49 protein-coding genes, 1 tRNA gene and 1 riboswitch (1 of these 51 only partly in view) are annotated in these 57,324 nt (G+C 70.5%); of the genes, 22 read left to right on the forward strand and 28 right to left on the reverse strand.

Annotated features, from left to right (window positions below; genetic code table 11):
* Positions 1–94: 94 nt before the first annotated feature.
* Both ABZ016_RS18665 and ABZ016_RS18670 read right to left on the reverse strand, forming a co-directional pair.
* A complete protein-coding gene (locus tag ABZ016_RS18665; RefSeq protein ID WP_356917725.1) occupies positions 95–547 on the reverse strand; it encodes a GNAT family N-acetyltransferase in 453 nt (150 codons plus the stop codon).
* A gap of 54 nt (positions 548–601) precedes the next feature.
* Positions 602–1,066, reverse strand: coding sequence for a MarR family transcriptional regulator (locus ABZ016_RS18670; RefSeq protein ID WP_356917726.1), 465 nt, complete (start codon positions 1,064–1,066; stop codon positions 602–604).
* A 142-nt stretch (positions 1,067–1,208) separates the two neighbouring features.
* On the opposite strand from ABZ016_RS18670, the gene ABZ016_RS18675 reads away from it, so the two are divergent.
* Positions 1,209–2,417 carry an MFS transporter gene (locus ABZ016_RS18675; RefSeq protein WP_356917727.1) on the forward strand — a complete coding sequence of 403 codons (1,209 nt, stop codon included), beginning with the start codon at positions 1,209–1,211 and terminating at the stop codon, positions 2,415–2,417.
* Positions 2,418–2,525: 108 nt separating this feature from the next.
* On the opposite strand, the gene ABZ016_RS18680 is transcribed toward ABZ016_RS18675, so the two are convergent.
* Entirely contained in the window at positions 2,526–3,392 is an 867-nt protein-coding gene (locus ABZ016_RS18680; protein ID WP_356917728.1) for a GNAT family N-acetyltransferase, read from the reverse strand.
* 557 nt (positions 3,393–3,949) lie between these two features.
* On the opposite strand from ABZ016_RS18680, the gene ABZ016_RS18685 reads away from it, so the two are divergent.
* Positions 3,950–5,440 carry a globin domain-containing protein gene (locus tag ABZ016_RS18685; RefSeq protein WP_356917729.1) on the forward strand — a complete coding sequence of 497 codons (1,491 nt, stop codon included), beginning with the start codon at positions 3,950–3,952 and terminating at the stop codon, positions 5,438–5,440.
* Between the two features lie 12 nt (positions 5,441–5,452).
* Here ABZ016_RS18685 and ABZ016_RS18690 read toward each other — a convergent pair whose 3' ends face one another.
* The 5 genes from ABZ016_RS18690 to ABZ016_RS18710 form a co-directional block, all read right to left on the reverse strand.
* Positions 5,453–5,935 carry an NUDIX hydrolase gene (locus ABZ016_RS18690; RefSeq protein ID WP_356917730.1) on the reverse strand — a complete coding sequence of 161 codons (483 nt, stop codon included), beginning with the start codon at positions 5,933–5,935 and terminating at the stop codon, positions 5,453–5,455.
* A gap of 123 nt (positions 5,936–6,058) precedes the next feature.
* On the reverse strand, positions 6,059–6,964 hold the full coding sequence (locus ABZ016_RS18695; protein ID WP_356917731.1) for a LysR family transcriptional regulator: 906 nt from the start codon (positions 6,962–6,964) through the stop codon (positions 6,059–6,061).
* Positions 6,965–7,161: 197 nt separating this feature from the next.
* Positions 7,162–8,382, reverse strand: a complete 1,221-nt coding sequence (locus tag ABZ016_RS18700) for a cystathionine gamma-lyase (protein ID WP_356917732.1) — start codon at positions 8,380–8,382, stop codon at positions 7,162–7,164.
* On the reverse strand, positions 8,379–8,870 hold the full coding sequence (locus ABZ016_RS18705; protein WP_356917733.1) for a low molecular weight protein-tyrosine-phosphatase: 492 nt from the start codon (positions 8,868–8,870) through the stop codon (positions 8,379–8,381). Before ABZ016_RS18705 ends, ABZ016_RS18700 begins: the two co-directional genes overlap by 4 nt.
* Before the next feature lie 6 nt (positions 8,871–8,876).
* Positions 8,877–9,254, reverse strand: coding sequence for a phage holin family protein (locus ABZ016_RS18710; RefSeq protein WP_356917734.1), 378 nt, complete (start codon positions 9,252–9,254; stop codon positions 8,877–8,879).
* A 60-nt stretch (positions 9,255–9,314) separates the two neighbouring features.
* Between ABZ016_RS18710 and ABZ016_RS18715 the strand changes: the two genes are divergently transcribed.
* The 4 genes from ABZ016_RS18715 to ABZ016_RS18730 all read left to right on the forward strand — a co-directional run bounded on the left by ABZ016_RS18715 (position 9,315) and on the right by ABZ016_RS18730 (position 11,584).
* Complete coding sequence (locus ABZ016_RS18715; RefSeq protein ID WP_184560493.1) at positions 9,315–9,632, forward strand: cupin domain-containing protein; 318 nt, start codon at positions 9,315–9,317, stop codon at positions 9,630–9,632.
* Positions 9,633–9,786: 154 nt separating this feature from the next.
* Positions 9,787–9,999: a DUF5326 family protein gene (locus ABZ016_RS18720; protein ID WP_003991465.1), complete on the forward strand. Its 213-nt coding sequence runs from the start codon at positions 9,787–9,789 to the stop codon at positions 9,997–9,999.
* Between the two features lie 317 nt (positions 10,000–10,316).
* Positions 10,317–11,051 (forward strand): IclR family transcriptional regulator C-terminal domain-containing protein, encoded by a 735-nt coding sequence (locus ABZ016_RS18725; protein ID WP_356917875.1) that lies wholly within the window; start codon positions 10,317–10,319, stop codon positions 11,049–11,051.
* 98 nt (positions 11,052–11,149) lie between these two features.
* Positions 11,150–11,584, forward strand: coding sequence for an SsgA family sporulation/cell division regulator (locus ABZ016_RS18730; protein WP_356917735.1), 435 nt, complete (start codon positions 11,150–11,152; stop codon positions 11,582–11,584).
* A gap of 169 nt (positions 11,585–11,753) precedes the next feature.
* Here the strand turns inward: ABZ016_RS18730 and ABZ016_RS18735 are convergent, their stop codons facing one another.
* The gene (locus tag ABZ016_RS18735; RefSeq protein ID WP_356917736.1) at positions 11,754–13,397 is read right to left on the reverse strand and encodes a YibE/F family protein; all 1,644 of its coding nucleotides are present in this window, start codon (positions 13,395–13,397) and stop codon (positions 11,754–11,756) included.
* A 72-nt stretch (positions 13,398–13,469) separates the two neighbouring features.
* Positions 13,470–13,659: riboswitch (TPP riboswitch) on the forward strand.
* Between ABZ016_RS18735 and thiC the strand changes: the two genes are divergently transcribed.
* Positions 13,652–15,436, forward strand: coding sequence for a phosphomethylpyrimidine synthase ThiC (gene thiC, locus ABZ016_RS18740; RefSeq protein WP_356917737.1), 1,785 nt, complete (start codon positions 13,652–13,654; stop codon positions 15,434–15,436). Its footprint overlaps the riboswitch before it by 8 nt.
* Positions 15,437–16,396: 960 nt before the next feature.
* Here the strand turns inward: thiC and ABZ016_RS18745 are convergent.
* The 3 genes from ABZ016_RS18745 to ABZ016_RS18755 form a co-directional block, all read right to left on the reverse strand.
* Positions 16,397–17,263 carry a hypothetical protein gene (locus ABZ016_RS18745; protein ID WP_356917738.1) on the reverse strand — a complete coding sequence of 289 codons (867 nt, stop codon included), beginning with the start codon at positions 17,261–17,263 and terminating at the stop codon, positions 16,397–16,399.
* Between the two features lie 183 nt (positions 17,264–17,446).
* Positions 17,447–18,538: a metallophosphoesterase gene (locus ABZ016_RS18750; RefSeq protein WP_356917739.1), complete on the reverse strand. Its 1,092-nt coding sequence runs from the start codon at positions 18,536–18,538 to the stop codon at positions 17,447–17,449.
* A 280-nt stretch (positions 18,539–18,818) separates the two neighbouring features.
* The gene (locus tag ABZ016_RS18755; protein ID WP_356917740.1) at positions 18,819–19,931 is read right to left on the reverse strand and encodes a LacI family DNA-binding transcriptional regulator; all 1,113 of its coding nucleotides are present in this window, start codon (positions 19,929–19,931) and stop codon (positions 18,819–18,821) included.
* Between the two features lie 431 nt (positions 19,932–20,362).
* On the opposite strand from ABZ016_RS18755, the gene hisC reads away from it, so the two are divergent.
* The 5 genes from hisC (at position 20,363) to ABZ016_RS18780 (ending at position 28,875) form a co-directional block, all read left to right on the forward strand.
* The gene (gene hisC, locus ABZ016_RS18760) at positions 20,363–21,442 is read left to right on the forward strand and encodes a histidinol-phosphate transaminase (protein ID WP_356917741.1); all 1,080 of its coding nucleotides are present in this window, start codon (positions 20,363–20,365) and stop codon (positions 21,440–21,442) included.
* Positions 21,443–21,664: 222 nt separating this feature from the next.
* Positions 21,665–23,173, forward strand: a complete 1,509-nt coding sequence (locus tag ABZ016_RS18765; protein WP_356917742.1) for a cytochrome ubiquinol oxidase subunit I — start codon at positions 21,665–21,667, stop codon at positions 23,171–23,173.
* A gap of 20 nt (positions 23,174–23,193) precedes the next feature.
* The gene (gene cydB, locus ABZ016_RS18770; RefSeq protein ID WP_356917743.1) at positions 23,194–24,186 is read left to right on the forward strand and encodes a cytochrome d ubiquinol oxidase subunit II; all 993 of its coding nucleotides are present in this window, start codon (positions 23,194–23,196) and stop codon (positions 24,184–24,186) included.
* A gap of 24 nt (positions 24,187–24,210) precedes the next feature.
* The gene (cydD, locus tag ABZ016_RS18775) at positions 24,211–27,696 is read left to right on the forward strand and encodes a thiol reductant ABC exporter subunit CydD (RefSeq protein ID WP_356917744.1); all 3,486 of its coding nucleotides are present in this window, start codon (positions 24,211–24,213) and stop codon (positions 27,694–27,696) included.
* A 120-nt stretch (positions 27,697–27,816) separates the two neighbouring features.
* Positions 27,817–28,875, forward strand: a complete 1,059-nt coding sequence (locus ABZ016_RS18780; RefSeq protein ID WP_356917745.1) for a peptidoglycan DD-metalloendopeptidase family protein — start codon at positions 27,817–27,819, stop codon at positions 28,873–28,875.
* Positions 28,876–28,884: 9 nt separating this feature from the next.
* Here the strand turns inward: ABZ016_RS18780 and ABZ016_RS18785 are convergent, their stop codons facing one another.
* From ABZ016_RS18785 to ABZ016_RS18800, 4 genes are all read right to left on the reverse strand, one after another.
* Positions 28,885–29,778 carry an HAD hydrolase family protein gene (locus ABZ016_RS18785; protein ID WP_356917746.1) on the reverse strand — a complete coding sequence of 298 codons (894 nt, stop codon included), beginning with the start codon at positions 29,776–29,778 and terminating at the stop codon, positions 28,885–28,887.
* 106 nt (positions 29,779–29,884) lie between these two features.
* Complete coding sequence (locus ABZ016_RS18790) at positions 29,885–30,787, reverse strand: LLM class flavin-dependent oxidoreductase (protein ID WP_356917747.1); 903 nt, start codon at positions 30,785–30,787, stop codon at positions 29,885–29,887.
* Positions 30,788–30,870: 83 nt separating this feature from the next.
* Positions 30,871–31,419, reverse strand: a complete 549-nt coding sequence (locus tag ABZ016_RS18795) for an RNA 2'-phosphotransferase (protein ID WP_356917748.1) — start codon at positions 31,417–31,419, stop codon at positions 30,871–30,873.
* A 139-nt stretch (positions 31,420–31,558) separates the two neighbouring features.
* A complete protein-coding gene (locus ABZ016_RS18800; protein WP_356917749.1) occupies positions 31,559–33,316 on the reverse strand; it encodes an SDR family oxidoreductase in 1,758 nt (585 codons plus the stop codon).
* A gap of 179 nt (positions 33,317–33,495) precedes the next feature.
* Between ABZ016_RS18800 and ABZ016_RS18805 the strand changes: the two genes are divergently transcribed.
* The 6 genes from ABZ016_RS18805 (at position 33,496) to ABZ016_RS18830 (ending at position 37,722) form a co-directional block, all read left to right on the forward strand.
* Positions 33,496–34,464, forward strand: a complete 969-nt coding sequence (locus ABZ016_RS18805; protein WP_356917876.1) for an ABC transporter ATP-binding protein — start codon at positions 33,496–33,498, stop codon at positions 34,462–34,464.
* Positions 34,454–35,371 (forward strand): ABC transporter permease, encoded by a 918-nt coding sequence (locus tag ABZ016_RS18810; RefSeq protein ID WP_356917750.1) that lies wholly within the window; start codon positions 34,454–34,456, stop codon positions 35,369–35,371. The genes ABZ016_RS18805 and ABZ016_RS18810 overlap by 11 nt, the downstream gene beginning before the upstream one ends.
* Positions 35,368–36,279: an ABC transporter ATP-binding protein gene (locus tag ABZ016_RS18815; RefSeq protein WP_356917751.1), complete on the forward strand. Its 912-nt coding sequence runs from the start codon at positions 35,368–35,370 to the stop codon at positions 36,277–36,279. The genes ABZ016_RS18810 and ABZ016_RS18815 overlap by 4 nt, the downstream gene beginning before the upstream one ends.
* 9 nt (positions 36,280–36,288) lie before the next feature.
* Positions 36,289–37,008: an ABC transporter permease gene (locus ABZ016_RS18820; protein ID WP_356917752.1), complete on the forward strand. Its 720-nt coding sequence runs from the start codon at positions 36,289–36,291 to the stop codon at positions 37,006–37,008.
* 100 nt (positions 37,009–37,108) lie between these two features.
* Entirely contained in the window at positions 37,109–37,336 is a 228-nt protein-coding gene (locus ABZ016_RS18825; RefSeq protein WP_356917753.1) for a hypothetical protein, read from the forward strand.
* Positions 37,337–37,618: 282 nt separating this feature from the next.
* Positions 37,619–37,722 (forward strand) — tRNA-OTHER (locus ABZ016_RS18830).
* A gap of 19 nt (positions 37,723–37,741) precedes the next feature.
* Here the strand turns inward: ABZ016_RS18830 and ABZ016_RS18835 are convergent.
* The 9 genes from ABZ016_RS18835 to ABZ016_RS18875 form a co-directional block, all read right to left on the reverse strand.
* The gene (locus tag ABZ016_RS18835) at positions 37,742–38,560 is read right to left on the reverse strand and encodes an HAD family hydrolase (protein WP_356917754.1); all 819 of its coding nucleotides are present in this window, start codon (positions 38,558–38,560) and stop codon (positions 37,742–37,744) included.
* On the reverse strand, positions 38,557–39,834 hold the full coding sequence (serS, locus tag ABZ016_RS18840) for a serine--tRNA ligase (protein WP_356917755.1): 1,278 nt from the start codon (positions 39,832–39,834) through the stop codon (positions 38,557–38,559). The genes ABZ016_RS18835 and serS overlap by 4 nt, the downstream gene beginning before the upstream one ends.
* A gap of 517 nt (positions 39,835–40,351) precedes the next feature.
* Positions 40,352–41,284, reverse strand: coding sequence for a prephenate dehydratase (gene pheA / locus ABZ016_RS18845; protein ID WP_356917756.1), 933 nt, complete (start codon positions 41,282–41,284; stop codon positions 40,352–40,354).
* 60 nt (positions 41,285–41,344) lie between these two features.
* Positions 41,345–42,634, reverse strand: coding sequence for an iron uptake transporter deferrochelatase/peroxidase subunit (gene efeB, locus ABZ016_RS18850; protein WP_356917757.1), 1,290 nt, complete (start codon positions 42,632–42,634; stop codon positions 41,345–41,347).
* Between the two features lie 6 nt (positions 42,635–42,640).
* The gene (locus ABZ016_RS18855; protein WP_356917758.1) at positions 42,641–44,683 is read right to left on the reverse strand and encodes a copper resistance protein CopC; all 2,043 of its coding nucleotides are present in this window, start codon (positions 44,681–44,683) and stop codon (positions 42,641–42,643) included.
* Positions 44,684–44,696: 13 nt separating this feature from the next.
* Positions 44,697–45,182, reverse strand: a complete 486-nt coding sequence (locus tag ABZ016_RS18860; protein ID WP_356917759.1) for a copper chaperone PCu(A)C — start codon at positions 45,180–45,182, stop codon at positions 44,697–44,699.
* Positions 45,179–45,832 carry an SCO family protein gene (locus tag ABZ016_RS18865; protein WP_356917760.1) on the reverse strand — a complete coding sequence of 218 codons (654 nt, stop codon included), beginning with the start codon at positions 45,830–45,832 and terminating at the stop codon, positions 45,179–45,181. The genes ABZ016_RS18860 and ABZ016_RS18865 overlap by 4 nt, the downstream gene beginning before the upstream one ends.
* Before the next feature lie 95 nt (positions 45,833–45,927).
* Positions 45,928–46,668 carry a YcnI family protein gene (locus ABZ016_RS18870; protein WP_356917761.1) on the reverse strand — a complete coding sequence of 247 codons (741 nt, stop codon included), beginning with the start codon at positions 46,666–46,668 and terminating at the stop codon, positions 45,928–45,930.
* Positions 46,669–46,811: 143 nt separating this feature from the next.
* Positions 46,812–47,618 (reverse strand): hypothetical protein, encoded by an 807-nt coding sequence (locus tag ABZ016_RS18875; RefSeq protein ID WP_356917762.1) that lies wholly within the window; start codon positions 47,616–47,618, stop codon positions 46,812–46,814.
* A gap of 245 nt (positions 47,619–47,863) precedes the next feature.
* Here ABZ016_RS18875 and ABZ016_RS18880 point away from each other — a divergent pair, with 245 nt between their 5' ends.
* Entirely contained in the window at positions 47,864–48,334 is a 471-nt protein-coding gene (locus tag ABZ016_RS18880; protein WP_356917763.1) for an ATP-binding protein, read from the forward strand.
* A gap of 74 nt (positions 48,335–48,408) precedes the next feature.
* Here the strand turns inward: ABZ016_RS18880 and ABZ016_RS18885 are convergent, their stop codons facing one another.
* Positions 48,409–51,438 (reverse strand): glycine--tRNA ligase, encoded by a 3,030-nt coding sequence (locus tag ABZ016_RS18885; RefSeq protein ID WP_356917764.1) that lies wholly within the window; start codon positions 51,436–51,438, stop codon positions 48,409–48,411.
* Positions 51,439–51,616: 178 nt separating this feature from the next.
* On the opposite strand from ABZ016_RS18885, the gene ABZ016_RS18890 reads away from it, so the two are divergent.
* Positions 51,617–52,480 carry a triphosphoribosyl-dephospho-CoA synthase gene (locus ABZ016_RS18890; RefSeq protein ID WP_356917877.1) on the forward strand — a complete coding sequence of 288 codons (864 nt, stop codon included), beginning with the start codon at positions 51,617–51,619 and terminating at the stop codon, positions 52,478–52,480.
* On the opposite strand, the gene ABZ016_RS18895 is transcribed toward ABZ016_RS18890, so the two are convergent.
* Complete coding sequence (locus ABZ016_RS18895; protein ID WP_356917765.1) at positions 52,470–53,933, reverse strand: aminopeptidase P family protein; 1,464 nt, start codon at positions 53,931–53,933, stop codon at positions 52,470–52,472. The genes ABZ016_RS18890 and ABZ016_RS18895 overlap by 11 nt on opposite strands.
* A 106-nt stretch (positions 53,934–54,039) precedes the next feature.
* The gene (locus tag ABZ016_RS18900) at positions 54,040–55,554 is read right to left on the reverse strand and encodes a PP2C family protein-serine/threonine phosphatase (RefSeq protein WP_356917766.1); all 1,515 of its coding nucleotides are present in this window, start codon (positions 55,552–55,554) and stop codon (positions 54,040–54,042) included.
* Between the two features lie 504 nt (positions 55,555–56,058).
* On the opposite strand from ABZ016_RS18900, the gene ABZ016_RS18905 reads away from it, so the two are divergent.
* Together ABZ016_RS18905 and ABZ016_RS18910 are read left to right on the forward strand one after the other, a co-directional pair.
* Positions 56,059–56,724, forward strand: coding sequence for a bifunctional DNA primase/polymerase (locus ABZ016_RS18905; RefSeq protein ID WP_356917767.1), 666 nt, complete (start codon positions 56,059–56,061; stop codon positions 56,722–56,724).
* Between the two features lie 55 nt (positions 56,725–56,779).
* Positions 56,780–57,324, forward strand: the 5' portion of a protein-coding gene (locus tag ABZ016_RS18910; protein ID WP_356917768.1) for a hypothetical protein. It continues 97 nt past the right edge of the window; only the first 545 of its 642 coding nucleotides appear in the window; it begins with the start codon at positions 56,780–56,782; the stop codon falls past the right edge of the window.

Raw genomic sequence — 57,324 nt, forward strand, 5'->3', positions numbered from 1 at the left:
ACGCACAGCTCCGCCACCTCGCCGGACGACGCGGGCTGCGCTGTTTCACGTGAAACAGCGCACCCTCCCACAGCGGTCACAGCCGTCACAGCGGTCACAGCGCGAGCTTGAAACCCACGTGGGAGGCGGTGAAACCGAGCCGTTCATAGAAGCGGTGGGCGTCGGTGCGTGAGGTGTCGGAGGTCAGCTGGACCAACTGACAGCCCAGGTCCCGGGACTCGTCGATCGCCCACTCGATGAGCTGTGTGCCGAGGCCGCTGCCGCGCTCGTCGGCATGGATGCGTACGGCTTCGATGACGGACCTGGTCGCACCGCGTCGGGACAGCCCGGGGATGATCGTGAGCTGGAGCGTGCCGACGACGCGGCCTTCGCGGACCGCCACGACCAGGCGCTGGTTCGGATCGGCGCGGAGCCGCTCCAGCGCGGCCAGGTAAGGGCTCAGGTCGTCCGGTGACTCGCGCTGCGCACCCAGGGGGTCGTCCGCGAGCATGCCGACGATCGCTGGGACGTCGTCGGCGGTCGCGGGTCGTATCTCAAGATCTCCCATGGCCGCACCTTACGCAGAGACGGCCGCGGTGTACGCGCCCGGAGCCGAGCCGTCCTACGCGGGCACCGGTGCCTTCAGCGTCTCCACGACCCGGACGAGCGGAGCCATCTCGGGGTTCTTCGCCGCCTCGTCGAGGGCCTCGCGCAGGGCGGCGTCATTGGTCGGCCGTGCCTCTTCCAGCAACGCGAGGCCCGCCTCGGTGACGTTCGTGTAGATACCCCTGCGGTCGGTGGGGCAGAGGTAACGCTCCAGGAGCCCGCGGTCCTCGAGCCGGGTCACGAGACGCGTGGTGGCGCTCTGGCTGAGGACGACCGCGTCGGCGACCTGCTTCATCTGCAGATGGCCCCCGTCCCCGTCGTGCTGACGGCTGAGTACGTCCAGCAGCGAGTACTCGCGCACGCTCAGGTCGTGCCGGCCCTGCAGAGCGCGCTCGATGTGGGCCTCGATCTTCCCGTGCAGCAGGGAGAGGGCGCACCAGCCCTGGGCGAGAGCGGTGAGTGCGGGGTCCGTCGCTGTCATTGGCGTTTCCTCCGTCCCGGAGCGGCTGACGTCCAGGATAGAGCAGGACCGCAATTGACGGCGTTTGCTTATAGCCCGCGTACGCAACTATTGTGGTCGCAGGCAAAGCGCTCCTGCAACCTTTGGGAAGGTGTACCCCTCCATGCCTCTCGCGCTTCTGGCCCTCGCGATCGGGGCCTTCGGAATCGGAACGACCGAGTTCGTGATCATGGGATTGCTGCCCGAGGTCGCGAGCGACTACGGGGTCTCCATCCCGACCGCCGGATACCTGGTGACCGGCTATGCGCTCGGTGTCATGCTCGGCGCCCCGCTGATGACCGTTCTGGGCACCAAGGTCTCCCGCAAGCGCATGCTGATGCTGCTGATGGGCCTGTTCATCGTCGGCAACCTGCTCTCGGCCCTCGCCCCGGCCTTCGCCGTGATGCTGATCGGCCGGATCGTGGCCTCGCTGGCCCACGGCGCCTTCTTCGGTATCGGCTCGGTCGTCGCGGCTGATCTCGTCGCCCCCGACAAGAAGGCCGGAGCGATCGCGATGATGTTCACCGGTCTGACCGTCGCGAACGTCGTCGGTGTCCCGCTGGGCACCCTGGTCGGGCAGTCAGCCGGCTGGCGTGTGACCTTCGGCATCGTCGCGGCCCTCGGTGTGCTCGGCCTGATCGGCATCGCCCGGCTCATCCCCGACCTGCCCAAGCCGGAGGGTGTACGCCTGCGGCACGAAGTGGCCGCCTTCAAGAACGTGCAGGTGCTGCTCGCGATGGCGATGACGGTCCTCGGCTTCGGCGGCGTCTTCGCGGCCATCACCTACATCGCGCCGATGATGACCCACATCGCCGGCTTCGCCGACGGCTCCGTCACCTGGCTGCTGGTCCTCTTCGGCCTCGGCATGGTCGGCGGCAACCTCGTCGGCGGCAAGTTCGCCGACCGCGCCCTGATGCCCATGCTGTACGTCTCCCTGGGCGCTCTGGCCGTCGTCCTCGCGCTGTTCACCCTCACCGCGCACAACAAGGTGCTGTCGGCCGTCACGATCGCGCTGATCGGCGCACTGGGCTTCGCCACGGTCCCGCCGCTGCAGAAGCGGGTCCTCGACCAGGCGCACGGCGCCCCGACGCTGGCCTCCGCCGTGAACATCGGCGCCTTCAACCTCGGGAACGCGCTGTCCGCCTGGCTCGGTGGTCTCGTGATCGCGGCGGGCTTCGGCTACACCGCCCCCAACTGGGTCGGTGCCACCCTCGCCGCGGGGGCCCTGCTGCTGGCCCTCCTCTCGGCCGGCCTGGAGCGCCGCGCCGGTGGCACCGGCACCGTGGTCACGGGATCCGCGCCGACCGAGCAGCGGACCGCCGTCCACCACTGAGCAACCGGGCTGCCGGGCTCACCGCCCCCATCGGCCGGATCAGCACCACCGCGAGATGTCGCCGGTTCCCCGGACTCCGGAGAGCCGGCGTTCTCGTGTCCGGGCTCGTCAGCCCGCGGCGACCGTGACCGGGGCGAACCGGCGCCTCCAGTCCCCGGGCAGCTCGGTGATCCCGTACGACATCACCGAGTTGAAGGCGATGGACGCCAGACCGCGCTCCTTCACCCATGTGAGCAGCTCGGTGTGCCGCACGTCGATGTCGGTGCGCAGCGGTCGGTCGGTGTGGTCGGCGAGGGAGGCGATGAGCGCCTGGGCCACCGAGGTGTCGCGCGCGATGAGCGGGCCGACGACCTGGGTGTCCATGTTCGGCCAGGCGGCGGTGTATCCGATGACCCGCCCGTCCTCCTCAGCCACGCGCAACTGGTCGGCGAAGGCGGGCAGTCGGGTGACGATGTGCGTACGGTCGGTCCCGAAAGCCTGTTCGTCGAGGCGGAGGATCGCTGCGAGGTCCTCGGCGGTCGCGGCGCGGGTCGCCACCGTCGGCCGCGGCCCACCAGGTGTGAAGGGCCCGCACACCATCTCCGCTCGCCCCGTGACCTTGAAGCCGAGCTCCTCGTAGAGGGGACGGCCGTACGGCGTCGCGTGCAGGGTGACGGGTGTGGTGCCCATGGCCGAGACGACGTGGTGCATCAGCCGGCGTCCCACGCCCTGTCGAGCGTGCCGTTCGGCGACCAGGACCATGCCGATCGCCGCGAGGGCGGGGTGATCCTGGGGCCCGTACTCGGTGACCACACAGGCGGTCACGAGGCCGCCGTCGGGGTCATCGATGCCGTAGCCCTTCCCGGCCGTGAGGAGGAAACCCCACTTGTGCTCCTCCCGTGGCCACCCCCGGTCCTCGGACAAGTCGGCGCAGGCGGCGAGATCGCGGAGCGTCAGACGGCGGATGGGCAAAGAGGCAAGGGAAGGAGTCGGCACGCAGGTCAGGCTGTCCGACGAGGGCCCTTGACGTCCACCTCTTTCCCCGGACGCACACGAGCTTTTGGCCAGTCGTGGCCGAGCGCACAGCGAGTGGACAGACGGTGGACGTTTCACGTGAAACGCGGGCGCGCACCCAGGGAATGACGGTGCTGGCGTTTCGCGCCGTGCCCTCATTCGTGAGGGGGGAAGGGGGGACTTGTGTGCACAGCGGTGGCCGGTAGGGTCGACTCCGGTTCGCTTTCGGGGCGGGTGACCCGTTCCGCACGGGCCGTGTGCAGAGCAATGCAGCCTAACCGGACGGAGAGATCGAAGACCTACGTTTCCGGATATGCGACCGAGCCGCCCTGACGGGTGGAAAGCTCGAGCGAGAGTACTGCGGCCAATGTCACACTCTCGCCTTACTTGTCCGTACAGAGCCGAAACACAGGTTGAATGTGGCCGCATTGGCCGCGACCAGACGGATGGGAACGCAGTCCGTCCACGGGGGAAAGCAGGCACCTTCCGACCCGGGAAGTGCGCAGACCGACCGAAAGATGCTCGAGGCGAGGCACACCATGGACGCTCCGACCACCACGTCGGCCGACAACGGCACTTCTGGCGGCGGAGGCGGCTGGTTCACCCCCCGCAACAAGCCGACGCCGAGCCAGGGCAGCGAATCCGCCCCGGACGAAGGGAATCGACCGGACGCGGCAGGGCCGGCGGGCCGTCCCACGACCGATCCGGAAGAGCGGGGGGAGGGCACGGCGGTGCCGCCCCCCTCGACGGCCGGCAGCGCGGGCGCCGGGCAGCCGCAGCAGGAGGGTGAGTCCCGGCAGGCGATATCCACGCTCACCTCGGCTCCCCCCGCCGAGCAACGTGTTCCCGTTCAGCGGGAAGTAACCATGCCGTCGCCCTCGACGTCGGCCGCCTCTGCCCCACCGGCCGAGGCGGCGTCCCCGGACGCCCTCCTGATCCGCCGTGCCATGGCCGAGGTCACCCCCGTGGCCGACAAGGTCACGTCGTACTTCTACGCCCTGCTCTTCGTCCGCCACCCCGACCTGAGGCCGCTGTTCCCGGCCGCGATGGACACCCAGCGGGACCGGCTGCTCAGGGCGCTGCTCACGGCGGCCGAGCACATCGACAACACCGACGTCCTCGTCGACTACCTGCGGAACCTCGGCAGGGGCCACCGGAAGTACGGAACGCGGCCCGAGCACTACCCGGCCGTCGGCGAGTGCCTCATCGGTGCGCTGAGCAAGTACGCCGCCGGGGTCTGGAGCGAGGACATGGAGGCGGCCTGGGTGCGGACGTACACCACGATCTCCCAGATCATGATCGACGCGGCGGCCGCGGACGAGCTGCGGGCCCCGGCCTGGTGGTACGCCGAGATCGTCACGCACGAGCTGAGAACCCCGGACGTCGCCGTCATCACCGTCCGCCCCGACCAGCCGTACCCCTTCCTCGCCGGGCAGTACACGAGCCTGGAGACCCCGTGGTGGCCCCGGATCTGGCGGCACTACTCCTTCGCCTCGGCGCCCCGCTCCGACGGTCTGCTGTCGTTCCATGTGAAGGCCGTCCCGGCGGGCTGGGTCTCCAATGCCCTGGTACACCGGGCCCGCCCCGGTGACATCATCAGGCTCGGCCCGCCCGTCGGTTCCATGACCGTGGACCACACCACCGACAGCGGGCTGCTCTGCCTGGGCGGCGGTACCGGCATCGCGCCCATCAAGGCGATGGTCGAGGACGTCGCCGAGCACGGGGGGCGCCGTTCGGTCGAGGTCTTCTACGGTGCTCGCACCGACCAGGACCTGTACGACATCGACACCATGCTCCGCCTCCAGCAGTCCCACCCCTGGCTCTCGGTCCGCGCGATCATCGACCAGCTGGCGCACCAGCAGCTTCCGGACGCGGTGCGGGCCTACGGACCCTGGAACGAGTACGTCGCCTACCTGTCGGGCCCACCCGGCATGATCCGCAGCGGTGTGGACACCTTGCGGGACATCGGCATCCCGTCGGAGCGCATACGGCACGACTCCGTCGCGGAACTCATCGCCATCGAGTCGTGAGCATCGCCTGGATCAGCCCAGGTCGGGAGCGTGCATGGCGCGTACGCCCTCGATGTTGCCGTCCAGGTAGTGCCGCAGCGACAGCGGGACGAGATGGACTGAGGCGATGCCGACCCGGGTGAACGGAACCCGCACGATCTCGTACTCGCCGATCGGCTCGTCCACCTCGGGGCCATGCCGGAGGGAGGGGTCCATGGACTCCAGGCGGCAGACGAAGAAGTGCTGCACCTTCACACCGGTCGCACCGCCGTCGTCTCCGATGTGCTCCACGGTGTCCACGAAGCAGGGCACCACGTCTGTGATCTTCGCACCCAGCTCCTCGTACACCTCGCGGTGCAGGGCGTCGACGACGGTCGGGTCATCGGGTTCGACCCCGCCGCCGGGAGTGAGCCAGTAGGGATCCACGCCCGGCTTGGTGCGCTTGATCAGGATCAGGTCGTCACCGTCCAGCAGAACGGCGCGGGCGGTGCGCTTGACCACGGGTCGGACGGTCATGGGAGAAATGTGGCCCCGCTGGTTCCACGTGAAACATCGCGAAATGTGACCGGCCGAGCCCCCAGGGTGAGGCTCTGTGCGTACTGCCGATCCGGGATGGGCCGGCACCCCCGTCCGGGCGCCTCAGCACCAGTCGGCCGAGGCCCGCTGCAACCACTCGTGGGCCCGTGCGATGTGGGGCATCGCGAGTGTCCCGGTCCGTACCACCAGGAAGTACGTGCGCAGTGGCGGCACCGCCGGCTCGTGCAGGGCGACGACCTCCCCCCGCTCCAACGCGCCGGTGCTCAGGTAACGCGGCAGCACCGCCAGGCCCGCGCCCGCGATCGCACACGCCAGCACCGCCCGCAGGTCGGGGACGATGACCGTGCCCGGGGCAGCCGGGCGAGAGTCGAAGACGGAGGCCCAGTATCGGGAGACGAAGGGCAGAGACTCGTGTACCTCCACCACGGGCACCTGTTCAAGGGCCGGCTCCGGCTTCGTTTCCGGCTGTCCGGCGCCGATCTGTTCGGCCCAGTGCGGGGCGGCGACCAGGACGTGCTCCTCGTCGCAGAGCGCAGTCGCCGTGAGCAGCGGGCCGCGTGGCCGGGCCGTGCTGATGGCCAGATCGTGATGCCCGGCGGAAAGCCCTTCCAGTGTTTCCTCGGCGTTTCCGAAGGAGGCACGCAGGGCGAAGCCCGGGCCGTCCTCGCCGATCAGTGCGGTGAGCGCGGGCAGGGCCCGTTCAGCGGTGAACTCCGGAGGACCGGCGAGGTGCAGCGTGCGTAAGGAGGAGTCGTCGTCGAGGCCGGTCTCGGTTATCTCGACCAGGGCGTCGAGATGCGGTGCGGCCTTGTGGGCGAGTTCGTCGCCGATGCTCGTCGGGGTCACGCCGCGGGCCTGCCGCAGGAACAGAGGGCGGCCCAGCTGCTGCTCCAGCGTCCTTATCTGCGAGGTGACGGCCGGCTGCGAAAGGCCCAGCAGGGCGGCGGCGCGGGTGAAGGAACCGGCCCGGTGCACGGTCACGAAGGTCCGCAGCAAGGCCAGATCCACTGCGCACTCTCCCCTCTTCGGTCACGCTCCCGGCCCCCGACCGCGCTAACTATAAATAAGTCGATAGGTCTCTGTCGCTACTGTGATTGGACACTGACAGAGAGTCAACTAGCCTTGGTCGCGCGGTTCTTGCGCGCGGAACCGGAGGACGGTCCGAGCCATGAGGGGGGAGGCTCGGACCGTCCGCAGAAGGCCGGTCAGGCGGCCGACGCGTCCAGCGCACGCAGCACGTCCGCCACGAGGTCCTCCGGGTCCTCGGCGCCGACCGACAGGCGGATGAAGCCTTCCGGCACCGCGTCCCCGCCCCAGCGCCCGCGCCGCTCGGCGGTGGACCGCACTCCGCCGAAGCTCGTGGCGTCGTCCACGAGCCGCAGCGCCTCGAGGAAACGGTCGGCACGCGCGCGCGTGGGCAGTGTGAACGACACCACACAACCGAAGCGTCGCATCTGCTGCGCGGCGATCTTGTGAGAGGGGTCGTCGGGAAGTCCGGGGTACCGCAGCCCGGTCACCTCGGGGCGCTCGCGCAGTGCCTCGGCGACCGTGAGGGCGGTCGCGCACTGCCGGTCGACGCGCATCTGAAGGGTCGCGATCGAACGATGCGCGAGCCAGGCCTCCATAGGCCCGGGGATCGCGCCGACGATCTTGCGCCAGCGGCGCACGGCGGCCATGGCCTCGCTGTCGCGGCCGACGACATAGCCCAGGAGGACATCGCCGTGTCCCGTGAGCTGTTTCGTGCCACTGGCCACCGCGAAATCGGCACCGAGCTCCAGGGGGCGCTGACCGAGCGGTGTCGCGAGGGTGTTGTCGACGGCCACCCGAGCACCGCGCGCGTGCGCCGCCTCGGCGAGCCGCCTGATGTCACACACGTCGAGTCCCGGGTTCGACGGGGATTCGATCCACAGCAGCTTCGCGCCGTCGAGGACGTCGAGCTGGGCGTCGCCGCCGGTCGGCGCGGTGCGCACCTCGATGCCGTACGCCTCCAGCTGGGCACGCACCAGAGGCAGCGCCTGGTAGCCGTCGTCGGGCAGGACGCAGACGTCGCCGGTGCGCAGCTGGGAGAAGAGCACCGCCGAGATGGCGGCCATGCCCGAGGCGAACACGAGCGTCTCGGTACCGTCCTGGCCCGGCGCCTCCAGCTCGCCGACGGCGTGCTCCAGCAGGGTCCAGGTCGGGTTCTCGTCCCGGCCGTAGGTGTAGGGACCGGCCGGGTCGCCGGGCAGGTGGAAGTGGGCCGCGAACACCGGTCCGGGCAGGGTGGGCTCGTACTTGACCGGCTCGGGCAGCCCGGCCCGCACCGCCCGCGTGCCGTCACCGGTGCCCGCCGCGTGGGCGACACGTGTCACCCGGCTCGCGTCACCCGTCCCCGGGGCGGCCTCGCCCGGCGTCCGGTTCGCGTCACCCCTCGCGGATTCGCTCATGCCACCCTTCCCTCCACGTCCTCACGCACTGCGGCGAGCAGACCGGCGCTCGCTCCCTCCACCATCTCAAGGCACTCCTCGAAGCCGTCCGCGCCTCCGTAGTAGGGGTCCGGTACGTCGAGGTCGTCGCCGGCGGCGGGATCGTACGAACGAAGGAGCCGCACCTTCCGCGCGTCCTGTTCCGTCGGTGCGATACGGCGCAGGGCCCTGAGGTGCCCGGCGTCGAGGGCGACGACCAGGTCCAGGCGGGAGAACCACGACGGCTGGAACTGCCGGGCCGTGTGGCTGAGGGCATAGCCGTTCTCCTCCAGCACCGCCACCGTACGCGGATCGGCGCCGTCCCCCTCGTGCCAGCCGCCCGTGCCGGCGCTGTCGACCTCGACCAGGCCGTCGAGCCCGGCCTCCGCCACGCGGGCGCGGAAGACGGCCTCGGCCATCGGGGAGCGGCAGATGTTGCCCGTGCAGACGAAACAGACGCGGTACGTCATGTGCGCTCAGTCCCCGTCGGGCAGGACGACGTGCAGCGCCCAGGAGACGACCGAGATGATCAGACCACCCAGGACGGCCGTCCAGAAGCCCTCCACGTGGAAGCTCAGATCGAGCTGGTCCGCCAGCCACGACGTCAGCAGCAGCATCAGCGCGTTGACGACCAGGGTGAAGAGGCCCAGCGTCAATATCAGCAGCGGCAGGCTGAGGAGCTTGACGAACGGCTTGACCAGGAAGTTCACCAGGCCGAAGAGCAGCGCCACGATGATCAGAGTGGCGAACTCCTTGCCCTTGTTGTCACCGGTCAGGGTGATCTTGTCGAGCAGCCATACGGCGACCGCCAAGGCGCCCGCATTGGCAATCGTCTTGACTACGAAATTCTTCATGTGTCTGATCGTTGCAGACCTGATCGGGTACGGGCACTAGAGGCAGGGGCGGACTAGGCGATGAAGGCATTCCGGCTGGACGAACTGGAGGCGGAGCGCGCCGCCAACGAGGGCGCCTACCTGCAGTTTCTGCGCGAGCAGAACATGTCGGTCGGCCTGTACGCCCTCGATGCGGGCGAGCAGGATCCACAGAAGCCGCACAATCAGGACGAGGTCTACTTCGTTGTGAGCGGCCGTGCGGCGATCACCGTGGGTCTGGAGACGACGCAGGTGGCGCGCGGCAGCGTGATCTACGTTCCGGCGGGTGTGGCCCACAAGTTCCACCACATCACCGAAGACCTGAGGGTCCTGGTGGTGTTCTCTCCGCCCGAGAGCTGACGAAGCGTCTCGGGGTTCCCTAGGGGTTCGGTCAGGGGAGGACAAGGGATGCGAGGCCCCCGTTGGACCCCTGCACGGACCTAGCATCGAGTGCAGGACATCAGGATCGACAGGACCCGGCACTCGAACGGGCGGAGAGGTAAGGACGAGGGCGATGCGAGAGATCTTCGCGGGACTGCCGTGGTGGGTGAAGTGGGTCGCGGTGCCGGTCATCGCCCTGGTCGTGTTCGGCGGGCTGATAGCCAGTGTCGTCGGCTTCGTCATCGGCCTGCTCTTCAAGGTGCTGGTCTTCGTGGCGCTGGTCGGTGGACTGATCTACGTCGTACGGAAGTTCACCTCGAGTTCCTCGTCGCGCAGCGACTGGTGAGACCGGTGGGAAACCGGTGGGGGTAGCGGGAAACGCCTGGAATCACCGGTTCCCTCGGCCGGGGGAAGTTTCGCGGCCAGGCCGTCTGTGCGCGGTGGCAGACGAATAGAGTCCGGAACTCGACGCGGGGACATCCCCGCGAGCGGCTATCCCCACCCGTGTTCATCGGCACGGGCTGCCCCCTCGCGCTTCGGGAGTGACCCTTGACCCCGGCTGACACCGCACCGGTCCACCTGCACACCGTTCCCGCGCAACCCCGCTCGGCGGCGCGCCCCGAGCAGCCGCCTCCCGCCGCACCACCGCCCCCGGCGACCCTCATCGGCTCCGTCCAGCGGGCGATGCGCCTGCTGGAGACCGTCGCCGGGCACGAGTACGGCGCTCCCGCCAAACAACTGGCCCGTGAGACCGGGCTCGCGCTGCCCACGACGTACCACCTGCTGCGCACCCTCGTGCACGAGGGCTATCTGCGCCGTGACAAGGGTCTGTTCTTCCTCGGCGAGGCGGCCGAGCGGCTGAGCAGCAGCGGGGCGCGGCAGAAACGTCGCAGCACGATCGTCGACGCGCTCGCGCACTGGCGGGACGCGCTCGGCGTCCCCGTGTACTACGCGGTGTACCGCGAGGGCGAGATCGAGCTCGTCTGCGTCTCCGACAGTCCGGCCAGTCCGGCGGTCGAGGAGTGGGCCGATTTCCGGGAGACCGGGCACGCGCACGCCATCGGGCAGTGCCTGCTGTCCCAGCTGGACGAGGACGCCCGCCGGGACCACCTCGACCGCTATCCGGTGCAGCCGCTCACGCCGTACACGGTGCGCGACAACCACAGCCTGCTCCGCCGGCTGGAGCGGACGCGGCGGATGGAACCGGTGACGGAGCGTCAGGAGTACGCCTTGGGGACGGTCTGCGCGGCGGTTCCGCTCACCCTCGGCACCACGGCCGCGACGATGGCCATCTCGCTGCCCGCCCACCAGGCGGACCGGCTGCTGCCCGCGGCCCGGCAGTTGCAGGGCGAGATCGGGCGGCGACTCGGATCGCTGGCACTCTCTATCAGTATGTGAAAACTCACTCCTTGTGATCTGCTGTGTACGTTCAGCAAGATTCCACCAAGTGTCAGAGGTTCGTTCCCGGCCAGTCCAGGCGAATGACGGGGTTATCGATGCGCGAGTCCGTACAGGCAGAGGTCATGATGAGCTTCCTCGTCTCCGATGAGCTCTCCTTCCGCATTCCGGTGGAGCTGCGCTATGAGACAAGTGATCCCTATGCCGTCCGGCTGACGTTCCACCTGCCCGGTGACGCCCCGGTGACCTGGGCTTTTGGCCGGGAGCTGCTGATCGACGGCGTCGGCCGGCCGTGCGGCGAGGGCGATGTGCGGGTCACGCCCGTCGAACCGGACTCGCTGGGCGAGGTGCTGATCCGGCTTCAGGTGGGCAGCGACCAGGCCTTGTTCCGGTCGTCGACGGCACCACTCCTCGCTTTCCTGGACCGCACCGACAAACTGGTACCGCTGGGCCAGGAGGGTTCGCTCGCCGACTTCGACGCCCATCTCGACGAAGCCTTGGACCGCATCCTCGCGGAACAGGGCGCCGGGTGAGACATCCGTGGGCGGCACGCTGGAGTAACGCTTCCCCGGATGCCGCCGAGCCGCGCAGGAACGCTTCTCCCTGCGACAGGCACCTGGCCTCTCGGCACCGGAGGGGCCAGCGGGGACTCACAAGCCCCTCAGGCGTCTTCGCCCCAGCGGCGTCATCGGTCCGAAGACGTCAGCGCTTACGCCGCCGCCCCCTCCCCCCGCGCGCCGGGACCGTGGCGGCCTCCGCGGCCGACTCCGCTCCCGGGCGGTCGGCCGAGACCACCAGCGCCGCGAGCGCCGTGGTGACCGGCACCGAAGCGACCAGGCCGATCGAACCGACCAGCGTGCGCACGATCTCCTCCGCGACGATCTCGCTGTTCGCGACCGTCCCCACACTGCTCTGCGCGATGGAGAAGAGCAGCAGCAGCGGCAGTGCGGCACCCGCGTAGGCGAGCACCAGCGTGTTGACGACCGAGGCGATGTGGTCACGGCCGATCCGGATGCCCGCTCGGTACAGTCCGCGCCAGCCCATCGACGGGTTGGCGTCGTGCAACTCCCAGACCGCGGACGTCTGGGTGACCGTCACGTCGTCGAGCACACCCAGCGAACCGATGATGACGCCCGCGAGCAGCAGACCGCTCATGTCGATCGTCGGATAGAGGCCGTGGATCAGGCCGGTGTTGTCATCCGTGTTGCCGGTGAGCGCGGCCCAGTCGATGAACACCGAGCCGAGAACGCCGATCAGCAGCAGCGAGACCAGGGTGCCGAGCACCGCCACGGATGTCCGCGCGGACAGGCCATGGCACAGGTACAACGCGATGAGCATGATGGCGCTCGCACCCACCACGGCCACGACCAGCGGATTCGAGCCCTGGAGGATCGCGGGCAGGATGAAGAGGTTCAGCACCAGGAAGCTTATGGCCAGCGCGACGAGGGCCATGACGCCCCGCAGGCGCCCGACGACCACCACGGCGAGCGCGAAGATGCCGGCCAGCAGCGCCATGGGCAGACGCCGGTTGACGTCGGTCACCGAGTACTGCAGATCCTTCGGCGCCGAGGGTTCGTAGGCGACCACGACCTTCTGGCCCTCGTGCAACTGACGGGACTGGTCGGGCTGAATGATCTCGGTGAAGGTGCGGCCCTTGTCCTTGCCGCTGTCGACCCGGATCGTGGCCCGCTTGCAGGTGCCGCTCTCCTGCTGCGCCGCGGAGGAGCCCTCGGCGGTGGAGGTGTCGCCCGTCGGCGGGACCCCGGAGGAGCCGGCCGCCTTGCAGCTCACCTCGACCACTTTGGTGACCGAGGCCTCCTGGGTCTGCCGGTCGAAGCCGACGCCGCTGCGCTCGTGCGAGGGAGCGCCGCCCGGCCACAGCACGGCGAGACCGATCAGTACCGCCGCGGCGAACGGGATCAGTACCGCTGCGATGATCTTGCGCAGATGCATGGAGACGGGCGTGGCCGGACCGTGGTTGTGGCTGTGCGAGTGCCCGTGGCCGTGTCCGCCACCGGGCGCGGAGCCGGACCCGTGACCGTGACCGTCGCCCCCGCCCTGGCCGTTGTCCCCACCGTGTCCCTGTCCGTGGCCGTGCCCATGGCTGTGGCCGGGACCGGTCCCTCGGTCAGGACCATCGCCCGTGCCGTAGCCCCCGTCGCCGCCGGAATCGTGCCAGCCGCCGGGGCCGGAACCAGGTTCACCGCCGCTCCCGGGACCATGGCCCGCGCTCCCACCGGCCCCGGCTGCGAAATCGTGGTCGCCTCCACGGCCGTTGCTGAATCCCGCGCCGGATCCGCGGGGCGGTTCGGGCGGTGGGTACGGGGGACGCTGCGTCGTGGTCACCGACCGATCATCGCAAGAAGGAGGGGGGCCCTCTGTTCACCGCGCCAGAATTGCCGCTAGCGTGGAGGCACCTTTTGTACACGCGGGAGCTCGGAGCACCGGGCTGAGAGGGCGCTGACCTCCGTCCCTGCGATGTTTCACATGAAACATCACCGAAGTCGAGTGATGTTTCACACGAAACGTCGGCAGACGGAAGCCGCTGCGTCGACCGCCGAACCTGTTACCGGGTAATGCCGGCGTAGGGAGTAGGTCTCATGACCAACAAGGACGCACGCACGCCTGCCTCCGTTCAGGACGAGAAGTCCCAGGAGGCCGGGAAGTCCATCGGCTGGCACAAGGCGTACGTCGAGGGCAGCCGCCCCGACCTGCGGGTGCCGGTCCGTCAGGTGCACCTCACCAACGGCCAGTCGGTCACGCTGTACGACACATCGGGCCCGTACACCGACCCGCTCGTCGACACCGACGTCCGCAGGGGCCTGTCGCCGCTGCGCGAGAACTGGATCATCACCCGCGGCGACACCGAGGAGTACGCGGGCCGGCCGGTCCGCCCCGAGGACGACGGCATCAAGCACACCTCACCGCGCGGCGGTCTCCGCAACCTCGATGCGGTCTTCCCTGGCCGGCCGCGCCTGCCGCGCCGTGGCAGGGACGGAAAGGCCGTCACACAGCTCGCGTACGCCCGTCGGGGCGAGATCACGCCCGAGATGGAGTACGTGGCCATCCGGGAGAACGTTTCGCCCGAGGTGGTCCGCGATGAGATCGCCGCCGGCCGGGCCGTGCTGCCGGCCAACGTCAACCACCCGGAGATCGAGCCGATGATCATCGGCAAGCGGTTCCTGGTGAAGGTCAACGCCAATATCGGCAACTCGGCGGTGACGTCCTCCATCGAGGAAGAGGTCGAGAAGATGACCTGGGCGACCCGCTGGGGCGCCGACACGGTCATGGACCTGTCCACCGGCCGCAACATCCACACCACCCGCGAGTGGGTGCTGCGCAACTCCCCCGTGCCCATCGGCACCGTGCCGCTCTACCAGGCCCTGGAGAAGGTCGACGGCCGCGCCGAGGAACTGACCTGGGACATCTACAAGGACACGGTCATCGAGCAGGCCGAACAGGGCGTGGACTACATGACGGTCCACGCGGGTGTGCGCCTGGCGTACGTGCCGCTGACGGCGAACCGCAAGACCGGCATCGTCTCTCGCGGCGGCTCGATCATGGCCGCGTGGTGCCTCGCGCACCACAAGGAGTCGTTCCTCTACGAGAACTTCGAGGAGCTCTGCGACATCCTCGCCGCGTACGACGTCACGTACTCGCTCGGCGACGGCCTGCGGCCCGGCTCGATCGCGGACGCCAACGACGAGGCGCAGTTCGCCGAGTTGCGCACGCTCGGAGAACTCAACACGATCGCCAAGCGTTTCAACGTACAGACCATGATCGAAGGCCCGGGACACGTGCCGATGCACAAGATCAAGGAGAACATCGACCTTCAGCAGGAGATCTGCGATGAAGCTCCGTTCTATACGCTCGGCCCGCTGACCACGGACGTCGCCCCGGCCTACGACCACATCACCTCCGGCATCGGCGCCGCGATGATCGCCTGGTGGGGCACGGCGATGCTGTGTTACGTCACGCCCAAGGAGCACCTGGGCCTGCCCAACCGTGACGACGTCAAGACCGGCGTCATCACCTACAAGATCGCCGCTCACGCCGCCGACCTCGCCAAGGGGCACCCGGGCGCCCAGGAGTGGGACGACGCGCTGTCCGACGCCCGCTTCGAGTTCCGGTGGGAGGACCAGTTCAACCTCGCCCTCGACCCGGACACGGCTCGAGAGTTCCACGACGAGACGCTGCCCGCGGAGCCCGCCAAGACGGCTCACTTCTGCTCGATGTGCGGGCCCAAGTTCTGCAGCATGAAGATCTCACAGGACATCCGCCGTGAACACGGCGGCAGTCGCGACGAGATCGAGGAGGGCATGGCCCAGAAGTCGAAGGAGTTCGCCGCGAGCGGGAACCGGGTGTACCTGCCGGTTGTCGACTGACACACACTCAACTCGACATGGTGCGCTCCCCCCGGGCTCCGGCCTGAGCAGGGGAGCGCACTTGTTCTATCTCCCAAGGGGGCGCGCGCTGACGCAAATGCGCCTCTTGACCTGACGTGCCAATACCGGCACGCTCATGGGGCGGGAACTACGCGCATAGATGACGCCCACTGCTGCACGTGTGCATGGGCTAGCACTCCAGAACCGGGTGCTCACTCAGGAAGGTATTTGCCATGACCTGTAAAACGCTCAGACCCAAAGAAATGAGGCGTACATGCTACGAAATCTCAGAACGACCATGGCCACCTTGTGCTCCTTCATCTGGCGTACCGCACAGGCCACTTGGGGCCTCATCTGTAGAGCGGCACGTGCTGCCCGACACGGAGTAGGGCGCATCTGGCGGGCTGCTCGGCGTGGAGAGCGACGCATTCGTCCGCATGTTCGAAGAATCCAAATTCTGAATTCATATTGTCAAGTCACTCTTGCTTTGTTGGCAGTTCACGAAACGATCCGAATGAGTTTGAATCCAACCTACGAGCCACCCGCTCGCCGGATCATTGAGTATTTCTTGCACCTCTTCGAAATCTTGTAGTTAGAACCTATGTGCGTAGTACCCAACCTGCACGGCCGTCAGCGCGCGACGGCCGTGCCTCAATGTGAGCGGGCTGCTCCCTCGTGGGAGTAGCCCGCAGCTGTTTGGGCCTGGTCTCGCCGCGCCCCAATGATCTTGAGCACGGTCGGGGTCGTGTCCGGTGCGCTTCGGGTCGGTCACCGGTGGGCGCACACCAGTTGATCGCGCGCGAATGGGGGAGCTGGTACAACGAGGCGCTTGACGCCGCTGCTCGATCGCATGAGGGGGCGCATCCACGGACATTCCGCCGTGAACACGGCGGCAGCCGCGACGAGATCGAGCCGGACTGACACCGGCGCACACCGGGGCCGGGGACCGGTGGCCCCCGGCTACTCCGGCTGGTGCTCCGGCCCGCCGAAGTCCGGGCTGCTGTAGTCCGGACTGCTGAAGCTGGGCCGCGAGCCGCGCCGGCCCTCCTCCGGGCTGGTGAAACCCGGGCGGTCGTATCCGAGGTGCGGCATACGGCTGACCGGTGCGGACGAGGACGGATGGTGCAGCGCGGCCGCCGCGTCAGGGTCGACGAGGGCTTCCCGGAAGAAGGGCAGGACGCCCCGCTCCAGCAGCGCCTCCCGCCAGGCCTCCCTGGCCTTGTCCACCTCCCCCTGCAGCTCGCCGTGCGGACCGCCTTCGGCCGTCGGCTTGTTGCGCAGGGCGGTGAGCAGCAGACCCACAGCGGCGACGAGGATCGCGATGGCGGTCACGGCGCCGAACACCCAGCCCGTGGTGAGCATGGTCCGGGCGAACGCCTGCTCGGGGTTGAGCATCTGCAGGATGTAGCCGACGAGCAGGAAGATCGCGGCGGCGGTGCCGGCCAGGACGGGCGCGAGGACGGCGACGACGGCGACGGCTCCCGCGCCGGCGGTCTCGGCCACCTCCCCCATGGTCGCGGCGAACCCCGCGGCGCCTGTGCCCGGCTCGGAGGAGCCGGACTCGCGCACGGCAGGTTGGCCGGACCGCACCGGCTGGCGCAGTTCGTCGCGGACCTTGACGTAGTGCTGGTACTCGGTCGACGCGGCCGCCGTGATGATCGCGGTGGCGTTCAGCGCCATGGTGCGCAGTTGTTCGGAGTTGAGCCGCTGTCCGACAGCGGCGAGTTCCGGACGGTGTGGTGCGGAGCGCAGCGCCTCATCGAGGATCCGCTCGTATTCCTGGCGGTCCTCGCTCAGCAGGTGCTGCGGAACGCTGTTCATGTGCATCCCCCGATGCTCCGTAGGGCTTGGGGCTCGGCATGCTGACGAGCCGTCGGGCAGAAACGGAGGGGAGCCTGCTACGGATAAGCCGATGGTAGAGCCGTGGAGGTGGGCGGTGACAGGGGGTTTACCGAAATTGGCCCCTCACCGGTCCGGTCCTGTGACGGGGAACGCCTGCCCGGTGAACGTTCACGTACCCAGTGGGAGTTGCTGGACCAGCAGCTTTCCGGCCATGGTCACCCCGCCGTCCATGGCGATGGCGAGTCCGTCGGCGTAGACGTGTGGTCCCTCGATGACCGGGTCGCTGTTGTCCTCGTCGTCCTCGGAGCCGACCTCGCCCAGCAGATAGGGGATCGGGCTGTGCCCGTGAACGATGCGGGTGCCCCCGTACGTATCGAGCAGGGAGCGGACGGCGTCCGCGCCGCCCTCGTCGCGGAAGGAGAACCGCTTGGTGAACTTGCGGAACAGGTCCCAGACCTCGTCCGCGTCGTTGCGTGTGAGCGTCTCGCGGACGGTGTCGTTGACCTCTTCGATGGAGCGGCCGTAGTCGAGGTAGGCGGTGGTGTCGGAGTGCACGAGCAGGTGGCCGTCGACCTCCTCGACGGCGTCGAGGCGGGACATCCACTGCAGGTGGTGGTCCTGGAGGCGGTCCATGTCGGTCTTCTGGCCGCCGTTGAGCAGCCAGGCCGCCTGGAAGGTGGCGGTGCCCGCGCCGGAGTTGACCGGGGTGTCGCCGAACCGCTTGGCACCGATCAGCAGCAGCTCGTGGTTGCCCATGAGGGCCTTGCAGTAGCCGCCGGCGGCGGCGGCCTCGGCGGACAGCCGCATCACCAGGTCGATGACGCCGATGCCGTCCGGGCCGCGGTCGGTGAAGTCGCCGAGGAACCAGAGCCGGGCGGTGCCCGCGCACCAGTGGCCGGCGGCGTCGAGCAGGCCCTTCTCCTGGAGGGCGCCCACCAGCTCGTCGAGGTAGCCGTGCACGTCGCCCACGACGTACAGCGGTCCCTGGCCGGTGTTCGCCTGCGGGGTCGCGGCGGTTTCGGGATCGACGGTCACCTGGACAGTGTCACCCCGGTTGATGACGGGGAGGTCACGCTCGGTCGGCGTGTACCCCTCCGGGTAGGTCTCCGAGGGCGGTGGGGCTACGTCGCCGGGGTGGGCGCTGTGGACGTACGGACCGGCCTCGTTGACGTACGCGGGCACCCGGAAGTCGCGCAACGTCGCCGTCCGCTCCGCCTCGGGTCCCTGACCGGCCCCCTGAGTCATCGACCCCTCCACCATCGCGCCGCATCTGCACCGCATCGGACTGCCTGGTCGTAGCGGCCCGTGGGTGTCGTGGGCCCATCATAGGAATGCGGATCGCGCCGTGTGATGACCCAGGGGTGGTGAATCAGAGCAAGAGTCCAGTTCACCGCGGCTTTCGCCCCGATTGGGCCGGGCTTTGACCGCCGTGTGACCGTCCTCGCTCGCCTTCTCTTCGCGAGAACGATCCCTTCTCTGCGGGGGACCGGCCCCGTTTCTCCCCAGGGGGCGCCTGCCCCCCCCCGACCGGGGAGGGTGCCTACGTCTGCTCGGGTGACCGCGGCGGGCTGACCGTCGTGCGCGGCGAGCGTCGCTGGGACGAGGTACGCACGATCAGCTCCGTCGGTATCACCTGCTCGACCGTGTGGTCCGATTCCACTCCCTCGATGGCGTCGATCAGGAGCTGCACCACCGCCGTGCCGATGCGGCGGGGCTTCAGGGAGAGCGTGGTGACGGGCGGCTCGGTGTTGGCGTACACGGTGGACTCGCTGCAGCAGACCAGCAGCAGGTCGTCGGGTACGCGCAGGCCGTAGCGGCGGGCGGCGGCGAGCAGGTCGGTGCCGTTCGGGTCGAACAGCCCGTAGACCGCGTCGGGCCGGTCGGGGCGGGCGAGGAGCCGGTCGGCGGCGACGGCGCCCGCGCACGGATCGTGCGCCGGGTAGGCCTCGTACACCGGGTCCTGGCCGACGCGCTCGCACCAGCGCAGGTAGGCGGTGGTCGACAGGTGGGTGTAGGTGTCCGTGGTCGTGCCGGTGAGCAGGCCGATGCGGCGGGCGCCGGCGGCGGCCAGGTGGTCGAGGATGCCGAGGACGGCGGCCTCGTGGTCGTTGTCGACCCAGGCCGTGACCGGCAGGGAGCCGGCCGGGCGGCCGTCGGAGACGACGGGCAGACCTTGCCGGACGAGTTCGCTGACGACCGGGTCCTGGTCGGAGGGGTCGATGACGACCGTGCCGTCCAGGGCGACGTTCGACCACACGTCGTGGCGGGAGGTCGCGGGGAGGATGACCAGGGCGTAGCCGCGGGCCAGTGCGGCGGAGGTGGCGGCTCGCGCCATCTCGGCGAAGTACGCGAACTCGGTGAAGGTGAAAGGTTCATCCCCGTACGTGGTCACGGTCAGGCCGATGAGTCCCGACTTGCCGGTACGGAGGGTCCGGGCGGCGGCCGAGGGGCGGTAGCCCAGTCGGTCGGCGACCTCACGGACGTGGCGCCGGGTGGCGTCCGGGAGCCGGCCCTTGCCGTTGAGGGCGTCGGAGACGGTCGTGATGGAGACTCCGGCGGCGGCGGCCACGTCTCTGATACCCGCCCGACCCGGCCGGCTGCCTCGTCGTGAGGTTTCCGCGCGGCTCACCTGGTGCTTCCCTGCTGCTGTCATGGCGAGCCGATAGTAGGGCTCATGCGGTGGGGTAGTGCGGACGCATATGCACGCGTTGACAGGCACGTTTCTGCATGATCATTTAACCCCAATTGCTTGGGAAACCAAGGGGGTTGAGCGCTCCCATGGCAGTACGTGGCGTGTCGACGCGTGCGGACCTGCCAAGGGGTCGATGTTGCGAAGAGGTCTCAACTCACCTGCACGGGGGATGCGCGCCACGGCGTACACCACCGGCGCGTAGATATATGCGAGGCGCGCCCCCGTATTCGTACGCCTTCGTACAGCGGTGCCCCTGATGCCTGAGGGATACGGGAGGCCGGCGCTCGCGGGTCCGCCTCGGCTATACGCAGCGGCGCCGAATCCTCATAAGGTGAGCAGTATTGGATGTCGGCGGCGGTCATGGGCCGCCGGTCTTCGCGAGGAGGACTGCGGTGAGCGAGACGAGCCCGAAGCTGCGCGCCGAGCTGGAGGGGATCCCCACCTACAAGCCGGGCAAGCCCGCGGCGGCCGGCGGGCCGGTGGCCTACAAGCTGTCCTCCAACGAGAACCCCTATCCGCCGCTGCCGGGTGTGATGGAGACCGTGACGGCGACGGCCTGCAACTTCAACCGCTACCCGGACATGGCCTGTACGGCGCTGATGAACGAGCTGTCCGAGCGGTTCGGCGTGCCCCTCGCCCACCTGGCCACCGGCACTGGTTCGGTGGGGGTCGCCCAGCAGCTGATCCAGGCCACCTCCGGTCCGGGCGACGAGGTGATCTACGCCTGGCGGTCCTTCGAGGCGTACCCGATCATCACGCAGATCAGTGGCGCGACGTCGGTGCAGGTACCGCTGACGTCGGGTGATGTGCACGACCTCGACGCCATGGCCGACGCGATCACCGACCGGACCCGGCTGATCTTCGTCTGCAACCCCAACAACCCGACCGGAACGGTCGTGCGACGCGCGGAGCTGGAACGCTTCCTCGACCGGGTCCCCGGTGACGTGCTGGTGGTGCTGGACGAGGCCTACCGCGAGTTCATCCGCGACCCCGAGGTCCCGGACGGTGTGGAGCTCTACCGCGACCGGCCCAACGTCTGTGTCCTGCGGACCTTCTCCAAGGCGTACGGGCTCGCCGGTCTGCGCGTGGGGTTCGCCATCGCCCACGAGCCGGTGGCCGCGGCGCTGCGCAAGACGGCGGTGCCGTTCGGTGTGAGTCAGCTCGCGCAGGAGGCGGCGATCGCCTCGCTGCGGGCCGAGGACGAACTGTTCGGGCGGGTCGGATCACTGGTGTGCGAGCGCACGCGCGTGGTCGACGGGCTGCGCGCTCAGGGCTGGACGGTGCCCGAGACCCAGGCCAACTTCGTGTGGCTGCGGCTGGGGGAGCGCACGGTCGCGTTCGCGGAGGCGTGCGAGCAGGCGGGCGTGGTGATCCGGCCGTTCCCGGGCGAGGGTGTGCGGGTCACGGTCGGGGAGACCGAGGCGAACGACATCTTCCTGAAGGTGGCGGAAGGTTTCCACAAGGAGCTGTAGGGCTGCGCGCGCCGGCTCAGGCGTCGAGGTCCCGGGCTGCCGTCGAGGCGGCCCGGGACCTCGCGCGGTCTGTGCGAGGCGGCATGCGCATTCAACGGTGTGTTGAAGTTCGTGCCCAGGGGTTGACTGTGACAGGGGACCCCCTTACGGGCTCGAAAGTGCGTGCTGCATAATGGCTTGTGAATGTGAACGCTTTCACAAGCGGTTGTAAGGAGCGGCGACGTGGACCTGGCTTTGGCGCCGGAGACGCTGGCGCGATGGCAGTTCGGCATCACCACCGTCTATCACTTTCTGTTCGTTCCCCTGACGATCTCACTGGCCGCGCTCACGGCCGGGCTGCAGACCGCCTGGGTGCGGACGGAGAAGGAGAAGTACCTCCGGGCGACGAAGTTCTGGGGCAAGCTCTTCCTGATCAACATCGCGATGGGTGTGGTCACCGGCATCGTGCAGGAGTTCCAGTTCGGCATGAACTGGTCGGACTACTCGCGCTTCGTCGGTGACGTCTTCGGCGCGCCGCTCGCGTTCGAGGCCCTGATCGCCTTCTTCTTCGAGTCCACGTTCATCGGTCTGTGGATCTTCGGCTGGGACAAGCTGCCCAAGAAGATCCACCTGGCCTGTATATGGATGGTCTCGATCGGCACGATCCTGTCCGCGTACTTCATCCTCGCGGCCAACTCCTGGATGCAGCACCCGGTCGGCTACCGGATCAACGGTGCGAAGGGGCGGGCGGAGCTCACCGACTTCTGGCTGGTGCTCACCCAGAACACCGCCCTCGCCCAGGCCTTCCACACGCTCGCAGCGGCCTTCCTGACCGGCGGTGCCTTCATGGTCGGCATCGCCGCCTTCCACCTGGTCCGCAAGAAGCACGTGCCCGTGATGAAGACCTCGCTGCGGCTCGGCCTGGTCACCGTCGTCATCGGCGGCATGCTCACCGCGATCAGCGGCGACGTGCTCGGCAAGATCATGTACGAGCAGCAGCCCATGAAGATGGCCGCGGCCGAGGCGCTGTGGGACGGCGAGAAGCCGGCGCCCTTCTCGGTCTTCGCCGTCGGCGACGTCGACAAGGGACACAACAAGGTCGCCATCGAGATCCCCGGCCTGCTGTCCTTCCTCGCCAAGGACGACTTCACCTCGTACGTGCCCGGCATCAACGACGTCAACAAGGCCGAGCAGGAGAAGTACGGGCCCGGCGACTACCGGCCCAACATCCCTGTCGCCTACTGGGGCTTCCGGTGGATGATCGGCTTCGGTATGACGTCGTTCGCCCTCGGCATGGCCGGGCTCTGGCTGACCCGCAAGAAGTTCATGCTGCCGCAGCACCTGAGGGTGGGCGACGACGAGGTGCCGCATCTCGTCCTGCTGCCGAAGAAGGCGCTCGGTCCGACCCTCACCAAGTGGTACTGGCGCATGGCGATCCTCACGCTGGGCTTCCCGCTGATCGCCAACTCCTGGGGCTGGATCTTCACCGAGATGGGCCGCCAGCCGTGGGTCGTCTACGGGCTGTTCCAGACGCGTGACGCGGTCTCCCCCGGTGTCTCCCAGGCCGAGGTCCTCACCTCGATGATCGTCTTCACCACGCTGTACGCGATCCTCGCCGTCGTCGAGGTCAAGTTGCTGGTCAAGTACGTCAAGGCGGGCCCGCCCGAGCTCACCGAGGCCGACCTCAACCCGCCCACGAAGATCGGCGGCGACTCCCGTGACGCCGACAAGCCGATGGCCTTCTCCTACTAGGCCGAGGGAGCTGCACAGTCATGGAACTGCACGACGTCTGGTTCGTCCTGATCGCCGTCCTGTGGACCGGCTACTTCTTCCTGGAGGGCTTCGACTTCGGGGTCGGTGTGCTCACGAGGCTGCTGGCCCGCAACCGGCCCGAGAAGCGGGTGCTGATCAACACGATCGGCCCCGTCTGGGACGGCAACGAGGTGTGGCTGCTGTCGGCGGGCGGTGCCACCTTCGCCGCCTTCCCCGAGTGGTACGCCACGCTCTTCTCCGGCTTCTACCTGCCCCTGCTGCTCATCCTGGTCTGCCTGATCGTCCGGGGGGTGGCCTTCGAGTACCGTGCCAAGCGGCCCGAGGAGAACTGGCAGCGCAACTGGGAGACGGCGATCTTCTGGACCTCGCTGATCCCCGCGTTCCTGTGGGGTGTGGCCTTCGGCAACATCGTGCGCGGCGTGAAGATCGACCAGGACTTCAACTACGCCGGTGGCGTGCTGGATCTGCTCAACCCGTACGCGCTCCTGGGCGGTCTGGTCACGCTGGCGCTGTTCACCTTCCACGGGACGGTGTTCGTCGGGCTCAAGACCGTCGGTGAGATCCGGGAGCGGGCGCGGAAGCTGGCGCTGCGGGTCGGATCGCTGACTGCTGGGCTGGCCCTCGCCTTCCTGGTGTGGACGCAGGCCGACCGGGGCGACGGTGCGTCGCTCGTCGCACTGGTCGCGGCCGTGGCATCGCTCCTCGTCGCGCTCGTCGCGGCCCGGGCGGGCCGCGAGGGCTGGGCGTTCGCCCTGTCGGGACTCACCATCGTGGCCACGGTGGCGATGCTCTTCCTGACGCTGTTCCCGAACGTCATGCCGTCGACGCTGAACCCGGACTGGAGCCTGACGGTCACCAACGCCTCGTCCAGCCCGTACACGCTGAAGATCATGACCTGGTGTGCGGCGATCGCCACGCCGGTCGTGATGCTCTACCAGGGCTGGACGTACTGGGTGTTCCGCAAGCGCATCGGTACGCAGCACATCGCCTAGCCCGTGCACTGAGGTGTGTTTCACGTGAAACCAATCGATCCGCGTCTGCTCCGGTACGCCCGTGCCACCCGGGGCTTCCTGGCGGCGGTCGTCGCCCTGGGTGCCGTCGGAGCGGGACTGGTCATCGCGCAGGCGATGCTCATCGCCGAGGTGGTGGTCGGTGCGTTCCAGCACCGCATGGCGGTGGCCGAGCTCGGCACTCCCCTGCTGCTGCTGGCCGCCGTCGCCCTCGGGCGGGCGCTGGTCGGCTGGCTCACCGAGCTCGCCGCGCACCGGGCGAGCGCAGCGGTGAAGTCCGAGCTGCGGGGGCGGCTGCTGGAGCGTTCCGTGCGGCTGGGGCCCGGGTGGCTGAGCGGCCAGCGGACCGGTTCCCTGGTCGCCCTGGCCACCCGGGGGGTCGATGCCCTCGACGACTACTTCTCGCGCTATCTGCCGCAGCTGGGCCTTGCGGTGGTCGTGCCGGTCGCGGTGCTGGCGCGGATCGTCACCGAGGACTGGGTCTCCGCGGCCATCATCGTCGGCACCCTGCCGCTCATCCCGGTCTTCATGGTGCTGATCGGCTGGGCCACCCAGTCCCGGATGGACCGGCAGTGGCGGCTGCTCTCCCGGCTCTCGGGTCACTTCCTGGACGTCGTCGCGGGACTGCCGACGCTGAAGGTCTTCGGGCGTGCCAAGGCGCAGGCCGAGTCGATCCGGCGGATCACCGGAGAGTACCGGCGGGCGACCATGCGCACGCTGCGGATCGCCTTCATCTCGTCCTTCGCGCTGGAACTGCTCGCGACGATCTCGGTGGCGCTGGTCGCCGTGACGATCGGCATGCGGCTGGTGCACGGCGAGATGGACCTGTACATCGGCCTGGTCATCCTGATCCTGGCACCGGAGGCGTATCTGCCGTTGCGGCAGGTCGGGGCGCAGTACCACGCGGCGGCGGAGGGGCTCGCCGCCGCCGAGGAGATCTTCGGCGTCCTGGAGACGCCCGAGCCGGTGTCCGGTTCGCGGGCCGTGCCGGCGGGGGCGGTGTCCTTCGAGGGCATGACCGTCCGGTACCCGGGGCGGTCCGCGGACGCCGTGCGGGACGTGTCCTTCACCGTGGCCCCCGGGGAGACGGTCGCGCTGGTCGGGCCGAGCGGGGCTGGCAAGTCGACGCTGCTGCAGGTCCTGCTCGGGTTCGTGCCACCGGCCGAGGGACGGGTGCGGGTCGGGGAGGTCGACCTCGCCGACGCCGACCTGGAGCAGTGGCGTTCCCAGGTCGCGTGGGTGCCCCAGCGGCCCCACCTGTACGCCGGGACGATCGCCGAGAACGTACGGCTGGCGCGGCCCGACGCCGACGACGACGCCGTACGCCGGGCGTTGCGGGACGCGGGGGCGCTGGAATTCGTGGACGCCCTGCCCGAGGGTCTGGACACCGTGCTCGGCGAGGACGGCACCGGGCTGTCCGCCGGGCAGCGGCAGCGGCTCGCGCTGGCCCGGGCGTTCCTCGCGGACCGGCCGGTGCTGCTGCTCGACGAGCCGACGGCCGCGCTGGACGGGGCCACCGAGGCTGAGGTCGTGGCAGCGGTGCGGCGGCTGGCGGCCGGCCGGACGGTGCTGCTGGTGGTGCACCGGCCGGCGCTGCTGGGCGTGGCGGACCGGGTGGTGCGGCTGGCGGAGCCCCGGCTCACCGCCGTGCCCGCGGCGCGTCCTGCCGTGCGGGGGAGCGGGGCGCGGTCGGCCGAGGCCGGACCGCCCGCCCCGGCCGAGTCTCCCGAGCAGCCCGCTTCGGGCGGCGTTCTCGCCCGGGTCCGAGCCATGTCGGGTCCGCGGCGCGGGCGGCTGGGGCTCGCGTTGCTGCTCGGCGCCCTCGCGCTCGGGAGTGCCGTCGGGCTCATGGCGACGTCCGGGTGGCTGATCTCCCGGGCCTCGCAGCAGCCGCCCGTGCTGTATCTGATGATGGCCGTGACGGCCACGCGGGCCTTCGGTATCGGGCGGGCCGTGTTCCGGTACGCCGAGCGGCTCGTCTCGCACGACGCCGTGCTGCGGATGCTGGCGGACACCCGGGTCGCGGTGTTCCGCAGGCTGGAGCGGCTGGCGCCCGCCGGTCTGCGCCGGGCCCGCCGGGGCGATCTGCTCTCCCGGCTGGTCGCGGACGTGGACGCGTTGCAGGACTACTGGCTGCGGTGGCTGCTGCCGGCCGGGGCGGCGGTCGTCGTGTCGGCCGCCTCCGTCGGATTCACGGCGTGGCTGCTGCCGGAGGCCGGTGCCGTGCTCGCCGCCGGACTGCTGGCGGCAGGCCTGGGTGTGCCCCTGGTCACCGGTGCCGTCGCCCGCCGCGCCGAACACCGGCTGGCGCCGGCCCGCGGAGCGCTCGCGACGCGGGTGGCCGATCTGCTCACCGGCACCGCGGAACTGACCGTCGCCGGCGCCCTGCCGGCGCGGACCGCCCAGGCACGTGAGGCCGACGGGACGCTCACCCGCATCGCCTCGCGGGCGGCCACCGCCACGGCACTCGGCGACGGGCTCACCGCGCTGATCTCCGGCCTGACCGTCACCGCCGCCGCCCTGGTCGGCGCGCAGGCCGTCGCCGCCGGACGGCTGGACGGTGTGGCCCTGGCCGTCGTCGTCCTCACCCCGCTGGCCGCCTTCGAGGCCGTGCTCGGGCTGCCGCTCGCCGTGCAGTACCGGCAGCGGGTGCGCCGGAGCGCCGAGCGGGTGTACGAGGTGCTGGACGCCCCGGAGCCCGTGCGGGAGCCGGAGCGGCCCCGGCAGGCGCCCGCCTCGCCGTTCCCCGTGGCGCTCAAGGGGCTGGCCGCCCGGTACGCCGGGCAGGACCGGGACGCGCTCGCCGGGCTGGACCTGACCCTCGAGGAGGGCCGCCGGATCGCCGTGGTCGGGCCCTCCGGCTCCGGCAAGACGACGCTGGCGCAGGTGCTGCTGCGCTTCCTCGACACGGACGCGGGGTCGTACACGCTGGCCGGGGTGGACGCGTACGCGCTGCACGGCGACGACGTACGGCGGCTCGTCGGGCTGTGCGCGCAGGACGCGCACCTCTTCGACAGCTCGCTGCGCGAGAACCTGCTGCTCGCCAAGAAGGACGCCACCGAGGACGCACTGCGCGCCGCGCTCGGCCGGGCCCGGCTGCTGGACTGGGCCGACAGCCTGCCCGACGGGCTCGACACGCTCGTCGGCGAGCACGGGGCGCGGCTGTCCGGAGGGCAGCGGCAGCGGCTGGCGCTGGCCCGCGCGCTGCTCGCCGACTTCCCCGTCCTGGTGCTCGACGAGCCCGCCGAGCACCTCGACCTGCCGACCGCCGACGCGCTCACCACCGACCTGCTGGCCGCCACCGAGGGCCGTACGACACTGCTCATCACGCACCGCCTGGCGGGTCTGGACGCGGTGGACGAGGTGATCGTGCTGGACCAGGGGCGGGTGGCGCAGCGCGGGGCGTACGCGGAGCTGGTGGCGGTGGAGGGGCCGCTGCGGGAGATGGCGGCGCGGGAGGCGGCGTCGGAGGAACTGGCGGGAGCGCGGTAGCGGACTGCGGTCCCGCCGCGAGGCGGGCTCACGCCTGCTGATCCATTCGGGGCACCCGGGTCCCCCAGCCGTACGACGTGAACAGGACCGGGTGGCCGACGCCGGGCGACGATCACTGACATGCGCTCATATCGCCGTCACCGGCTGCTCGTTCCCGCTCTGCTGTGCGCCGTGGCCGTCCTGGCGGCCCGGCCCACCGCGGCGGACCGGCAGCCCGCGAGCGGCGGGACCGGGGACTCGGGCCTCAGCTCCGAGGTGGTGCGGCTGTACGAGGAGGCGGCGGTCGCGACGCAGCAGTACGAGGCGGGGCGCAAGGCGGCGGAGAAGCAACGGGCCCGGGCCCAGCGAGCGGAGAAGCTGCTGGATCGCCGGCGGCGGCACATCGCCGGCCTGCACGAGGACCTGGGCCGGATCGCCCGAGCCCAGTACCGCGGCAACGGTGGGCTGCCGGTGGCCGCGCAGATGATCCTCGCCGACAGCCCCGAGGAACTGATGCGCGGTCAGCACGCCTTCTCGCAGGCGGACCTCGCGGTGACCAACGCGATCGCCAAGAGCCGCCGCGCCGAGACACGGCTCGCCGCGGCCGAGGCCGAGGCTTCGACCCTGTGGCAGGCGCTGGACCAGCGGAACACCCAGCTCGCCCGGCTGAAGGCGGGCATCGAGCGGAAACTCGAAACGGCCCGCACACGGCTCCAGGGGCGGGCGGACGCCTCGGTCGCCGCCGGGGCCTGCCGAGGGGCCGTCCGGCTGGACCAGCCGAGGACGGGGTTCACCACCGCGTGGGTCGCGCCGGTGGAGACGTACGAGCTGTCCGCGTCGTACGGCAGCGGGGGTTCGCGCTGGGCGAGCCGGCACACCGGGCAGGACTTCGCGGTGCCGATCGGCACACCGGTGCGGGCCGTGGGCGAGGGCCGGGTGGAGAGGGTGTCCTGCGGCGGTGCCTTCGGCATCGAGATCGTGATCGAGCACGCGGGCGGCTACTACACGCAGTACGCCCATCTCGCGTCCGTCGCGGTCGAGCAGGGGGAGCACGTCAGCCCCGGCCAGTGGATCGGCCAGTCGGGCACCACCGGCAACTCCACCGGCCCGCACCTGCACTTCGAGACCCGGGTCACCCCGGAGATGGGCTCGGCGGTGAACCCGGTGGCGTGGCTGAAGGAGCGGAGGGTGTCGCTCTGAGCCGCTGCGCTATGGCCGGCGCACCTCACTCAGCAGCCGCTCGATCACGACCGCCACGCCGTCCTCGTTGTTCGCGACCGTCCGTCCCGAGGCCGCGGCGATCACGTCCGGGTGGGCGTTGCCCATCGCGTACGACCGGCCCGCCCAGGTCAGCATCTCGACGTCGTTCGGCATGTCGCCGAAGGCGACGACCTGCTCGTGCGAGATGCCGCGCTCGGCACAGCACAGGGCGAGCGTGCTGGCCTTGGACACCCCTGGACCGCTGATCTCCAGCAACGCGCTCGGGCTGGAGCGGGTCACGCCGGCGCGGTCGCCGATGGCGAGCCGGGCCAGGGTCAGGAAGGCGTCGGGGTCCAGGTCGGGGTGGTAGGCGAGGATCTTCAGCACCGGCTCGCCGGCCGCCGGGTGGTCTCCGGACAGCAGTTCCTCGGCCGGAGCGAGACTGTCGGGGATTTCCATGTGCAGCTTCGGATAGGCCGGTTCCTGGTAGAAGCCGTACGTCTGCTCCACCGCGTACACCGTGCCCGGCGCCGCCTCGCGCAGCATCCGTACGGCGTCCAGGGCATTCTCCCGGGCCAGCTCGCGCACCTTGACGAACCGGTGGGCGCCGGGGCCGCCGTGCAGGTCGACCACGGCAGCGCCGTTGCCGCAGATCGCCAGGCCGTGGCCGTGGACGTGGTCGCTGACGACATCCATCCAGCGGGCCGGGCGACCCGTGACGAAGAAGACCTCGATGCCCGCCTCCTCGGCGGCGGCCAGCGCGGCGACCGTGCGCGGGGACACCGACTTGTCGTCCCGCAGCAGGGTTCCGTCGAGGTCGGTGGCGATCAGCCGCGGCGGGAGGGTCTCGGCCGCGGTCTCGGGCTCTCGGGTCGCTGAGGTCACCCGGCCATTGTCCCGCATATGCGTGCACGGCCGTGCGGGAGTCCGCACAGGTGAGTGGATACCGCCCTCACCGCCCTCACCTGGAGTCTCCTGGGCTCTCCCGGGGGAGCAGCCCGTAGGGGCCTCAGCGCAGTTGCGCCGGGGCCTCCATGGCGATCTGCTCGAAGATCTTCTCGTCCGCCGCGAAGTTCGAGTCGGGAATGGGCCAGTGGACCACGATCTCCGTGAAACCCAGCTCCGCGTGCCGCCCGGCGAAGTCGACGAAGGCGTCCAGGGACTGGAGCGGGGTGCTGCGGTCCGGGGTGAATCCGGTGAGCAGGACCTTGTCGAGGCCGGTCAGGTCCCGGCCGACCTCGGCGCAGATGTCGGCGAGCCGCTCCGCCTGCCCGCGAATGGCCTGAACCGACTGTTCAGGGGTGCCGTTCTCGAACAGCTTGGGGTCGCCGGTGGTCACCCATGCCTGCCCGTGCCGGGCGGCCAGCCGCAGCCCGCGCGGTCCGGTCGCGGCCACCGCGAACGGCAGCCTGGGGCGCTGCACACAGCCGGGGATGTTCCGTGCCTCGTGCGCCGAGTAGAAGTCGCCCTCGTACGACACGGTGTCCTCGCTGAGCAGCCGGTCGAGCAGCGGGACGAACTCCGCGAAGCGGTCGGCCCGCTCGCGCGGCGTCCACGGCTCCTGGCCGAGCGCGGTGGCGTCGAAGCCGGTGCCGCCCGCGCCTATGCCCAGCGTGACCCGTCCACCGGAGATGTCGTCGAGGGAGATCAGTTCCTTGGCGAGGGTCACCGGGTGCCGGAAGTTCGGCGAGGTCACCAGCGTGCCCAGCCGCAGCCGGTCGGTGATGGCCGCGGCGGCGGTCAGCGTCGGCACGGCGCCGAACCACGGGCCGTCCCGGAAGGTACGCCAGGACAGATGGTCGTAGGTGTACGCGGTGTGGAAGCCGAGCTGCTCGGCACGCGTCCAGGCCGTACGGCCGCCTTCGTGCCAACGGCGGTAGGGAAGGATCACGGTGCTCAGACGCAGACTCATGACATCGAGCGTAAGGGAGCCCCGCCGGTCACCCGTGTTTCACGTGAAACACTCACCGTGAGTCGCGGGTCGCGCGCAGCGGGTCAGTGCGGTCCGGGAAGGCTCAGATACCGCGGCGGCACGGCCTGGGTCAGCCACACGCCGTTCGCGCTCATGTGGAAGACATGGCCGTCCCCATGCATGGCGGCCGCGTCCACCGTCAGCACGATCGGCCGCCCGCGGCGGGCGCCGACGCGGGTCGCCGTCTCCCGGTCGGGTGAGAGGTGCACGGCATGCCGGTCCATCGGTCTGAGCCCCTCGGCCCGGATCGCGTCCAGGTGGCGGGCGACGGTGCCGTGGTAGAGGTGCGCGGGCGGGGTGGCCGGCGCCAGGCCCAGGTCGACCTCGACGCTGTGGCCCTGGCTGGCGCGGATCCGGGTGCCCTCGACGGCGAATCGCCGCTTGTCGTTGGTGGCGACGACATGGTCCAGTTCGTCGCGGGTGAACCGGAAGCCGTGCGTGGCGGCCGCTCCGATCTGTGCGTCGATCTCGACCCAGCCGCCTTCGTCGAGGGTCAGACCGATCCGTTCCGGCTGGTGACGCAGATGCTTCGAAAGGTACTTCGACACCTTGACGGTGCGTCTCTCGTCCATCTCACCAGGGTGCGGGAGAGACGTGAATCACGCGATCGAGTTTCACCGCAGAGGTTTGATCCACAACCAAGTGGTGTTATCCACAGGGGAATTCGCGATTCTGTGGACAACTGGCCTTCAACGCACGGGCATTGGGCCGTCACAGCGGCGGCTTCAGCCGCGCGATGCCCCGCACCACCCCCGGTGCGAAGCGGGCCAGCACCCGCGCACTCCGCGCTTCCGGGGTCACCGGCACCACCGCCTCGTTGCGTGCCACCGCCCGCAGGATCGCCCCCGCGACCTTCTCCGGAGGATAGTTCCGCAGCCCGTACAGGCGGGCGGCGCGCTGCCGGCGCCGCTTCTCCTCACCGGCGTCGACCCCGGCGAAGTGCGCCGTGGACGTGATGGCGGTGTTGACGATGCCCGGGCACACCGCCGTCACACCGATGCCCTGCCCGGCGAGCTCCGCACGCAGGCACTCGCTGAGCATCAGCACGGCCGCCTTGGAGGTGCTGTAGGCGGGCAGCGCCCGGGACGGCTGGTACGCCGCCGCCGACGCCACGTTGACGATGTGGCCGCCCTGCCCGCGCTCGGCCATCCGCTGCCCGAAGAGCCGGCAGCCGTGGATCACGCCCCACAGATTGACGTCGAGGACCTTCTGCCAGTCCTCGGCCGTGGTGTCGAAGAAGGAACCGGACAGTCCGATCCCGGCGTTGTTCACGAGGACGTCCACCACGCCGTACTCGCTGCCGACCTTCTCGGCGAGCTTCTCCATGGCCTTCTCGTCGGAGACGTCGGCCGTCTCGGCCCAGGCCGCGGGGGCACCCGCCCGGCGGGCGGACTCGGCGGTGCGGACCGCCGCCTCGGCGTCGCGGTCGACGGCCACCACACGCGCTCCGGCCTGGGCGAACGCGAGCGCCGTCGCCCGTCCGATGCCGCTGCCGGCCCCGGTGACCAGCACGAGCTGTCCGCCGAACCGCTCGGCGTGCCTGCCGCTCGCCGCGACCGGAGCCCGCCCCTCCTCGATCGATGTCACGAACTCGGTGATCCAGTGCCCCAGCTGGTCGGGACGGGTGCGAGGGATCCAGTGCCCGGCCGGAAGGGTCCGCCGGATCAGGTGGGGCACCCACTGCTCCAGTCCCTCGTCGAGCCGCTCCGAAAGGAAACGGTCCTGGAGGGGTGTGACGATCTGCACGGGCGCGTGGGCGTGCGCGTCCGGGCGCGGCCGGCGCAGCCGGGGCCGGACGTTGTCCCGGTACAGCCAGGCCCCGTGCGCCGCGTCCGAGGGCAGTGACGAGGTCGGGTAGCCGTCGCCCGGCACCTTCTCGAGGCGCTCCAGCATCCTCGGCCAGCGCCTGCCGAGCGGGCCGCGCCAGGCGAGCTCGGGCAGCACGGGCGTGTGCAGCAGGTACACGTACCAGGACCGCGCGCCCTGCCCGAGGAGCTGGCCGACGCGGCGCGGGGTGGGCCGTTTCAGGCGGCTGTCGATCCAGTGGCCGAAGTGGTCGAGGGACGGCCCGGACATCGACGTGAAGGAGGCGACGCGGCCCTCGGTGCGCTGTGCGGTGGTGAACTCCCAGGCCTGCACCGAGCCCCAGTCGTGCCCGACCAGGTGCACCGGCCGGTCCGGGCTGACGGCGTCGGCGACGGCCAGGAAGTCGTCCGTCAGCTTCTCCAGCGTGAACCCGCCCCGCAGCGGCCGCGGTGCCGTCGACCGGCCGTGACCGCGGACGTCGTACGCCACCACGTGGAAGTGCCCGGCGAGCCGCGCGGCCACCTCGGACCACACCTCCTTGCTGTCGGGGTAGCCGTGCACGAGCACGACCGTCGGCCGACGAGGGTCCCCCAACTCGGCCACGCACAATTCGACTTCACCGGTCCGCACCCGGCGCTCCCGCGCCCCCCTGAGCAACGTCATCCGGCGAATCTGGCAGTTGTTAGAGAAGTCGTCAATAGGGCGTCCTCGGGGCCGCCACGGCCGTGGTAACTCCAGAGAACCAGCTCCCCTAAGGGCCCGTACTACTCCAGGCTGATACGAAGACAGCTCTGCGGAGTGACGACCGCCACGTGCACGGCCCCTACCGTCGAAGCGTGACTGTGATCGCGACCGAAAGCCTGAGCAAGCGGTTCCCCAGGGTGACCGCGCTTGACCGGCTCTCCGTGGACGTCGGGCCCGGTGTGACCGGACTCGTCGGAGCCAACGGGGCCGGCAAGTCCACACTGATCAAGATCCTGCTGGGTCTGTCCCCCGCCACCGAGGGCCGCGCCGCAGTGCTCGGACTCGATGTCGCCACCAAGGGCGCCGACATCCGCGAGCGGGTCGGCTACATGCCCGAGCACGACTGCCTGCCGCCGGACGTCTCGGCCACCGAGTTCGTCGTCCACATGGCGCGCATGTCCGGCTTGCCGCCCACCGCCGCGCGCGAGCGCACGGCCGACACCCTGCGCCACGTCGGCCTGTACGAGGAGCGCTACCGCCCCATCGGCGGCTACTCGACCGGCATGAAGCAGCGCGTGAAACTCGCGCAGGCCCTCGTGCACGACCCGCAGCTGGTGTTCCTGGACGAGCCGACCAACGGCCTCGACCCGGTCGGCCGCGACGAGATGCTCGGCCTGATCCGCCGGATCCACACCGACTTCGGCATCTCGGTCCTGGTCACCTCGCACCTGCTGGGCGAACTGGAGCGCACCTGCGACCACGTCGTCGTCATCGACGGCGGCAAGCTCCTGCGCTCCAGCTCCACCACGGACTTCACCCAGACCACCACGACCCTCGCGATCGAGGTCACCGACACCGACGAGCACCCGGACGGCACCCGCGCGGTGCGCGACGCGCTGCACGCGCGCGGGGTGAGCGTCGAGGACGGCAGCGGCCTGCCGGGCGCCGGCCACATCCTGCTGCTCACCGCACAGGGCGAGGAGACCTACGACCTGGTCCGGGACGTGATCGCCGACCTCGGACTCGGCCTGGTGCGCATGGAGCAGCGCCGGCACCACATCGCCGAGGTCTTCACCAGCAGCGACGAGAGCGAACAGCGGAAGGAGGCGGTCGGCCATGGCGGTTGAGCACTCCACGGGCACACCCGCCCCGGCACCGGGTGACCAGACCCGCATCCACAACATCGGCTACCGCAACTACGACGGCCCCCGCCTCGGCCGCGCCTACGCCCGCCGCTCCCTGTACTCGCAGTCCCTGCGCGGCTCCTACGGCCTCGGCCGCTCGGTCAAGTCCAAGGTGCTGCCGATGCTGCTGTTCGTGGTGATGTGCGTGCCCGCCGCCATCATCGTCGCCGTCGCGGTCGCCACCAAGGCCAACTCCCTGCCGCTGGACTACACGCGCAACGCGATCGTCATGCAGGCGGTCATCAGCCTCTACGTCGCCTCGCAGGCACCCCAGTCCGTCTCACGCGACCTGCGCTTCAAGACCGTACCGCTGTACTTCTCGCGTCCCATCGAGACCGCCGACTACGTCCGCGCCAAGTTCGCGGCGCTGGCCTCGGCGCTGTTCATCCTGACCGCGGCACCCCTGCTCGTGCTCTACGTGGGCGCGCTGCTGGCCAAACTCGACTTCGCCGACCAGACCAAGGGATTCGCACAGGGACTGGTTTCCGTGGCACTGCTCTCTCTGCTGTTCGCCGGCATCGGCCTGGTCATCGCGTCCTTCACCCCGCGCCGCGGCTTCGGCATCGCGGCCGTGATCGCCGTGCTGACCATCACCTACGGCGCCGTCTCCACCCTCCAGGCCATCGCCGACGCGCAGGGCAGCAGCGACGCCGTGCCGTGGATCGGGCTGTTCTCGCCGATCACGATCGTCGACGGGGTGCAGGCCGCGTTCCTCGGCGCGACCTCCGCCTCCCCCAGCGGGGTGGGCCCGAGCACCGCCGAGGGCGTCGTCTACGTCCTCGTCGCCCTGGGCCTGATCGCGGCGAGCTACGGCCTCCTGATGCGCCGCTACAAGAAGGTGGGACTGTGACCACGCTCAACATCGACCACGTCTCCCGCTGGTTCGGCAACGTGGTCGCCGTCAACGACATCACCATGACCGTCGGCCCCGGCGTCACCGGCCTGCTCGGCCCCAACGGCGCCGGAAAGTCCACCCTCATCAACATGATGGGCGGCTTCCTCGCCCCCTCCACCGGCACGGTCACGCTCGACGGACAGCCGGTGTGGCGCAACGAGCAGATCTACCAGCACATCGGCGTCGTGCCCGAGCGGGAGGCGATGTACGACTTCCTCACCGGGAAGGAGTTCGTCCTCGCCAACGCCGAGCTGCACGGCCTCGGCGCCAAGGCGGCCCAGAAGGCGCTCGCCACGGTCGAGATGGAGTACGCGCAGGACCGCAAGATCCAGACGTACTCCAAGGGCATGCGCCAGCGCGTGAAGATGGCCTCCGCCCTGGTCCACGACCCGTCGCTGCTCCTGCTCGACGAACCCTTCAACGGCATGGACCCGCGCCAGCGCATGCAGCTGATGGACCTGCTGCGCCGCATGGGCGACGAGGGCCGCACGGTGCTGTTCTCGTCCCACATCCTCGAAGAGGTCGAGCAACTCGCCTGGCACATCGAGGTCGTCGTCGCCGGCCGGCACGCCGCGAGCGGCGACTTCCGCAAGATCCGCCGCCTGATGACCGACCGTCCGCACCGCTACCTGGTGCGCTCCAGCGACGACCGCGCCCTCGCGGCCGCGCTGATCGCCGACCCGTCGACCTCCGGGATCGAGGTCGACCTCGCCGAGGGCGCCCTGCGCATCCAGGCCGTCGACTTCGGCCGCTTCACCGCGCTGCTGCCCAAGGTCGCCAGGGACCACGGCATCCGGCTGCTCACGGTCTCGCCGTCCGACGAGTCCCTCGAGTCCGTCTTCTCGTACCTGGTCGCGGCGTAGGAGGCCCTGATGTACGACCCCACAGTCGCCCGGCTCACCTACCGGGCCCTGCTCGGCCGGCGCCGGGCCCTCATCCTCGGTGCCCTGCCGCTGCTGCTGATCGTGATCTCCGTGGCGGTGCGCGGACTGGCCGGTGCGGACGACCAGACGGCGTCGGACCTGCTGGGCGGCCTCGCCCTCGCGACGATGGTGCCCCTCATCGGCGTCATCGCCGGGACCGGCGCCATCGGGCCGGAGATCGACGACGGCTCGGTGGTGTACCTGCTGTCCAAGCCGATCAAACGGCCGACGATCATCTTCACCAAGCTCATCGTGGCCATCGCGGTGACCATGGTGTTCTCGGCGGTGCCGACGCTCGTCGCCGGGTTCATCCTGAACGGCAACGGCCAGCAGATCGCCGTCGCCTACACGGTCGCCGCCCTGGTCGCGTCCATCGCGTACGCGGCCATGTTCCTGCTGCTCGGCACGGTCTCCCGGCACGCGGTGGTGTTCGGACTGGTCTACGCGCTGGTCTGGGAGGCCCTGTTCGGCTCCCTGGTGCCGGGCGCCCGCACGCTGAGCGTCCAGCAGTGGTCGCTGGCCGTGGCCCAGAAGGTGTCCGGCGGGGACCTGGTCTCCTCCGACGTGGGTCTCACCACGGCGACGGTGCTGCTGGTGGCCGTCACGGTGCTGGCCACCTGGTTCGCCGGACAGAAGCTGCGCTCCCTCACCCTCGCCGGCGAGGAGTGACGTGCCCCGGCCCTGACGGAGACTTCACCTCTGTCAGGGCACACTGGGCGAACGGGATGTAGGGGAATCACACGGGAGTTGGACGGCTGGGAGGACGGGGATGGCGGACGAGAGAGCTCAGGACGAGACCCGGGACGACCTCGACGGGGTCGTACTGGACGAGGACTTCATACGCTCCGCCGGGACCTCCGAGCCGTCCGCCCGCGCCCGGATGCTCGCCGAGAAGTGGCGCCGTGAGGAGCCCGAGCCCCAGCCGTGGCGCTCCGACGAGCCGCCCGCGGGCTGGTTCTTCAGCAAGGTCCGGCGGCGCAGATGGCCCAGGAAGTAGCGGGCCGAGCCGTCGATCCGGCCGCCGATTTAATCAGTGGCGTCCAATTCGCCCGGCGGGCACAGTGGTTGTCATCACCGCCGGGCGCAGCGCCCGGCGCCACGTTCTGGGAGAGGAGCGGGACGATGTCCATGCACGGCAGTACGTCCAGCTCCCTTCAGGGCAGCCCGCGGCGGGATCCGGAGTAGCCACCACCCCTCCGTCGAACCCGCCCCACACGGGGAGCTGCCCGGGGCGGCCGCTTCGAGCACGCGAATCGCACATCGCGTGGGCCGCCCACCCGGAGGATTGGCCGAGTGGTAAGGCACCGGTTTGCCCTGCGTTTGATCAGAAGCAGCCGTGGTCGGGTCGAAAGGCCCGCGCACGTTCGATCCGTGCATCCTCCGCCGCGCAAGACCCGAAGGCTCAGCCCAGCAACCGCTCCAGCACCACCGCGATGCCGTCCTCCTCGTTCGAGGACGTCACCTCGTCGGCCACCGCCTTCAACTCCTCGTGAGCGTCAGCCATCGCGACACCGTAGGAGGACCAGGCGAACATCGGCAGGTCGTTGGGCATGTCGCCGAAGGCGATCGTGTCCGCCGCCTTCACCTTGAGCCGACGGGCCGCCAGGGAGAGGCCCGTCGCCTTGGACAGGCCCAGGGGGAGCAGCTCGACTATGCCCTCGCCCGCCATGACGACGGTGACGAAACCACCGGCGGTCCGGGTGGCCACCTCGCACAGCTCGTCGTCCGACAGCGTCGGGTGCTGGATGTAGAGCTTGTTCAGGGGCGCGCTCCACAGGTCCGACGCGTCCGTGAACGGGGTCGCGGGGAGGGCCCCGTGGGCCGCGTAACCGGGGCCCACCAGCACCTCACCGTCCAGGCCGTCGCGGCTCGCCGCCAGGTACAGCGGGCCGACCTCCGCCTCGATCTTCGCCAGTGCCACCCCGGCCAGCTGCCGGTCCAGCGTCACCGATGTCAGCAGGCGGTGGGCACCGGCGTCGTACACCTGCGCGCCCTGGCCGCAGACGGCGAGGCCCTGGTAGCCGAGGTCGTCGAGGATGTGCCGGGTCCAGGGGACCGCGCGGCCGGTGACGACGATGTGCGCGGCGCCCGCCGCGGTGGCCGCGGCGAGCGCGTCACGGGTCCGGGGCGACACCGACTCGTCGGAACGCAGCAGCGTCCCGTCGAGGTCGGTCGCGATCAGCTTGTACGGGAAGCCGCCCGAAGGGGCCGTGTCGCTCACTTGGCCACCGGCTCCAGGACCTCCCGGCCGCCCAGGTACGGACGCAGCACCTCGGGCACGCGCACCGAGCCGTCGGGCTGCTGGTGGTTCTCCAGGATCGCCACGATCGTGCGCGGTACGGCGCACAGCGTGCCGTTGAGCGTGGCCAGCGGGCGGACCTGCTTGCCGTCACGGACCCGGATCGACAGCCGGCGGGACTGGAACTCGGTGCAGTCCGAGGTCGAGGTCAGCTCGCGGTACTTGCCCTGGGTCGGGATCCAGGCCTCACAGTCGAACTTGCGGGAGGCCGAGGAGCCGAGGTCGGCGGAGGCGACGTCGATGACCCGGAACGGCAGCTCGAGCGAGGTCAGCCACTGCTTCTCCCACTCCAGCAGCCGCTGGTGCTCGGCCTGCGAGTCCTCCGGGGCGACGTAGGAGAACATCTCGACCTTGTCGAACTGGTGCACGCGGAAGATGCCCCGGGTGTCCTTGCCGTGCGAACCGGCCTCGCGGCGGAAGCAGGGCGAGAAGCCCGCGTAGCGCAGGGGCAGGCGGTCCACGTCGAGGATCTCGTCCATGTGGTACGCGGCCAGCGCGACCTCGGAGGTGCCGACCAGATACAGGTCGTCGGCCGCGAGGTGGTAGACGTCCTGGGCGGCCTGGCCGAGGAAGCCGGTGCCCGCCATGGACTGGGGGCGGACCAGGGCCGGGGTCAGCATCGGCGTGAAGCCGGCCGCCGTCGCCTGGGCCATCGCCGCGTTCACCAGGGCGAGCTCCAGCAGGGCGCCCACACCCGTCAGGAAGTAGAAGCGCGAGCCGGAGACCTTGGCGCCGCGCTCGACGTCGATCGCGCCGAGGATCTGGCCGAGCTCCAGGTGGTCCTTGGGCTCGAAGCCCTCGGTGGTGAAGTCGCGGATCGTGCCGTGCGTCTCCAGCGTGACGAAGTCCTCCTCGCCGCCCACGGGCACGTCCGGGTGGACGAGGTTGCCGAGCCGCTGGAGCAGCTCCTGGGTCTCGGCGGCTGCCGCGTCGCGTTCCGCGTCGGCGGCCTTGACGTCGGCGGCCAGCTGGCTCGCCTTCTTCAGCAGCTCGGCCTTCTCGCCCCCGGACGCCTTGGGGATCAGCTTGCCGAGCGCCTTCTGCTCGGCGCGCAGCTCGTCGAAGCGGACGCCGGACGACCTGCGCCGCTCGTCGGCAGAGAGGAGGGAGTCGACGAGCGCGACGTCCTCTCCACGGGCGCGCTGCGACGCGCGCACACGGTCGGGGTCCTCACGGAGCAGGCGAAGGTCAATCACGCGGTCAAGGCTACCGGTGTGGGGTGACCGCTCACGACTCACTATTCAGGTGGCTCATTACGTACCGTTATGGGCGAATTGCTCTCAGTGTCAATAAAAGGCAGCCCTCTCCCCGGTACGAGGCATCCGCGGGGTGCTGTATTGACTCGACTTCCCTGTGGGCAACGGGACTTGGGGTCGAGTTGTCCACAGGAATCCACACCTGCCGAAGAGTTATCCACAGCCTGTGTGGAAGATCTGTGGACTTCGGAATTGATCACTCCGGAAGGGAGGGCTGCCCCTCAGAATTCCCAGTGCAAACCTGCCCTATCCTCACTTTCGAGTGGAATTGGGTCCCCCTGAAGAGTTACACAAGGGAAAACGGTGGACGAAGGCCGACCTGCGTGTCGATGACCCATCAAGACCCTGTAGGGCGATTTGTCGACTGAGTCATGCTGTGTTGTCGACTTGTCCCCAGGTCGAGAAGCTGACCTGTGGAAAACTTCTGTGGACAACGAAAATCAGCAGGTACGACCGCCTAGAAGCGCCCGTCCTGGCACCGTGCCACCCAGTCCGACGCCTCCACGAACGCCTCGTCGGAGGTCCCCAGCCGCGGCGGCTGAACATCCCCCGGCCGTACGTCCGCGCGCGGATAGGAGCCGAGGTAGCGCACCTGGAGGCAGATCCGCTTGAGGCCCATCAGTGCCTCGGCCACCCGGCGGTCGGAGATGTGGCCCTCCGCGTCGATGCAGAAGCAGTAGTTGCCGATGCCCGCACCGGTGGGCCGGGACTGGAGCAGCATCAGGTTGATGCCGCGGGTGGCGAACTCGCCCAGCAGGTCGCGCAGGCCGCCCGGGTGGTCGTCACGCTGCCACAGCACGATGGAGGTTTTGTCCGCGCCGGTCGGTGCCGCGGGCCGGGCGGGCCGGCCGACCAGCACGAACCGCGTCTGGGCGTTCTCCGCGTCGTGGATCCCCGTCTCCAGGGCCGCAAGGCCGTAGCGGGCGGCGGCGAACTCACCGGCGAAGGCAGCGTCGTACTGGCCCTCCTGGACCAGCCGGGCGGCGTCCGCGTTCGAGGCGGCCGACTCCCAGTGCGCGTCGGGGAGGTTCTTCTTCAGCCAGTTGCGCACCTGCGGCTGGGCGGCCGGGTGCGCGGAGACCGTCTTGATGTCGGACAGCTCGGTGCCCGGGCGGACCAGCAGCGCGAAGGTGATCGACAGCAGCACCTCGCGGTAGATCATCAGGGGCGCGCCGGCGACCAGCTCGTCGAGAGTGGTCGTGATGCCGCCCTCTACGGAGTTCTCGATCGGCACGAACGCGGCCTCGGCCTCGCCGGCTCGTACCGCGTCGAGCGCGGACTGGACGGACACGTACGGAATGAGTTCCCGGGTGGCGGCCTCGGGAAGAGTGCGCAGGGCGACTTCGGTGAAAGTGCCCTCAGGGCCGAGATACGCGTAGCTCGCTGGCATGACCTCACCCTAATGGGCTCGCGGAAACGACATCTCCCACAAGCCCACAAGGATGAACTTTCACCCCTCCAGCAACTTCTGCCCCACGTATTCGCCCTCCGCGGCCCCACCCGGCACCGCGAACAGCCCGCTCGACTCGTGCCGGATGAACTTCGACAGGGCGTCACCGCGGTCGAGTTTGCGCTGCACCGGCACGAAGCCGCGGAGCGGATCGGCCTGCCAGCAGATGAAGAGCAGTCCGGCGTCGGGCACCCCGTCCGCGTCGATGCCGTCGTGGAAGGAGAACGGGCGGCGGAGCATCGCCGCGCCACCGTTCTGGTCGGGCCGGGTGATGCGGGCGTGAGCGTTGATCGGGACGACCGGGTTGCCCTGGGAGTCGGTCTTCTCCAGGTCCATCGCGGTCGTCTCGGTGCCCCCGGACAGCGCCGCCCCGTCCGACTTGCGGCGTCCGATCACGTCCTCCTGCGCCTTGAGGGAGAGCTTCTCCCAGTCGTCGAGGAGCATGCGGATACGGCGTACGACGGCGTAGGAGCCGTTCGACATCCAGGCCGGTTCGCCCTTCGCGGGGACGAAGATGCGCTGGTCGAAGTCGGATTCGGCCGGCTTCGGGTTGCGGGTGCCGTCGATCTGGCCCATCAGGTTGCGGGCCGTCATGGGGTGGGCGGTCGCGCCCGGCGAGCGGTTGAAGCCGTTCATCTGCCAGCGGATCCGGGCCGCCGCGCCGGCGTCCTTCTGGATGGCCCGCAGGGCGTGGAACGCGACAAGGGCGTCGTTGGCGCCGATCTGCACCCACAGGTCGCCGTTGCTGCGGTTCTTGTCGAGGTGGTCGGAGGAGAACTCGGGCAGCGGGTCCAGGGCGGCCGGGCGCTGTTTCTCCAGGCCCGTCCTGCCGAAGAAGCTGTGCCCGAAGCCGAAGGTGACGGTCAGCGACGAGGGTCCGGCGTCCCGGGCCACATCGGTGTCGTCGTGCGCGCTCGGCTCGCCCGCCATCAGCCGCCGGGCCGTCTCCGACCAGCGGCGCAGCAGCGCGGCGGCCTCCTTGCGGCCGGCGCCCGCCGCCAGGTCGAAGGCGACGAGGTGGCCGCGCGATTGGAGGGCGTCGGTGATGCCGGGCTGATGTTTCCCGTGAAACATCGCCCGGTCCGTGCCGAGTGAAGTGAGCGGAGCCGTGGCCTCGGAGGGGGCGGCGCCGTATCCGACGGCGGCGCCCGCCGTGCCGAGCACGAGCCCGGTGGCACCGGCGGTGCCGAGCAGCCGCCGCCGGGAGATGCCCTCCTCGGCGGAGGCCGCTTCGCTCTTGCCCGCGGCGGTCCCGGGGGTTCGGGCCTTCGGAATGGACTGGTCAGCCATGGTGGTTCAGCCGATCTGAGCGTTCTTGGTGACGGTCACCTCGTCGATGTCGGAGGTCCGCACGGTCACGTCGACCTTCCAGTCGCCGGCCATGGGGATCTGCACTCCGTTCGCCGACCAGTGTCCGGTAGCGATGTGGTCGGGGACGACGGGCAGGGGCCCGATGTCCTTGGCTTCGAGAGTGAAGTCGACCTTCACCTCGGGGATGTCGAAGGCCCGGCCGTTGGGCCGCTCCACGTAGACGTGCATCTCGTTGTCGCCCACGCGGGCAGGGTCGAGGTCGATCGTGACGACGCCCTTGCCGTCCTCGCCGCCGGTGTCGAAGGGCATGTCCAGGGTCAGTGCCCCGGACGCGTCCGCGTCGGCTTCGGCGGCTGCGGCGGCCGAGGTGGCGGCCTTGGCCTCCTGCTCCGTACGTCCCGGCTCGGTCTGCGTCAGCACGGTGGTGATGGCGAGCAGGACGACGGCGATGCCGGCTTCGGCCAGCACGGAGCGGCGCAGGCCGGAGCGGTCAGGGTCGGCGTCCCGCAGCCGCTTCTGCCGGGCGGTGTCGCGAGCGGCACGCTGCCGGGCGAGCTGGGCGGCGCGCTCGGCGTCGGCGGGCTCGGAGGCCGGCTGCTTGTCGGAGTCGGAGTCGGAGCCGTCGTGGCCGACTTCGGCATCGACGTCGGGAGCGGCGGGGGCAGGGCCCGCGTCCGTGTCCGCGTCCGTGTCAGCGCCGGCATCCGTGTCCGTGTCCGCCGCGGTACGGCTGACGGCAGGAGCACCGGCCCCCGCGCCGACCCGCTCCTTCTCCCGTTCGGCCGGCACCGCCACCGTCTCCGCCAGCCGCCCCGTCCACCGCCGCGAGAGCCACGCGACACCGACCAGGACGGCCACGAGGGCGATCTTGGCGAGGAGCAGTTGCCCGTACCGCGTGTCCGTGAACGCCGACCAGGAGCCGAGCTGGCGCCAGGACTGGTACGTGCCGGTCGCGATCAGGGCGAGGACGCTGCCGAAGGCGACGGCGGAGAAGCGGCGGACGGCCCTCGCGTCGACGGGCGCGTCCGCGGGGGCCCGGTACAGGGCGACCAGGAGCGCGCCCAGCCCGCCGAGCCACGCGGCGACGGCCAGCAGATGGATGATGTCGACCGGCATGGCGATGCCCGCCTGGAGGCCGACCGAGGCGTGCTCGGACATGGCCCAGCTCGCGGCGAGCCCGGCCGCCACGACGACGCCGCCGATCGCGAGCCCGAAGGTCAGGTCCCGCTTCTCCTGGGCGTCTTCCCGCTTGTCATACGCGCCGAACAGCACGGCGATGAAGAGCGCCGCCGCGGCGAGCAGCAGCAGCCGGGAGACCAGGGCCGCACCGGTCTTGGTCTGGAGCACCTGTCCGAGCAGGGACAGGTCGAAGATGTCGGCGACCTTGCCGGAGCCGGTGAAGGAGCCGCGCAGGAGCAGCAGGGCGAGGGTCGCGGCGGTGAGTGCCAGCCACCCGGAGACGACGAACCGCTGCACCGGCCGCACTCCGGAGCCGCGCTGCCAGCAGGCGAGCACGAAGGCGGCGCCGCCGGCCATCACGATGAACCCGGCGTAGGACACGTACCGCCCGAAGCCGTACAGCCAGCCGACGACGCCGTCGTCGGCCGCCTGCCCGGAGACCGCCGCGGAGGTCTTGGAGGGGGCGCCGATGGAGAAGGTGTAGGCCCCGGTGACGGGGTGGCTGTCCGCCGACACGACCTGGTAGGCGACGGTGTAGGTGCCGTCGGGCAGACCCGGCTGGAGCCGCACGGCGTACGTCGTGCCGCTGACGCTGGACGGCTCGCCGGAGTCGACGCGCTTGCCCTGGGGGTCGAGCACGCGCAGCGAGTCGTCGGAGAGCGCGACCTGCTCGGAGAAGGTGAGCGAGATTTGGGCGGGGGCCTCCTGGACCACCGCCCCCTGCCCGGGGTCGCTGCCGGTCACCGCGGCGTGCGCCGAGGCCGGTCCGGCTCCGGCGAGGAGTGCGCAGGCCGCGGCCAGGAGCAGCAGCACCACGGTCCGGACGCGGGGGGCGATGGTCTGCGTCACAGTGGTCCCTCCCTCAGTGTCCGGTCTTCGGGGTGTAGGTGGCCGACTTCACCGGCATCTCGACCTTGACGGGGCCGGAGTGGGCGAAGCGCAGCTCGACGGAGACGGTCTGTCCTTCTTCCGGCTTGCGCTTCAGCTGCTCGAACATCAGGTGGTTCCCGCCGCTCTTGAGTACCAGTTCACCGTGGGCGGGGACCTTCAGGCTCTTGACCTCCCGCATGGCTCCGCCGGTGGTCTCGTGCATGGTGACCTGCCCGGCGACGTCGCTGGTGACCGAGGTCAGCTCGTCGGCGGCACCGCCCTTGTTGGTGAGGGTGAAGAAGCCGGCCGCCATCTCGTCGGAGACCGGCTGCGGCATGTACGCGGAGCCGACGGAGAGTTCGGCCTTGCCGCCGGAACCGGAACCGGAACTGCCGGAGTCCGAGTCCGAGCCGCCGCAGCCCGCCAGGGCCAGTGCTCCGGTGAGGACGAGGGCCGCCGGGCCGAGCCGCCGCCTCACGGCTTCTCGCCCTTGACGAGCTTGGGCAGGTCCTTGGTGTAGTCGTCGACGGTGGCGTCCTCGCCGTAGAGCACATAGCCGCCGTCGGTCTTCGGCGAGAACGCGATGACCTGCGTGCCGTGCTCGGAGATGATCTTGCCGTTCTTGTCCTTGCGCGGCGGGTCGAAGGCGATGCCGAGGGTGCGGGCTCCGGCCTGGATGGTCGAGAAGTCGCCGGTGAGGCCAATGAACTGGGGGTCGATGCCCTTGAGCCACTTGCCGAGCTCGGCCGGGGTGTCACGGTCCGGGTCGGTGGTGACGAGCACGACGCGCAGGTCGTTCTGTTCGGCCTTGGGCAGCTGCTTCTTGGCCACGGCGATGTTGCTCATGGTCGACGGGCAGACGTCGGGGCAGTGGGTGTAGCCGAAGTAGATCAGCGTGGGCTTGCCCCGGGTCTCCTTGCGGAGGTCGTACTTCTTGCCCTGTGTGTCGGTGAGGACCAGGTCCGGCTTCTCGAAGGGCTGGTCGAGGACGGTGGCGGCCTTGTCGCTGCCGGCCTCCTCCGACACCACGGCGACGGGCTGGTCGCTGTCGCCGCCGCTGCCGCAGGCGGTCAGGGTGAGGGAGGCGGCGGCGAGCAGAGCGGCCGCGGCGAAGGTCTTGGTGCGCATAGAAAAATGTCCCAGTTGTCGGTGACCCGGCGCGCACCGGGGTGCCCCCTGTGCGGGGGCGGGGGCCCGGTGCGCGCCGTGCAGCGGAAGCAGCCTCAGGCGTCGGTGCGCCGACGCCCGGCGAGTACGCCGTAGGCGACGCCGGCCGCGCCGACCACGATGCCGACGACGCCCAGGACACGGGCGGTGGTGTCGGTGCCGTCGGAGGAGCCGGAGTCGGCGGCGGTCTCGGCGGAGGCGTTCTGGGCCGACTTGGCGTCGGAGGCCTCGTCGCCGGAGGAGCCGTGGTGCCCGTCCTCGGAGGCGGCGGACAGCTCCAGCACCGGGGCCGGGTTGTCGGGCTCCTCCTTGCCCTTCTGCGGCACCTCGATCCAGCGGACGACCTCCTTGTTGGAGTACGTCTGGAGGGCCTTGAAGACCAGCTGGTCGGTGTCCTCGGGCAGGGTGCCGATGGAGACCGGGAACTTCTGGAAGAAGCCGGCCTCGATGCCGTCGCCGTCGGCGGTCCAGGTGACCTTGGTGACGGCCTCGGAGATCTTCTCGCCGTGCATCTCCAGCGGCTTGTCCAGCTTGGACTTGGTGACCTCGATCTTCCAGCCCGGAATCGGCTCCGGCATGACGGAGGCCAGCGGGTGGTCGGTGGGGAAGTTGACCTCGAGCTTGGTGGTCGAGGCGTCGTCGCGCTCGTTGGGGACCTTGAAGTCGACGACCGCGTAACCGCCCTTGGCGGCCGGTCCCTCGGGCTGCACGCTGACGTGCGCGAAGGCGGGGGCGGACAGGGCGAGCACGGTGAGGCCGGCGGCGGCACCGGCCGCGGCGATACGGGAAGCCTTCATGGAAGGGGCACTCCGCTGTGAGTCGTTTTTCGATGGACGAGAGAGAAGAGGGTTCCGCGCACGCGCGCGTGCCGCACGACGGCGTCCCTCCTCCGAGTCGTCCGAAGAGATACGCGGAGAGACGGAGCGGTGTTCGCGTCGGGTCAGGCGGCGAGGGCGAGTGCGGTGGCTGCGGCGGCCGGCGGGCCGCGCCGGATGACCGTGTGCTGGAGCGCGGCCGTGCACGGCATCTCGGGCGCGGGGTGCACGGCGTGCGTGGGGCGCGGAGACGCCTCGGGCGCGCCGGGGAGACCGGCGCGCAGGGCGCGCACCAGGGCGAGCGCGGCCCGCAGGGAGCGCACGAGGGCCCCTTCGGTGACGCCCTGCGCCGACAGTTCGGTGAGCCGCAGCAGAGCCAGGTCGCCGTGGCGCAGCAGCCAGCCGGCGGCGATCGCCGCGAGTACGTGGCCGAGCAGCATGGGCAGGGACGGCCACAGCGGGGCCGAAGCCCCGGCGTCCGTCATGTGTGTGTGCGCTCCCGCGTCCGGCCGGACCCGGGCGTCGGTGAGGATCTTGTGGGCCTGCGCCGGGCTGATCGCCGCCGCCGTGGTGCCGCACACGAGCCGCGCGGCCTGCTGGACCAGCGCAGTGTCGCTCGTGCCCGCATGCGTCGAGGACGCGGCGGCGGCTGTGCCGTGCTGGCCGAGTCCGAACAGCATGTGCAGCAGGGTCTGGCCGGCCGCGAGTGCTGCCGTGATCCCCGGCAGCGAGCGCACGCGTCCGGCCAGCGGAGCCGCGAACGCGACCACCCCGAGGAACCCGGCGCCCAGCGTCCACAGCGGGATGCTGTCGCAGGAGGCGAGCGCGTGACCTGCCCCGGCCAGCACGACGCAGACCGCGGCGAACACCGCGGCCCGGAACATCCGGAGCGAGTGTCCGGGGCGCGTCGTGGGCGCGTGGGGGGCAGTCATGGCGGGCTCATCATCGCACTGGCCCCGCAGGCTCCGTACGGCAGGTCCACAAGATGCCGAACGACCGGAACGTCACCCTCTGGCCCGGACCGCCCCACATACTCCGCGACCACTTTCCCCCAATACACCGATCAGGACCAGTGCGCATCCGCCGTATGGGCGGCGTCACGTCATCTTCACGCTTACATGCGGGGGCTCGGGGCAATACGTAACGGTATGTCGAGCCGCGGCCAGGAGGCTGGAGCATGAGCATCTGGTGGTCACTCCATCTGCGGCGTGAAGCGGCCAGCGTGCCCCTCGCCAGGCGCCTGCTGATCGGCACCATGGAGACCGCGGGCGTCGACCCCGACATCTCCTACGACCTCTCCGTCGCCCTCAGCGAGGCCTGCGCGAACGCCGTGGAGCACGGTGGGGACATGGCGCGCGGTGGACCTGGTTCGGAGGCGTACCGCGTCACCGCCTACCTCGACGGCGAGAAGTGCCGCATCGAGGTCGCCGACGCGGGTCCGGGTTTCCCCGGGGCGTCCGCCGGCCGCTCCCGCCCGCAGATCCGTCCCGCGCACTCCGACGCGGAGAACGGCAGAGGGCTGTGCCTCATTCAGGAGCTCGCCGACCACGTCCACATCAACAACAAGCCGGGGCGGGGCGGTGCCGTGGTGAGCTTCGACAAGGTCCTCAAGTGGCGCGAGGGCGCCGCGCCGCTGATGGCGGTCTAGCGCCTCGGCGTCGATGCCGTACGGTCCGGGGGCGGTGTTTCACGTGAAACACCGCCCCTTCGCCGTGCTCCCGGTTACAGAGCGCTCCAGTCCAGCGTCGTACGCGCCAGCCCCGCCACCTCCGTGAGCAGCGCCAGCCGGGCCGCGCGGACCGACGGCTCGGGGTCCATCACCAGCACCTCGTCGAAGAAGACGCCGATCGCCTCGACCAGCGGGCCGGAGACCTCGATCAGTGCGCCGAGGTCGTCCTCCCGGCCCTGCAGCGCCTCACGCACGGCCGCCGCGCTCTCGGCGAGACGCAGCTCGGCGGGCGCGGTCAGCAGGGACGGGTCCGCCGCCTCGACGCCCCCTTCGGGGAGGATGCGCACCACCCGCTGGAACGCGGCGGCAAGGGCCTCGAAGGCGTCCGTGCCGATGTGCCGCTCCAGCGTGGCCAGCGTGCGATCCCCGTGGGCGGGCCGGTCGGCCCACCCCAGGACGGCCTGCACCAGCCGATGCTCGTGCCCGGCGTCCGTGAGCTGCTGCTCGTAGCGCCGGGTGACCAGCTCGGCGGCCGCGGCCACCCGTTCGGCGGGGACCTCGACGCCCTGCGCGGCGTACCGTACGGCCGCCGCGCGCAAGCCGTCGCTCACCCGGAGCCCCGCCACTCCGGGCGCGGTGCGCAGCACGTTGAGCAGTCCGATCGCGGCCCGCCGCACCCCGTACGGATCGGAGCTGCCGGTCGGCTCGGCGCCGATCAGGAACATGCCGGTCACCAGGTCGAACCGGTCGGCGAGCGACATCACGGCCCCCGCGTCCCCGGTCGGCAGCGCGCCACCGGCGGAGCGGGGCAGCTCCATCTCGGCGAGGGCCCGGGCGACCTCCGGCGACTCACCCGCCCGTCGGGCGTACTCCTCGGCCATCACCCCGGCGAGGCCGGAGAACTCGATGACCATCTGCGAGGCCAGGTCGAACTTCGCCAGCGCCCCGGCACGCCGGACGACAGCCGCCGTCTCCTCGGCGAGCCCGGCGCGCCGGGTCAGGTCGAGGGCGAGGACGGCGATGCGCTCGGCGCGGTCGGCGACCGTACCGAGCCGGTCCTCGAAGGTCAGCTTGTCCAGCCGCCGGCGGAACTCGGCCGGCGGCACCTTGAGGTCGGCCCGCCAGAAGAACGCGGCGTCCTCGTAACGGGCCCGCAGCACCGCCTCGTTGCCCGCCCGCACCACGTCGTCGTCGCACAGGGCGTTGGCGAAGGTGACGAAGTGCGGCATGAGGCGCTCGCCGTCCAGCACCGGCAGATAGCGCTGGTGCTTGCGCATGACGGTGGTCAGGACGCTCGCGGGCAGCTCCAGATAGCGCTCGTCGAACGACCCCCGGACCGCGTACGGGAACTCCAGGATGTCGGTGATCTCGTCGATCAGACCGGCCTGGTCCTCCACGTCGATCCGCCCGCCCACCTCGGCCGCCGCCTCCAGTGCGCCGCGCACCACCGCGCCGCGCCGGGCGTCCCGGTCGAGCAGGATGCCGTGCATGTGCAGGAAGTGCGGGTAGCCCTCGGCGGCGGTCACCCGGACCTCCGGGTAGGGGGCCTGGCGGTGCACGCGCGTCGTGTCGCCCGCGGTCAGCGAGGAGACCACCACCGGCAGGGGAGTGCGGCCGAGCAGCGCGAGCAGCCAGCGCACGGGACGCGAGAACGACAGACCCGGGTCGCTCCACCGCATGTTGCGGCCGGCCCGCAGCCCGGACACGACCTCGGCCAGCAGATCGCTGAGCACCTCGACGGCCGGGCGCCCCTCCTCGTGCCGGGTGACCGAGACGTACTCGACGCCCTTCACGTCGACGACCCGCACATCCGCCGGGTCGGCGCCCTGACTGCGGGCGAAGCCCAGCAGCGCGGCGGTGGGAGCGCCGTCCTTGTAGGCCGCGGCGACCTTGGGGCCGCGCACGGTCCGCACGGTGTCCCGCTCGCGCGGCTGCACGGTGTCGACCGTGATCACGATCCGGCGCGGCGTGGCCATCACGGTGATCGCGCCGTGCCCCAGCCGGGTGTCGGCCAGCTTGGCGGTGACCGACTCGCGCACCGCCTCGGTGGTGGCGGGGACGTCGGCGTACGGCAGTTCCTCCACGCCTATCTCGAACAACAGCGTCTCGACGCCGGGCACCTTGGGCAGCGGGGCGCGCTGTGCCGGGGCCGGCGCGGCCGCCACCCCCAGCGGATGCTCCAGCGCGGCCCGCCGCCGCTCCCACAACGTGGCCGTCTCGTGCGTCAGACCGCGCATCAGCGAGAACGCCTTGGCCCGCTCGGTGGTGCTGATCGCGCCGCGCGCGTCGAGCACGTTGAAGGTGTGGCTGCACTTGAGGACGTACATGTACGCGGGGACCGGCAGCTCCAGATCGAGAAGGCGCCGGGCCTCGGCCGCGTACGACTCGAAGAGCCGGTGGTTGGTGTCGAGATCGGCGTCGTCGAGGTAGTAGCGGCTCATCTCGTACTCGTTCTGCCCGAACACCTCCCCGTAGGTGATGCCCGGCGCGTAGACGATGTCCTTGAAGTGCGACACGCCCTGAAGGTTCATCAGGATGCGTTCGAGGCCGTACGTGATCTCCACCGACACCGGGTCCAGGGCGACGCCGCCGACCTGCTGGAAGTAGGTGAACTGGGTGATCTCCATGCCGTCCAGCCAGACCTCCCAGCCCAGCCCCCAGGCGCCGAGCGCGGGAGAGGCCCAGTTGTCCTCGACGAACCGCACGTCGTGCGCGTTCAGGTCGACACCGAGCGCCCGCAGGCTGCCCAGGTACAGCTCCTGCGGGTTGCCCGGGTCGGGCTTGAGGATGACCTGGAACTGGGTGTGGGTCTGGAGCCGGTTGGGGTTCTCGCCGTAGCGCGAGTCGTCCGGCCGCACGCTCGGCTCCACGTAGGCCACGCTCCACGGCTCGGGACCGAGCACCCGCAGGGCCGTGGCCGGGTTGGCCGTACCGGCTCCGACCTCCGTGTTCAACGGCTGCGTGATCATGCAGCCGTTGTCGCTCCAGTACTTCTGCAGGGTGAGGATGGCGTCCTGCATGGTGAGCGCCGTCTGGACGTTCTTCATGGTGATCGTCGCCTGTTCCCGGAGTCGGCTCGGCAAGGTGCGCCATGATCTCATACGTCAACTAGCGCTGACCTGCGGTTTTTTGACCCCTGGCCGGATGCTTGCGGTCAGTTCACAGCAGTCTCTCAGCCCAGCCCCACGCGCCTGACGGGCGAAGCCCCTAGATTCCCCGTTCATGACGGGAACCCAAGGCCGGGCAGTGGGGGTGGCGGCATTGAACAACCGTGAGGACCAGGCACTGGCACAGGCCGCGGTCGACGCGCTGGTCGGTCAACTGGCTTTGGCGCCCAAGCCGGGCCTGCCCGACCCGCGTGACCTGACCGCCCGGGCCACCCGCCGGGACCACAGTGCCCTGCGCTGGTCGGCCAGGGCGCTGCTCCCCGGTCTCACGGCGATGGCCGCCGCGGCCCGCCGCACGGGCGAGCCCAGTGCCCGGCTCCGGACGGAACTGGGCGCGATCGGACGCTCGACGGAACACACGGTGGGCCTCGCTGGCGGCGGCCACCGAGGTGCCCTGTGGACACTGGGCCTGCTCGTGGCGGCAGCGGCACTCCACCCGGGAGCCGAGCCGACGGACACCACGGCCCTGGCCAGACAACTCGCCGCCCACCCGGACCGCCGCGCCCCCCGCCGCCCCTCACGCGGCTCCACGGTGTCGGCCCGCTACGGCGCGGCCGGCGCGCGGGGCGAGGCCAAGGCGGGTTTCCCGCATGTCCGCCGCGCCCTGACCACCCTCACGACCGCCCGCGCACGGGGCGCCACCGAACCCCAGGCCCGCCTGGACGCCCTGCTCACGGTGATGTCCACACTCCAGGACACGGAACTGCTGTACACGGCGGGGCCCAAGGGCCTACGTCATGTGCAGGCGGCGGCGCGCGGTGTCCTGGAGGCGGGCGGAACGGCGGCGGACCCGGGCGCGACGGCGCTGAGAGCCCTGGACGCGGACCTCCGCACACGCGCCTGGGCACCCCGGGGCAGCGGGCCCCTGCTTTCGGGCGCGCTGTTCCTGGACGCCCTGGGGGCGCGGGGAACTGCGCGATCGACCACAGGCGACCCGCACCGGGGACTCAGCGCTTGACGGCGTCCATCCACGCCTCGACCTCGTCCGACCGTCGGGGCAACGCGGCACTCAGATTCCGGTTGCCACCCTCGGTCACGAGGATGTCGTCCTCGATCCGCACACCGATGCCCCGGTACTCCTCCGGCACGGTCAGATCGTCGGCCTGGAAGTACAACCCGGGCTCGACGGTCAGACACATGCCCGGCTCCAGCACGCCGTCGACGTACGTCTCGGTCCGCGCGGCAGCGCAGTCGTGCACGTCCATGCCCAGCATGTGCCCGGTCCCGTGCAGCGTCCACCGCCGCTGGAGCCCCAGCTCCAGCACCCGCTCCACCGGCCCCTCGACGAGCCCCCACTCGACGAGCTTCTCGGCGAGCACCCGCTGCGCGGCGTCGTGGAAGTCCCGGTACTTCGCCCCGGGCTTCACCGCCGCGATGCCCGCCTCCTGGGCCTCGTACACCGCGTCGTAGATCTTCCGCTGGAGCTCGCTGAACCGGCCGTTGACCGGCAGCGTGCGCGTGACGTCGGCCGTGTAGTAGGTGTGCGTCTCCACACCCGCGTCGAGCAGCAGCAGATCGCCCGAGCGCACGGGCCCGTCGTTGCGCACCCAGTGCAGCGTGCAGGCGTGCGGCCCGGCCGCGGCGATCGTGCCGTAGCCGACGTCGTTGCCCTCCACGCGCGCGCGGAGGAAGAACGTGCCCTCGATGTACCGCTCGGAGGTCGCCCGGGCCTTGTCGAGGACCTTCACCACGTCCTCGAAGCCGCGCACGGTCGAGTCGACCGCCTTCTGCAGCTCGCCGACCTCGAAGTCGTCCTTGACCAGCCGCGCCTCGGAGAGGAAGACCCGCAGTTCCTCGTCCCGCTCGGCGGTGACCTTGTCGGTCAGCGCGGCCTCGATGCCGGCGTCGTACCCGCGCACGACGCGCGCCGGGCCGGTGGCCTCGCGCAGGGCCCCGGCCAGCTCGCGCACGTCGGAGGCGGGGATGCCGTACAGCTGCTCGGCCTCGGTGAGGGAGTGGCGGCGGCCGACCCACAGCTCACCCTGGCCGTCCAGCCAGAACTCACCGTTCTCGCGGTCGGACCGCGGCAGGAGGTAGATCGTCGCCTCGTGACCCTCGCTCGTGGGCTCCAGGACCAGGACGCCGTCCTCGGTCTGGTTGCCGGTGAGGTAGGCGTACTCGACGGAGGCCCGGAAGGCGTACTCGGTGTCGTTGGAGCGGGTCTTCAGGTTGCCCGCGGGGATCACCAGCCGCTCGCCGGGGAAGCGCGCGGACAGCGCGGCCCGGCGGGCTGCGGTCTGGGCGGCCTGGGCGATGGGCTCGAGGTCACGCAGCTCGGTGTCGGCCCAGCCGCTCTTCATGTTCTCGGCAAGCTCGTCGGACACGCCGGGGTACAGTCCGTTCTTCCGCTGCTTGATGGGCTCTTCGCTCTCGTCCGGGGTCGCCGGTGTGAGCTCCTCCGCCACGGTCATCCTCCTCGATACGGCGCTGGACCGCCTCCACTGTACGGCGGCGCGGAAACGGTCTCAGGCCGATGACGAGGGGTGACGGGGGATGCCCTTCAGGGCGAGGAGCATGTCAATCGAAACGCACCGCCAGCAGCACGACGTCCTCCGCACCGCCGGCCGCGTCCAGCCCGTCCGGCAGCACGCTGCGCAGGACGTGGTCGGCGATCGCGCCGGGGTCGCGGCGCAGCGCCCGGGGAACTCCGGCGGCCGCGGCGTGCAGCCGGGCGAAGGCGCGGTCGGTGCTCTCGCCGGTGCGGTGCAACAGCCCGTCGGTGTACAGCAGAACCGTCTCTCCACGGTCGGCGAGGATCTCCACGCTCGGCGCCTCCCAGCAGGCGAGCATGCCCAGCGGGGCGGAGACCGACGTCTCCACGAACTCGGTGCGGCGCTCCCCGATCAGCAGCGGCGGACTGTGCCCCGCCCCGGCCAGCGTGATCTTGCGGGCGGCCGGTTCGCAGTAGCCGAACAGGGCGGTGGCCGAGCGGGCCGGCTCGGTCAGCCGCAGCAGCAGCTCCAGGTCCGACAGGACGGCGACCGGGTCCTCCCCCTCCATCACGGCGTACGCGCGCAGCGACGCCCGCAGCCGCCCCATCGCGGCGACCGCGCTGGGTCCCGACCCGGTGACGGACCCGACGGCGAGGCCGAGCGCGGCGTCGGGAAGCGGCAGCGCGTCGTACCAGTCCCCGCCGCCGCGCGGGCCGGTGCGATGCCGGGCCGCGAGCTGGACGCCCGCCACGCGCGGCAGCCGCGCGGGCAGCAGCTCGTCCGACATGGTCGCCATGGACGTGCGCGTGCGTTCCAGTTCGAGGAGCCGCGCGAGGTGCTCGGCGGCGTACCGGGCGTACAGGCCGACGAGGTGCCGCTGGCGTTCACTCGGCTCGGCGGGTTCGTCGTAGAGCCAGACGGCGGCACCGAGGCGGCCGGCGGTCTCGGTGGACAGGGGCAGGGCGTAGCTGGCGGAGTAACCGAGACGGGCCGCGACCTGGCGGTGGCGGGGATCGAGCCCCTCCTCGGCGAACAGGTCGGGCTCGGCGATGCCGTCCTCGCCGCCGGGCAGTCCGTCGAGGATCCGGCCGTAGGACAGGGCGCTGCGGGGCACGGTCTCGATGTGGCCGAGATCGGCGCGCGCCAGGCCCAGACCGATGGTGGCGTCCGGGCCGCAACCGTCGCCGGGTTCGAGGACGACGAGGCCGCGCCGGGTGCCCACCAGGGCGGCGCCGGCCCGCAGCAGTTCCTGGAGCGCCTCGTCGAGCCCGGTCGTGCGGGCCAGGCGTTCGGTGAGCTCGTGGAGGGTGGTGAGGTCGGAGACCCAGCCGGCGAGACGGTCCTGGAGCACGGCACCGGGCGGGGCGGCGGGAGGTGGCGGGGCGGTCGGGGAGGAAGTCGCCGCGACGGGCGCGACAGTGTGCGCGGGCGACGGAACCGTTGAATCGATTCCAGCCACTTTCGGAGGGTGCGGGGCGTTCATGGCATCCGGCTTTCCGACCGGTGCGTACTGCTCAAAAGCATCGCAAACCCCCATGTCATTCTGCGCCGCTAGCAGTGTCTCCACATGTACACGCACTCGTGAGGGGATGTCCAGCATTGTCCTGCTGGGATTCCTGGTGTCCGAGGGGCCCGAGGGGGGAATGCTCCTTCCTCTTGCGTAAAAGCAAAGTTGGCTTAAAACTGCCGCAGTGGACGCCTTATTGCGGTCGACTGGGCTTGCTCGACGGAGCGTCACGACGGTCGTGATGGGTACGTACTCGGTGAAGGCCAGGGGTGGTTGGGAACCACCCGGAACCTGGTGACGGACCCGGGCGTCCTATCCACCGACGACCGTGCCCCATCCTCCCGTGGCGGAGGCGGAGAGAAATACGCGCGACGGCAAACGCCATACTTCGCCACCCCTACGCCACGCCCGTGCTTTTGACAGACGCAGTATGGGCGGGACGGCCGCGGAGGCAGCCAGATGCTCGACCCATAGGGGTTCCCCGTGCTTCCAGCAGGGGTGTGATGCGCCAACAGGTACGCACAGTGAAGTGATCGACACATGGTGTGATGTGGCCCACGGTGTTGCCAGGCGTGCAACGGAAAGGAACGAGCGCTCATGCGCGAGATCCTCGGAAGGCGACGCAGGCTCCTGTCCCAGCGCGGCGACGGGGCGCCTGAGCTGATCGGCGCGGCCCTGACCTACGCGACGCAATGGCAGTGGCCCGTACTCCCGGGAGTGGCGGCGGACCCGCAGGGGACAGGCCGTTGCGCCTGCCCCGACCCGGAGTGCACCGTGCCCGGTGCGCACCCCTTCGACCCCGGCCTCCTCGCGGCCACCACCGACGAGCGCATGCTGCGCTGGTGGTGGGGCAACCGGCCCGCGGCGCCGATCGTCCTGGCCACCGGCGGCAAGGCCCCCTGCGCGGTCTCGCTGCCCGCCCTGCCGGCCGCCCGTGCCCTCGAAGCGCTCGACCGCACGGGCATGAGGCTCGGCCCGGTCGTGGCCTCCCCCACCCGCTGGGCGATCCTCGTGAAGCCGTACTCCATGGAACAGCTCGGCGAGCTGCTGTACGCCAAGGACTTCGTGCCCGGCTCCCTCCGCTTCCACGGGGAGGGCGGCTACCTGGCCCTGCCCCCGTCCGAGGCGGGCCAGGGCGAGATCCGCTGGGAGCGGGCGCCGCTGCCCGGCTCCGCCTCGCCGTGGGTACCCGATGTCGAGGCCGTGGTGGACGCCGTGGTCGAGGCTCTCACTCGTACGGGTGTGAGCGCGCCCGAGTTCTAGCGCGGTAGGGCGCGCCGAGCCCGGCTTCCGCCGCGGCGCGTTATGTTCCGGGGCCATGCCGCGTCATGCCCGGGGTTGTTCCCGGGACCCCCGAAAGGTCCGTCTGATCGCCCTCGCGGGCACCGTGGTGATGTGCGCGATCGCACTGCCGCTGGCGGTGGCGTCCGGGTCCGTGAATTCAGGGAGCCGGGTGCACTCCGAGGGGCCGGCCGACGAGGTCGTGGCGGACGGCGGCCCCGTGTCCCGTTCCGTTCGTGAGGGCGAACGTCCCTCCCGGCCCTCCCCGTCACCCGCCGACGGCAAGGCGCCAGCCGCCGTCACCGGCCTGCCCACACTCGGCCAGGGCCTGGCGACCGCGGTGCGCTGCGGTCCCGAACTCTCCTCCCCCGACGGCATCGAGGCGCAGACGTGTGTCGTGACGCAGGGTGCCGACACCTGGGCGCGGACCTACTACCGCAATGCGACCGGCGAGGCGCTGGACGCCGTACTGAGCCTGCTGGGTCCCGGAGTCCGGACCGTGCGGATGACGTGTGCGGTGGGGGCGGAGGACGAGCCGCGGACCTGCGAGACGCCCCGGGAGCCCGCACGGGGTGAGCTCGC

It is taken from the genome of Streptomyces sp. NPDC006372 (assembly GCF_040612515.1).
Classification (GTDB): Bacteria; Actinomycetota; Actinomycetes; order Streptomycetales; family Streptomycetaceae; genus Streptomyces.

Coding starts and splice junctions, on each gene's coding strand:
- ABZ016_RS18905 (WP_356917767.1), top strand. CDS start 56,059: ATGCGCGAGATCCTCGGAAGGCGACGCAGGCTCCTGTCCCAGCGCGGC.
- ABZ016_RS18750 (WP_356917739.1), bottom strand. CDS start 18,538: ATGGTGGAGGGGTCGATGACTCAGGGGGCCGGTCAGGGACCCGAGGCG.
- ABZ016_RS18670 (WP_356917726.1), bottom strand. CDS start 1,066: ATGACAGCGACGGACCCCGCACTCACCGCTCTCGCCCAGGGCTGGTGC.
- ABZ016_RS18865 (WP_356917760.1), bottom strand. CDS start 45,832: ATGCGCACCAAGACCTTCGCCGCGGCCGCTCTGCTCGCCGCCGCCTCC.
- ABZ016_RS18745 (WP_356917738.1), bottom strand. CDS start 17,263: ATGCACATGAACAGCGTTCCGCAGCACCTGCTGAGCGAGGACCGCCAG.
- ABZ016_RS18800 (WP_356917749.1), bottom strand. CDS start 33,316: ATGACGTTGCTCAGGGGGGCGCGGGAGCGCCGGGTGCGGACCGGTGAA.
- ABZ016_RS18730 (WP_356917735.1), top strand. CDS start 11,150: ATGCGCGAGTCCGTACAGGCAGAGGTCATGATGAGCTTCCTCGTCTCC.
- ABZ016_RS18820 (WP_356917752.1), top strand. CDS start 36,289: ATGTACGACCCCACAGTCGCCCGGCTCACCTACCGGGCCCTGCTCGGC.
- efeB (WP_356917757.1), bottom strand. CDS start 42,634: ATGGCTGACCAGTCCATTCCGAAGGCCCGAACCCCCGGGACCGCCGCG.
- ABZ016_RS18715 (WP_184560493.1), top strand. CDS start 9,315: ATGAAGGCATTCCGGCTGGACGAACTGGAGGCGGAGCGCGCCGCCAAC.
- ABZ016_RS18785 (WP_356917746.1), bottom strand. CDS start 29,778: ATGCGGGACAATGGCCGGGTGACCTCAGCGACCCGAGAGCCCGAGACC.
- ABZ016_RS18875 (WP_356917762.1), bottom strand. CDS start 47,618: ATGACTGCCCCCCACGCGCCCACGACGCGCCCCGGACACTCGCTCCGG.
- ABZ016_RS18870 (WP_356917761.1), bottom strand. CDS start 46,668: ATGAAGGCTTCCCGTATCGCCGCGGCCGGTGCCGCCGCCGGCCTCACC.
- ABZ016_RS18810 (WP_356917750.1), top strand. CDS start 34,454: ATGGCGGTTGAGCACTCCACGGGCACACCCGCCCCGGCACCGGGTGAC.
- ABZ016_RS18825 (WP_356917753.1), top strand. CDS start 37,109: ATGGCGGACGAGAGAGCTCAGGACGAGACCCGGGACGACCTCGACGGG.
- thiC (WP_356917737.1), top strand. CDS start 13,652: ATGACCAACAAGGACGCACGCACGCCTGCCTCCGTTCAGGACGAGAAG.
- ABZ016_RS18880 (WP_356917763.1), top strand. CDS start 47,864: ATGAGCATCTGGTGGTCACTCCATCTGCGGCGTGAAGCGGCCAGCGTG.
- ABZ016_RS18690 (WP_356917730.1), bottom strand. CDS start 5,935: ATGACCGTCCGACCCGTGGTCAAGCGCACCGCCCGCGCCGTTCTGCTG.
- ABZ016_RS18710 (WP_356917734.1), bottom strand. CDS start 9,254: ATGAAGAATTTCGTAGTCAAGACGATTGCCAATGCGGGCGCCTTGGCG.
- pheA (WP_356917756.1), bottom strand. CDS start 41,284: ATGCCAGCGAGCTACGCGTATCTCGGCCCTGAGGGCACTTTCACCGAA.
- ABZ016_RS18755 (WP_356917740.1), bottom strand. CDS start 19,931: ATGACAGCAGCAGGGAAGCACCAGGTGAGCCGCGCGGAAACCTCACGA.
- cydB (WP_356917743.1), top strand. CDS start 23,194: ATGGAACTGCACGACGTCTGGTTCGTCCTGATCGCCGTCCTGTGGACC.
- ABZ016_RS18895 (WP_356917765.1), bottom strand. CDS start 53,933: ATGACCGTGGCGGAGGAGCTCACACCGGCGACCCCGGACGAGAGCGAA.
- ABZ016_RS18795 (WP_356917748.1), bottom strand. CDS start 31,419: ATGGACGAGAGACGCACCGTCAAGGTGTCGAAGTACCTTTCGAAGCAT.
- ABZ016_RS18900 (WP_356917766.1), bottom strand. CDS start 55,554: ATGCTGGACATCCCCTCACGAGTGCGTGTACATGTGGAGACACTGCTA.
- ABZ016_RS18675 (WP_356917727.1), top strand. CDS start 1,209: ATGCCTCTCGCGCTTCTGGCCCTCGCGATCGGGGCCTTCGGAATCGGA.
- ABZ016_RS18700 (WP_356917732.1), bottom strand. CDS start 8,382: ATGAGCGAATCCGCGAGGGGTGACGCGAACCGGACGCCGGGCGAGGCC.
- ABZ016_RS18790 (WP_356917747.1), bottom strand. CDS start 30,787: ATGAGTCTGCGTCTGAGCACCGTGATCCTTCCCTACCGCCGTTGGCAC.
- ABZ016_RS18720 (WP_003991465.1), top strand. CDS start 9,787: ATGCGAGAGATCTTCGCGGGACTGCCGTGGTGGGTGAAGTGGGTCGCG.
- ABZ016_RS18780 (WP_356917745.1), top strand. CDS start 27,817: ATGCGCTCATATCGCCGTCACCGGCTGCTCGTTCCCGCTCTGCTGTGC.
- ABZ016_RS18685 (WP_356917729.1), top strand. CDS start 3,950: ATGGACGCTCCGACCACCACGTCGGCCGACAACGGCACTTCTGGCGGC.
- ABZ016_RS18665 (WP_356917725.1), bottom strand. CDS start 547: ATGGGAGATCTTGAGATACGACCCGCGACCGCCGACGACGTCCCAGCG.
- ABZ016_RS18705 (WP_356917733.1), bottom strand. CDS start 8,870: ATGACGTACCGCGTCTGTTTCGTCTGCACGGGCAACATCTGCCGCTCC.